At 72.9% G+C, this 56,883-nt stretch carries 47 protein-coding genes, 1 tRNA gene and 1 riboswitch (2 of these 49 only partly in view); of the genes, 29 read left to right on the plus strand and 19 right to left on the minus strand.

The window, feature by feature from the left end:
* From ACIA8O_RS10305 to ACIA8O_RS10325, 5 genes are all read right to left on the minus strand, one after another.
* On the minus strand, positions 1-995 hold the 5' portion of the coding sequence (locus ACIA8O_RS10305) for a peptidoglycan D,D-transpeptidase FtsI family protein (RefSeq protein ID WP_396293213.1). 469 nt of this gene lie to the left of the window's left edge; the window shows 995 of its 1,464 coding nt (coding positions 1-995); it begins with the start codon at positions 993-995; the stop codon falls past the left edge of the window.
* Positions 992-2,638 (minus strand): FtsW/RodA/SpoVE family cell cycle protein, encoded by a 1,647-nt coding sequence (locus tag ACIA8O_RS10310; protein ID WP_396293214.1) that lies wholly within the window; start codon positions 2,636-2,638, stop codon positions 992-994. The genes ACIA8O_RS10305 and ACIA8O_RS10310 overlap by 4 nt, the downstream gene beginning before the upstream one ends.
* An 85-nt stretch (positions 2,639-2,723) precedes the next feature.
* Entirely contained in the window at positions 2,724-4,133 is a 1,410-nt protein-coding gene (locus tag ACIA8O_RS10315) for a PP2C family protein-serine/threonine phosphatase (RefSeq protein ID WP_396293215.1), read from the minus strand.
* A gap of 50 nt (positions 4,134-4,183) precedes the next feature.
* On the minus strand, positions 4,184-4,699 hold the full coding sequence (locus tag ACIA8O_RS10320) for an FHA domain-containing protein (RefSeq protein WP_396293216.1): 516 nt from the start codon (positions 4,697-4,699) through the stop codon (positions 4,184-4,186).
* A 10-nt stretch (positions 4,700-4,709) separates the two neighbouring features.
* Complete coding sequence (locus ACIA8O_RS10325) at positions 4,710-5,576, minus strand: FhaA domain-containing protein (RefSeq protein ID WP_396293217.1); 867 nt, start codon at positions 5,574-5,576, stop codon at positions 4,710-4,712.
* A 377-nt stretch (positions 5,577-5,953) separates the two neighbouring features.
* Here ACIA8O_RS10325 and ACIA8O_RS10330 point away from each other — a divergent pair.
* A tRNA-Leu gene (locus tag ACIA8O_RS10330) sits at positions 5,954-6,037 on the plus strand.
* A 92-nt stretch (positions 6,038-6,129) separates the two neighbouring features.
* On the opposite strand, the gene ACIA8O_RS10335 is transcribed toward ACIA8O_RS10330, so the two are convergent.
* Together ACIA8O_RS10335 and ACIA8O_RS10340 are read right to left on the minus strand one after the other, a co-directional pair.
* Positions 6,130-7,299, minus strand: coding sequence for a sensor histidine kinase (locus ACIA8O_RS10335; protein WP_396293218.1), 1,170 nt, complete (start codon positions 7,297-7,299; stop codon positions 6,130-6,132).
* Entirely contained in the window at positions 7,296-7,967 is a 672-nt protein-coding gene (locus tag ACIA8O_RS10340; protein ID WP_396293219.1) for a response regulator, read from the minus strand. The genes ACIA8O_RS10335 and ACIA8O_RS10340 overlap by 4 nt, the downstream gene beginning before the upstream one ends.
* 319 nt (positions 7,968-8,286) lie before the next feature.
* Here ACIA8O_RS10340 and ACIA8O_RS10345 point away from each other — a divergent pair, with 319 nt between their 5' ends.
* Positions 8,287-10,074, plus strand: coding sequence for a phosphatidylglycerol lysyltransferase domain-containing protein (locus ACIA8O_RS10345; RefSeq protein ID WP_396293593.1), 1,788 nt, complete (start codon positions 8,287-8,289; stop codon positions 10,072-10,074).
* A 235-nt stretch (positions 10,075-10,309) separates the two neighbouring features.
* On the plus strand, positions 10,310-11,065 hold the full coding sequence (locus tag ACIA8O_RS10350) for a hypothetical protein (protein ID WP_396293220.1): 756 nt from the start codon (positions 10,310-10,312) through the stop codon (positions 11,063-11,065).
* Positions 11,066-11,220: 155 nt separating this feature from the next.
* Here the strand turns inward: ACIA8O_RS10350 and ACIA8O_RS10355 are convergent, their stop codons facing one another.
* Complete coding sequence (locus ACIA8O_RS10355) at positions 11,221-13,992, minus strand: SpoIIE family protein phosphatase (RefSeq protein WP_396293221.1); 2,772 nt, start codon at positions 13,990-13,992, stop codon at positions 11,221-11,223.
* 214 nt (positions 13,993-14,206) lie between these two features.
* Between ACIA8O_RS10355 and ACIA8O_RS10360 the strand changes: the two genes are divergently transcribed.
* The 5 genes from ACIA8O_RS10360 (at position 14,207) to ACIA8O_RS10380 (ending at position 19,989) form a co-directional block, all read left to right on the plus strand.
* Positions 14,207-15,334, plus strand: a complete 1,128-nt coding sequence (locus tag ACIA8O_RS10360) for a rhodanese-like domain-containing protein (RefSeq protein WP_396293222.1) — start codon at positions 14,207-14,209, stop codon at positions 15,332-15,334.
* Positions 15,335-15,415: 81 nt separating this feature from the next.
* Positions 15,416-16,042 carry a DUF5819 family protein gene (locus tag ACIA8O_RS10365; RefSeq protein ID WP_396293223.1) on the plus strand — a complete coding sequence of 209 codons (627 nt, stop codon included), beginning with the start codon at positions 15,416-15,418 and terminating at the stop codon, positions 16,040-16,042.
* Positions 16,039-17,184: an HTTM domain-containing protein gene (locus ACIA8O_RS10370; protein WP_396293224.1), complete on the plus strand. Its 1,146-nt coding sequence runs from the start codon at positions 16,039-16,041 to the stop codon at positions 17,182-17,184. Before ACIA8O_RS10365 ends, ACIA8O_RS10370 begins: the two co-directional genes overlap by 4 nt.
* Positions 17,185-17,194: 10 nt before the next feature.
* Positions 17,195-19,321, plus strand: coding sequence for an FUSC family protein (locus ACIA8O_RS10375; protein WP_396293225.1), 2,127 nt, complete (start codon positions 17,195-17,197; stop codon positions 19,319-19,321).
* Entirely contained in the window at positions 19,318-19,989 is a 672-nt protein-coding gene (locus tag ACIA8O_RS10380; protein ID WP_396293226.1) for a TrmH family RNA methyltransferase, read from the plus strand. Before ACIA8O_RS10375 ends, ACIA8O_RS10380 begins: the two co-directional genes overlap by 4 nt.
* Before the next feature lie 7 nt (positions 19,990-19,996).
* On the opposite strand, the gene ACIA8O_RS10385 is transcribed toward ACIA8O_RS10380, so the two are convergent.
* Positions 19,997-21,280, minus strand: a complete 1,284-nt coding sequence (locus ACIA8O_RS10385; RefSeq protein WP_396293227.1) for a peptidoglycan-binding protein — start codon at positions 21,278-21,280, stop codon at positions 19,997-19,999.
* 172 nt (positions 21,281-21,452) lie between these two features.
* On the minus strand, positions 21,453-22,949 hold the full coding sequence (locus tag ACIA8O_RS10390; protein ID WP_396293228.1) for an MFS transporter: 1,497 nt from the start codon (positions 22,947-22,949) through the stop codon (positions 21,453-21,455).
* A 129-nt stretch (positions 22,950-23,078) separates the two neighbouring features.
* On the opposite strand from ACIA8O_RS10390, the gene ACIA8O_RS10395 reads away from it, so the two are divergent.
* A complete protein-coding gene (locus ACIA8O_RS10395; protein WP_396293229.1) occupies positions 23,079-23,831 on the plus strand; it encodes a TetR/AcrR family transcriptional regulator in 753 nt (250 codons plus the stop codon).
* Between the two features lie 134 nt (positions 23,832-23,965).
* Here ACIA8O_RS10395 and ACIA8O_RS10400 read toward each other — a convergent pair whose 3' ends face one another.
* On the minus strand, positions 23,966-25,438 hold the full coding sequence (locus tag ACIA8O_RS10400) for an FAD-dependent monooxygenase (protein WP_396293230.1): 1,473 nt from the start codon (positions 25,436-25,438) through the stop codon (positions 23,966-23,968).
* 119 nt (positions 25,439-25,557) lie between these two features.
* Here ACIA8O_RS10400 and ACIA8O_RS10405 point away from each other — a divergent pair, with 119 nt between their 5' ends.
* Positions 25,558-26,772, plus strand: a complete 1,215-nt coding sequence (locus tag ACIA8O_RS10405; protein WP_396293231.1) for a glycosyltransferase — start codon at positions 25,558-25,560, stop codon at positions 26,770-26,772.
* Positions 26,773-26,822: 50 nt separating this feature from the next.
* Here the strand turns inward: ACIA8O_RS10405 and paaN are convergent, their stop codons facing one another.
* On the minus strand, positions 26,823-28,523 hold the full coding sequence (gene paaN, locus ACIA8O_RS10410) for a phenylacetic acid degradation protein PaaN (protein WP_396293232.1): 1,701 nt from the start codon (positions 28,521-28,523) through the stop codon (positions 26,823-26,825).
* 109 nt (positions 28,524-28,632) lie between these two features.
* On the opposite strand from paaN, the gene ACIA8O_RS10415 reads away from it, so the two are divergent.
* Positions 28,633-29,214: a TetR/AcrR family transcriptional regulator gene (locus ACIA8O_RS10415; protein ID WP_396293233.1), complete on the plus strand. Its 582-nt coding sequence runs from the start codon at positions 28,633-28,635 to the stop codon at positions 29,212-29,214.
* A gap of 34 nt (positions 29,215-29,248) precedes the next feature.
* Complete coding sequence (locus ACIA8O_RS10420) at positions 29,249-29,782, plus strand: DinB family protein (protein ID WP_396293594.1); 534 nt, start codon at positions 29,249-29,251, stop codon at positions 29,780-29,782.
* Positions 29,783-29,978: 196 nt separating this feature from the next.
* On the opposite strand, the gene ACIA8O_RS10425 is transcribed toward ACIA8O_RS10420, so the two are convergent.
* Positions 29,979-30,827, minus strand: coding sequence for an IS5 family transposase (locus ACIA8O_RS10425; protein ID WP_396293234.1), 849 nt, complete (start codon positions 30,825-30,827; stop codon positions 29,979-29,981).
* 112 nt (positions 30,828-30,939) lie between these two features.
* Positions 30,940-31,428: an Lrp/AsnC family transcriptional regulator gene (locus tag ACIA8O_RS10430; RefSeq protein WP_396293235.1), complete on the minus strand. Its 489-nt coding sequence runs from the start codon at positions 31,426-31,428 to the stop codon at positions 30,940-30,942.
* Positions 31,429-31,618: 190 nt separating this feature from the next.
* Here ACIA8O_RS10430 and pdhA point away from each other — a divergent pair, with 190 nt between their 5' ends.
* The 4 genes from pdhA to ACIA8O_RS10450 all read left to right on the plus strand — a co-directional run bounded on the left by pdhA (position 31,619) and on the right by ACIA8O_RS10450 (position 36,726).
* Entirely contained in the window at positions 31,619-32,758 is a 1,140-nt protein-coding gene (gene pdhA, locus ACIA8O_RS10435; RefSeq protein WP_396293236.1) for a pyruvate dehydrogenase (acetyl-transferring) E1 component subunit alpha, read from the plus strand.
* Positions 32,755-33,750 carry an alpha-ketoacid dehydrogenase subunit beta gene (locus ACIA8O_RS10440; protein ID WP_396293237.1) on the plus strand — a complete coding sequence of 332 codons (996 nt, stop codon included), beginning with the start codon at positions 32,755-32,757 and terminating at the stop codon, positions 33,748-33,750. The genes pdhA and ACIA8O_RS10440 overlap by 4 nt, the downstream gene beginning before the upstream one ends.
* Positions 33,751-33,757: 7 nt before the next feature.
* Positions 33,758-35,068 (plus strand): dihydrolipoamide acetyltransferase family protein, encoded by a 1,311-nt coding sequence (locus ACIA8O_RS10445; protein ID WP_396293595.1) that lies wholly within the window; start codon positions 33,758-33,760, stop codon positions 35,066-35,068.
* 137 nt (positions 35,069-35,205) lie between these two features.
* The gene (locus tag ACIA8O_RS10450) at positions 35,206-36,726 is read left to right on the plus strand and encodes a globin domain-containing protein (protein WP_396293238.1); all 1,521 of its coding nucleotides are present in this window, start codon (positions 35,206-35,208) and stop codon (positions 36,724-36,726) included.
* A gap of 16 nt (positions 36,727-36,742) precedes the next feature.
* On the opposite strand, the gene ACIA8O_RS10455 is transcribed toward ACIA8O_RS10450, so the two are convergent.
* The gene (locus ACIA8O_RS10455; protein ID WP_396293239.1) at positions 36,743-37,282 is read right to left on the minus strand and encodes an NUDIX domain-containing protein; all 540 of its coding nucleotides are present in this window, start codon (positions 37,280-37,282) and stop codon (positions 36,743-36,745) included.
* Positions 37,283-37,625: 343 nt separating this feature from the next.
* Here ACIA8O_RS10455 and ACIA8O_RS10460 point away from each other — a divergent pair, with 343 nt between their 5' ends.
* Positions 37,626-38,432 carry an IclR family transcriptional regulator gene (locus tag ACIA8O_RS10460; protein ID WP_396293240.1) on the plus strand — a complete coding sequence of 269 codons (807 nt, stop codon included), beginning with the start codon at positions 37,626-37,628 and terminating at the stop codon, positions 38,430-38,432.
* Between the two features lie 174 nt (positions 38,433-38,606).
* Positions 38,607-39,032, plus strand: a complete 426-nt coding sequence (locus tag ACIA8O_RS10465) for an SsgA family sporulation/cell division regulator (protein ID WP_396293241.1) — start codon at positions 38,607-38,609, stop codon at positions 39,030-39,032.
* Positions 39,033-39,116: 84 nt separating this feature from the next.
* Here ACIA8O_RS10465 and ACIA8O_RS10470 read toward each other — a convergent pair whose 3' ends face one another.
* On the minus strand, positions 39,117-39,494 hold the full coding sequence (locus ACIA8O_RS10470; RefSeq protein ID WP_396293242.1) for a phage holin family protein: 378 nt from the start codon (positions 39,492-39,494) through the stop codon (positions 39,117-39,119).
* Positions 39,495-39,584: 90 nt separating this feature from the next.
* On the opposite strand from ACIA8O_RS10470, the gene ACIA8O_RS10475 reads away from it, so the two are divergent.
* From ACIA8O_RS10475 to ACIA8O_RS10495, 5 genes are all read left to right on the plus strand, one after another.
* Positions 39,585-39,902, plus strand: coding sequence for a cupin domain-containing protein (locus ACIA8O_RS10475; RefSeq protein ID WP_396293243.1), 318 nt, complete (start codon positions 39,585-39,587; stop codon positions 39,900-39,902).
* 65 nt (positions 39,903-39,967) lie between these two features.
* Positions 39,968-40,630, plus strand: coding sequence for a thiaminase II (tenA, locus tag ACIA8O_RS10480; RefSeq protein ID WP_396293244.1), 663 nt, complete (start codon positions 39,968-39,970; stop codon positions 40,628-40,630).
* Between the two features lie 170 nt (positions 40,631-40,800).
* Positions 40,801-41,001 (plus strand): DUF5326 family protein, encoded by a 201-nt coding sequence (locus ACIA8O_RS10485; protein ID WP_396293245.1) that lies wholly within the window; start codon positions 40,801-40,803, stop codon positions 40,999-41,001.
* Between the two features lie 137 nt (positions 41,002-41,138).
* Positions 41,139-41,274, plus strand: a riboswitch (TPP riboswitch).
* Positions 41,270-43,093 carry a phosphomethylpyrimidine synthase ThiC gene (gene thiC / locus ACIA8O_RS10490; RefSeq protein WP_396293246.1) on the plus strand — a complete coding sequence of 608 codons (1,824 nt, stop codon included), beginning with the start codon at positions 41,270-41,272 and terminating at the stop codon, positions 43,091-43,093. Its footprint overlaps the riboswitch before it by 5 nt.
* Positions 43,094-43,242: 149 nt before the next feature.
* Positions 43,243-43,734, plus strand: a complete 492-nt coding sequence (locus tag ACIA8O_RS10495; RefSeq protein ID WP_396293247.1) for a hypothetical protein — start codon at positions 43,243-43,245, stop codon at positions 43,732-43,734.
* A gap of 51 nt (positions 43,735-43,785) precedes the next feature.
* Here the strand turns inward: ACIA8O_RS10495 and ACIA8O_RS10500 are convergent, their stop codons facing one another.
* The 3 genes from ACIA8O_RS10500 to ACIA8O_RS10510 form a co-directional block, all read right to left on the minus strand.
* A complete protein-coding gene (locus tag ACIA8O_RS10500; RefSeq protein ID WP_396293248.1) occupies positions 43,786-44,592 on the minus strand; it encodes a hypothetical protein in 807 nt (268 codons plus the stop codon).
* Positions 44,593-44,797: 205 nt separating this feature from the next.
* Positions 44,798-45,958 carry a metallophosphoesterase gene (locus tag ACIA8O_RS10505; RefSeq protein ID WP_396293249.1) on the minus strand — a complete coding sequence of 387 codons (1,161 nt, stop codon included), beginning with the start codon at positions 45,956-45,958 and terminating at the stop codon, positions 44,798-44,800.
* Positions 45,959-46,028: 70 nt separating this feature from the next.
* Positions 46,029-47,201 carry a LacI family DNA-binding transcriptional regulator gene (locus ACIA8O_RS10510; protein WP_396293250.1) on the minus strand — a complete coding sequence of 391 codons (1,173 nt, stop codon included), beginning with the start codon at positions 47,199-47,201 and terminating at the stop codon, positions 46,029-46,031.
* A 328-nt stretch (positions 47,202-47,529) separates the two neighbouring features.
* On the opposite strand from ACIA8O_RS10510, the gene hisC reads away from it, so the two are divergent.
* From hisC to ACIA8O_RS10540, 6 genes are all read left to right on the plus strand, one after another.
* Positions 47,530-48,609 carry a histidinol-phosphate transaminase gene (gene hisC / locus ACIA8O_RS10515; protein ID WP_396293251.1) on the plus strand — a complete coding sequence of 360 codons (1,080 nt, stop codon included), beginning with the start codon at positions 47,530-47,532 and terminating at the stop codon, positions 48,607-48,609.
* 230 nt (positions 48,610-48,839) lie between these two features.
* Positions 48,840-50,153 carry an efflux RND transporter periplasmic adaptor subunit gene (locus ACIA8O_RS10520; protein WP_396293252.1) on the plus strand — a complete coding sequence of 438 codons (1,314 nt, stop codon included), beginning with the start codon at positions 48,840-48,842 and terminating at the stop codon, positions 50,151-50,153.
* A gap of 2 nt (positions 50,154-50,155) precedes the next feature.
* On the plus strand, positions 50,156-50,908 hold the full coding sequence (locus ACIA8O_RS10525; RefSeq protein WP_396293253.1) for an ABC transporter ATP-binding protein: 753 nt from the start codon (positions 50,156-50,158) through the stop codon (positions 50,906-50,908).
* Positions 50,905-52,104 carry an ABC transporter permease gene (locus ACIA8O_RS10530; protein ID WP_396293255.1) on the plus strand — a complete coding sequence of 400 codons (1,200 nt, stop codon included), beginning with the start codon at positions 50,905-50,907 and terminating at the stop codon, positions 52,102-52,104. The genes ACIA8O_RS10525 and ACIA8O_RS10530 overlap by 4 nt, the downstream gene beginning before the upstream one ends.
* 7 nt (positions 52,105-52,111) lie before the next feature.
* Positions 52,112-52,711: a hypothetical protein gene (locus ACIA8O_RS10535; protein WP_396293256.1), complete on the plus strand. Its 600-nt coding sequence runs from the start codon at positions 52,112-52,114 to the stop codon at positions 52,709-52,711.
* Positions 52,712-52,918: 207 nt separating this feature from the next.
* Positions 52,919-56,883, plus strand: partial view of an RHS repeat-associated core domain-containing protein gene (locus ACIA8O_RS10540; protein ID WP_396293596.1) — the 5' portion only. The gene runs 2,389 nt beyond the window's last position; 3,965 of the gene's 6,354 nt are visible here — the first part of the coding sequence; the start codon lies at positions 52,919-52,921; its stop codon lies off the right edge, out of view.

Below are 56,883 nucleotides of genomic sequence, written 5' to 3' on the forward strand. Positions count from 1 at the left end.
GCGTCCATCGCGGTGCCGTCCGGCTTGGAGCCGGTGGGGAAGGTCGACTCGGCGGCCCGGATCGGGATGTCCACCTGGTCGTTGTTGAAGCCGAACTTCTCCGCCTGGGCGCGCAGCTTCTCGCCGCCGACCTCGGCGCCGATCTTGCCGAAGACCGTGTTGCAGGACAGGTCCATGGCGTCCTGCAGGGTGGCGTTGGCGCAGGGCTCGTTGGCGCTGGCGTTCTTGAGCTCGGTGGTGGTGCCGGGCAGCAGGTACTTGGCCGGGGTGTCGGTGACGTCGGTGACGTTCTGGAACTTGCCGCTCTCGAACGCGGCCGCGGCGGTGACCAGCTTGAAGGTCGAGCCGGGCGGGTACGTCTCGCGCAGCGCGCGGTTGAGCATCGGCTTGTTGGGGTCGGCCTGGAGGGCCTTCCACGCGTCGGCGTCCGTGCCGCCGGTGCCGGCGAAGCTGCCCGGGTCGTAGGAGGGCGTGGAGACCAGCGCCAGGATCGCGCCGGTGCGCGGGTCGAGCGCGACCACGGCGCCCTTCTTGTTGCCGAGCCCCTCGAAGCCGGCCTTCTGGGCCTTGGCGTTGAGGGTGGTGACCACGTCGCCGCCCTGCTTCTCCTTGCCGGTCAGCATGTCCAGGGTGTTGCGGAAGAACAGCCGGGAGTCGGAGCCGGAGAGGATGCCGTCCTCCAGCTTCTCCAGCTGGCTGGTGTCGTAGGCCTGCGAGGACCACCCGGTGACGGGGGCCCACATCGGGCCGTCCACCCAGGCGCGCTTGTACTTGTAGCGGTAGCCGTTGACGAACTCCGACTTGGTGACCGGCTGGCCCCCGGCCACGATGATGTTGCCGCGCGGGTAGGCGTAGCGGTCGAACTTGGTGCGGAGGTTCTTGGGGTGGTTCGCCAGGCTGTCGGCCTGGACGCCCTGGACCCAGTTGACCCGGATCATCAGCGCCAGCACCAGCACCAGGCAGAAGATCGAGACCCGGCGGATCGGCTTGTTCACGAGTGGGCTCCCCGGATGGGTTCGGTCACGCCTTCGGGGCCGGGCCCGGGTTGGCCGCCGAACGGCGGCGCGGCGGCGGGTGCCCCGGTGTGCGGCGTGCCGCCGGGCGGGGTGGAGTACGGAGTGCCGGCGGGCGGCGTGGCCGCGGCGGGCACGCCGAGCGGCGGGGTGCCCGACTGCGGGGCGCCGGCCGGCCGGCCCAGCGGCTCGCCGCCGGCGGGCTGGGGCTGGGGTTCGGCGGCCGGGCGGCGGGCGGAGTCGCTGATCTTGAGCAGGACGGCGATCAGCGCCCAGTTGGCCACCACGGAGGAGCCGCCCTGGGCGAGGAAGGGCATCGTCATGCCGGTCAGCGGGATCAGGCCGGTGACCCCGCCGGCCACCACGAAGACCTGGAGCGCGAAGGCGGAGGAGAGGCCGACCGCGAGCAGCTTGCCGAACGGGTCGCGGGCGGCGATCGCGGTGCGCAGGCCGCGCTGGACCACCAGGCCGTAGAGCAGGAAGAGCGCCATCAGGCCGGTGAGCCCGAGCTCCTCGCCGAAGGAGCCGAGGATGAAGTCGCTCTTGGCGGCGAACTGGATCAGCCAGGACCGGCCCTCGCCGAGCCCGCTGCCGGTGACCCCGCCGGAGCCGAAGGCCATCAGGGTCTGGCCGATCTGCTCGGTGGCGCCCTTCGGCGGGGTGGGGCTGAAGGCGGCCATCGGGTCGAGCCAGGCGTCGATGCGGGTCTTCACGTGCGGCTCGGAGGTGGCCACCAGGGCCGCGCCGCTGACCGACATCAGCAGGCCGAAGACGATCCAGCTGGTCCGCTCGGTGGCGACGTAGAGCATCACCACGAAGAGGCCGAAGAAGAGGAAGGAGGAGCCGAGGTCGGTCTCGAAGATCAGGATCAGGATCGACAGCAGCCAGACCACGATGATCGGCCCTAGGTCGCGCCCGCGCGGCAGGTAGAGGCCCATGAAGCGGCGGCTGGCCAGCGCCAGCGCGTCCCGCTTGACCATCAGGTAGCCGGCGAAGAACACGGTCAGGATGATCTTGGCGAACTCGCCCGGCTGGATCGAGAAGCCGCCGAAGCGGATCCAGATCTTGGCGCCGAAGTCCTCGGCCCGGCTCGGGAAGAAGGCCGGGGCGGCCAGCAGCACCAGGGCCACCACCATCGAGATGTAGGTGTACCGCTGGAGGATCCGGTGGTCCTTGAGCAGCAGGATCACGCCGATGAACATCGCGACCCCGAGCCCGGACCACATCAGCTGGTTCGGCGCGGCGGCGAAGTTCTTGCTGAGCAGCGGACCGGCCTTGTCGAGCCGCCAGATCATCACCACGCCGAGGCCGTTGAGCAGGGTGGCCAGCGGCAGCAGCAGCGGGTCGGCGTACGGCGCGAACCTGCGCATCACCAGGTGGGCGACAAGCGCGAGCGCGCCCATGCCCAGGCCGTAGGTGAGCATGCCGGCGGGCAGTTTGCCGTCCATCGACAGGCCGACGTTGGCGTACGCCAGCATCGGGATCACCACCGCGAAGGCCAGCATGGCCAGCTCGGTGTTGCGCCGGTTGGGGGCTCCCTGGGGCGTGATGGTGGTGTTCTCCCGGCGTCGGGAGCGCTGCTCACCACCGCCGGTCTGACTGCTGCTCAGATCGAAACTGCTCACGTGGACGGCCGCTCCCCGACGGCTGGGTGACCCGCTGGAGGGGCCGGTGTCGCTGCGGTCATCAGGGTCGCGGTGGCGGGTGCCACTACGGGGTCGGGCAGGAGGCGGCCAGCTTCTGCTCCTGCTCGGTCAGGGCCGGGGCGGTGCCGGCCGGGGTGGCGGCGACCTTCTTGCAGACCTCCGCCTGGGCACCCAGCTTCTTCACCTGCTCCTCGGCGTCCGCCAGGCTGCTGGCCTGGATGGTCTTGGAGACCTGGGTCTGCTGGTACGGCGGCAGGAACTTCAGCTCCACCTCGGTGTGCGCCTGGTAGACCTTCGACAGGTCCAGCCCGGCCAGGTTCTGGTTGATGCCCCGGTAGACCGCCACGGAGTCGCCGGAGGCGCCCACGTAGTACTGGCCCTGGGTCCAGCGCCAGCCCGCGTAGCCGCCGGCCCCGAGCAGGCCGAGGACCACCAGCAGGGTGAGGGTCAGCTTGAACCAGCCGAACTTCTTCTTCCGGCGGCGCGAGGGCGGGGGCGCCTGCTCCTCGTCCTCCTCGTAGCCGCCGTGCGCGGTCGCGCCGTCGCCCGCCCCGTAGCCCTCGGCCGGGCCGAAGCCGGGCTGCTGGCCGTAGCCGCTGGCCGGACCGAACGCGCCCTGCGGGCGGCCCAGCCCGGCGGCCCGGCCGGCCGCGGTGTTCGGGAGGGCGTGGTCGGTGGCGGGCGGGGCGTCGGCCACCGCGCCGACCACCACGGGGACGTCGGCGTAGCCGGCGCTGTGCGGGTCGGTGGCGCCGACGTCGATGACGTCCGCGACCACGCAGGTGATGTTGTCCGGGCCGCCGCCGCGCAGCGCCAGCTGGATCAGCTCCTGGACGGTCTGCTCGGGGGAGTAGAAGCTCCCGAGCGTCTCCTCCAGGGTCTGGTGGCTGACCGGGCCGGACAGGCCGTCGGAACAGATCAGGTAGCGGTCGCCGGCCCGGACCTCGCGGATCGACAGGTCGGGCTCGACCTGGCCGCGGCCGTCCAGCGCCCGCATCAGCAGCGAGCGCTGCGGGTGGGTCTCGGCCTCCTCGGGCGTGATCCGGCCCTCGTCCACCAGCCGCTGCACCCAGGTGTGGTCCTGGGTGATCTGGGCCAGCGAACCGTCCCGGAGCAGGTAGGCCCGGGAGTCGCCGATGTGCACCAGGCCCATCCGCTGCCCGGTCCAGAGCATCGCGGTGAGCGTGCAGCCCATGCCCTCGAGGTGCGGGTCGTCCTCGACCATCTGCCGCAGGCGCTCGTTGGCGCCCTGCACGGCGTCGTTCAGCAGGGTGAGCAGGTCGGCGCCGGGCACGTCCTCGTCCAGGCGGACGATGGAGCCCAGCACCTCGGAGGAGGCAACCTCACCGGCGGCGGCGCCGCCCATGCCGTCGGCGACCGCGAGCAGCCGCGGACCGGCGTAGCCGGAGTCCTCGTTCCCCTCCCGGATCAGTCCCTTGTGCGATCCGGCGGCGAAGCGCAGCACGAGAGTCATGCGGTCCGAGCCCTCCTTCGGGTGGACGGTGTGCTGTCCCTCATGCGCCGCTACTTCCGCAGTTCGATGACGGTCCTGCCGATACGGATCGGCATTCCCGGCTGGAGCGGAGTGGGCGCGGTGAGCCGCTGCCGGTCCAGATAGGTGCCGTTGGTGGAGCCTAGATCCTCCACCGTCCACTGCCCAGTCTGATCGGGGTAGATCCTGGCATGCCGGGACGAGGCGTAGTCGTCGTCCAGCACGATCGTGGAGTCGTGGGCCCGGCCGAGCGTGATGGTCTGCCCCTGCAGCGCCACCGTGGTGCCGGCCAGCGAGCCCTGCACGACGACGAGCTGGCTCGGAGCGCCACGGCGGCGGCCGGGGCCGGGGGCGGCCTGCGGAGGCGGGGCCTGGTGCCCGCCGCCCGCCGGGGCGGCGGCCGGCGTGGCCGGGCGCCGCGCGGCGGTGCGCTGGTTCACCTTGGTGCCGAACAGGTCACTGCGGATCACCTGGACGGCGACGATGACGAACAGCCACAGCACGGCGAGGAAACCCAGCCGCATGACCGTCAGGGTCAGTTCTGACATGACCGGGCGATCACCCTTCGACCTGTCGGTAGACGATGGTGGTGCTGCCCAGGACGATCCTGGAGCCGTCGCGGAGCGTAGCGCGCTGGGTGTGCTGTCCGTCCACCACGATGCCGTTGGTGGATCCCAGGTCGAGCACCATGGCCGGGGTCCCGGGCCTGATCTCGGCGTGCTTGCGGGAGACCCCGGGGTCGTCGATCCGGATGTCGGCCTCGGTCGAGCGGCCGAGCACGCAGGCGTTCCCGGTGATCTGGTGCCGCTGCCCGTTCACCTCGATCCAGCGCCGGGTGGCCGGGCCGCCGTGGCCCGCGCCCGGGAACGGACGGACGTTGCCGCCGCCCGCCTGCGGGGGTGTCGGGGGCATCGAGGGGGGTGCGGCCGGAGGGGGCGGCGCCCCGTACGGGGCCGCGCTCTGCTGCTGCCACGGTGCGCCGGGGGCCGGCGTGGTGGGCTGGCGGCCGTAGCCCTGCTGGGGCTGCGGCGGCGCGGCCGGCGGGGGCTGCTCGGAGGCCAGCGTGCGGCTGCGCACCCGGTAGAGCCCGGTGTCCAGGTCGTCGGCCTTCTCCAGGCTCACCTGGAGCGGGCCCATGAAGCTGTACCGCTGCGCCTCGGCGTACTCCTGCACCATCCCGGCCAGCTCGTTGCCCAGCTGCCCGGCGTACGGGCTGAGCCGCTCGTGGTCGTGCGGGGAGAGCTCGACGATGAAGTCGTTCGGCACCACGGTGCGGTCGCGGTTCCAGATGGTCGCGTTGTTGTCGCACTCCCGCTGGAGCGCTCCGGCGATCTCCACCGGCTGCACCTCGGACTTGAACACCTTGGCGAAGGTGCCGTTCACGAGACCCTCGAGCCGCTGCTCGAACTTCTTCAGTACTCCCACCGTGGGGCACCCCCTTCCAAGGGCGTTCGGTCCGGCCGCCCGTGGGCGCGATAGCGGTACTTCCGTACTGATCGTATCCACGCCGCGGCCGTCCCCACGGTTCCCCCGGCGCGGCGGGGCGCAAGCCAGGGCTACCCGCCGGGGGCCCGGCTCATCCCTCGATCACCCGTTCGCCTGCACCCGACCGCCCCCGACCGGCGGCTCTCCGCAGGGCCGCACCCTCCCGGTTGCGAGGTGCCCGGGGAAGGGATTCGTAGGTTCCGGCCGAGGCGTGCTAATGTTTCTCATGTCGGAAGGGGCGCCCGAGAGGGAGCCGGACGGAAGACCAACGAGGCCAAGGCCGAGGGGGTCGGAAGGACCAGAAGACAAACACCCTTGCGCGGGTGGCGGAATAGGCAGACGCGCTGGATTCAGGTTCCAGTGCCCGAAAGGGCGTGGGGGTTCAACTCCCCCCTCGCGCACAGCGAAGCCCCGCAGATCCTCAGGATCTGCGGGGCTTTCTCGTTCTCCGGTGTACCCGGGCGGGCCCGGAGGCCGGCCCGTGTGACGGGGCTCACTCCCCCGCGACCGGTAGCTCCGCCCGGACCACGAAGCCGCCCTCGGGCGTGGGCCCGGCGGTCAGCGTGCCGCCCAGGCGCTCGGCCCGCTCGCGCAGGCCGACCAGGCCGTGGCCGCCGCCGGGCAGGGTCTCGGAGGGTTCCGGGTGCCGGCCGGGCGGGCCGTTGCGGACCTCGACCAGCAGCCGGCTGCCGCAGGTGAGCAGCCGCACCTCGACCGCGGCCTCCGGTGCGTGCTTGGTGATGTTGGTGAGCGCCTCCTGCACGGTGCGGAAGGCGGCCCGCTCCACCGACTCCGGCCACGGCCGGTCCCCCGCCGCCAGCTCGCTGCTGACGGGCAGTCCGCTGTCCTCGATCAGCCGGGGCAGGTCGGCCAGCCGGGGCTGGGGGGAGAGCGGTTCGGCCGGGCGGTCCCCGCTCGGGGACTGGGCGGCGGCCCGCAGCACGCCGACCATCTGGCGCAGCTCGTCCAGGGTGCGCACCGAGAGCTCCCGGATGGTCCGGGCGGTGGCCCGGGCGGCCGGGTCGGTGGCGGAGACCTGGAGAGCGCCGGCCTGGATCGAGATCAGGCTGACCTGGTGCGAGACCACGTCGTGCATCTCCCGGGCCAGCCGGGCCCGCTCGGTGGAGAGCACCCGCTCGGCCAGCAGCCGGTGCTCGCGCTGCCGGCCCTCCGTCAGCTCGGCCAGCCGGACGGCCAGTTCCTTCCGGGTGCGGGCCAGCATGCCGAGCGCGGCGGGGCCGGCCCCGAGCATCACGCACTGGATGGCGTAGAGCGCGTTGTCCCGGTCCAGGGCCAGCGGGTGGTCGGACAGCGGCCAGTGGAAGAACTCCACCAGGGAGAAGACGGCGGCGCTGACCACGGGGGCGCGCAGGCCGGGCCGGTACGCGGCGACCGAGTAGACCGCGATCACCGGGGCGATCCAGATGTAGTTGACGAAGGTGCCGGGCAGCACCAGCAGCAGGGTGAGCACCGGGTACCGGCGGCGCAGCAGGAGGGCCGCGGTGGAGAGGCCGGACAGCACCAGCTCCCACCAGGAGGAGTCCCTGGCCACCAGGGCGGCGTCCACCGCGGCCGCCAGCACCGGGAGCAGCAGCATCAGCCAGGGCGCGGTGGTCCAGGGGGCGCAGAGCCAGGCCGGGCGGGCCCGGCCGGGGGTGGTCACGCCTCCGGCCGGGGCGGGGTGCGGACCAGGCCGGCCCGGTTGGCCACCACGGCGGCCTGCACCCGGTTGGCGGCGCCGAGCTTCCCGAGGATGGCGCTGATGTGGTCCTTGACGGTGCCGGTGCCGAGGAAGAGCCGGTCGGCGATCTCGGCGTTGGACAGGCCCTCGCCGAGCAGTGCCAGCACGTCCAGCTCACGGCCGGTCAGGCCGCGGGTGAGCGCGGACGCCTCGGCGTCCGGGCCGCCGCCCTCGACGTAGCCGCTGATCACCGTGCGGGTGACGGTCGGGGAGAGCACGCTGCCGCCGGCCGCCAACACCCGGACGGCGTGCACCAGTTGCTCGGGGGCGGTGTCCTTGAGCAGGAAGCCGGCCGCCCCGGCCCGCAGCGCGGTGCCGATGTACTCGTCGGTGTCGAAGGTGGTCAGCATCGCCACCGCCGGGGGGTAGGGCAGGGCGCGCAGCCTGCGGAGCACCGAGATGCCGTCCAGGTCGGGCATCCGGATGTCCAGCAGCACCACGTGCGGCCGCAGCGCCGTCACCCGGTCCTCGGCCTGGGCGCCGGAGCAGTCGCCGACCACCTCCAGGTCGGGGGCGGAACCGACGATCAGGCCGAGGCCGGAGCGGACCAGGATCTCGTCGTCCACGATCAGTACGCGGATGGCCGTCATGGCCGTGCCTCCTCGCGCGCGCGGGTAAGAGGGTGTGGGAGCGCGTGCGTTTCGAGCCTAGGGGCAGGCCGGGGCGGCCGTGCCGTCGGTCGGGGGGAGAGCACCCCCGCCGTTCGGGGGGGTTGCGAATCCGCTACCGGGTTCACGTTTTTCTCATCCACGGTGAGCAACCATGGTCTGCGGGGACAGGCCCTGGCCGTCGGCCCGTGTGCGTGCGGATGCGCCCCGTCACCTGATCGTTTGGAATTGAGCTGTGTCCTCCACCGTGAAGCCGGAGCCCGCGACCACCCCAGCCGAGCACACCGGCGTCGCCGGGAGGGTGCTGGCCCGCTGGCGTCCCCGGGCCGCCGCGTTCACCGTCTGGTACCTGCGCCTGCTGGCGCTGCTGAACCTGGTCGCGGTGCTCGCGGTCCCGTTCAAGGACCAGGTGCGGACCCACAACGAGGGCGAGTTCTTCACCCCGTACCTGATGACGGCCGGCCTCACCTCGGTGGTGCTCTCGCTGCTGCTGGCGGTGGCGATGCGGCGGCGCAAGCGGGCCGCGTGGATCTTCAACACGGTGCTGTCGGGGGTCTTCTTCGCGGCCTACGTGCTGCTGCTGGTGGTCTCGCCGGACGGCCTGCAGTTCAACCGCCACCCCTTCAACTACTTCTCCACCGTGCTGACCGGGCTGTTCTTCCTCGCCCTGCTGCTCGGCCGGCGGGAGTTCACCTCCAAGGGCGACCGCTCCAACCCGAAGTCGGCGGTGGCGGCCTTCGTCGGCGGCCTGCTGGTCGGCGGCGGGATCGGCGCGCTGCTGGTCGGCTGGACCAACGAGATCTCCGGGTCCGACTTCGGCGACCGCTTCCGGTACTCGATCGCGCGGATGATCACGGTCGAGCCCTCCGCCCACATGGAGCGGGTGATCTCGGCCCCCACCTGGGTGAACGGCACCATCAACGCGATGGGCGCGGTGCTCTTCCTGCTGGTGGTCTACGTCGCCTTCCGCTCGCCGCGCGGCCAGGAACTGCAGACCCCGGAGGACGAGGCGAAGCTGCGCGCGCTGCTGGAGAAGCAGGGCGAGCGCGACTCGCTGGGCTACTTCGCGCTCCGCCGGGACAAGGCGGTGATCTTCTCGCCGAGCGGCAAGGCGGCCGTCACCTACCGCGTGGTGGGCGGCGTCTCGCTGGCCTCCGGCGACCCGATCGGCGACCCGGAGGCCTGGCCGGGCGCGATCGAGTGCTGGCTGGCCGAGGCCCGCGAGCACGCCTGGGCCCCCGCGGTGATGGGCGCCTCCGAGGAGGCCGGGGTGATCTACGCCCGGCACGGGCTGGACGCGCTGGAGCTGGGTGACGAGGCGATCGTCGAGCTGGACGAGTTCTCGCTGGACGGCCGGGCGATGCGGGTGGTCCGCCAGGCGTACAACCGGGTCAAGCGGGCCGGGTACACCGTGCGGATCCGCCGGCACGAGGAGATCCCCGAGGCCGAGATGGCCGAGCTGGTGGAGAAGGCGGACCACTGGCGGGACGGCGCCACCGAGCGCGGCTTCTCGATGGCGCTGGGCCGCCTGGGCGATCCGGGCGACGGCCGCTGCGTGATGCTGGAGTGCCACGACGCCGAGGGCGAGCTGCAGGCACTGCTGAGCTTCGTGCCCTGGGGGGCGAACGGGCTCTCGCTGGACCTGATGCGCCGGGCCCGGGACACCGAGAACGGCCTGATGGAGTTCATGGTGATCGAACTGCTCCAGCAGGCGAAGACCGTCGACCTCCAGCGGGTGTCGCTGAACTTCGCAATGTTCCGTTCCGTTTTCGAGCGCGGTTCCAAGCTCGGCGCCGGGCCGGTGCTCCGGCTCTGGCGTTCGGTGCTCGGCTTCTTCTCCCGTTGGTGGCAGATCGAGTCGCTCTACCGGGCGAATGCGAAGTACCGCCCGATCTGGGAACCGCGTTATCTGCTCTTCGAGAAGAGCGGCGAGATTCCCCGTATCGGCATCGCGAGTGCCCGGGCCGAGGGTTTCATCACCGCACCGAGCCTTCCCGCCCTGTTCCGCCGCCGGCACGCCCGGCCGGCCGTCGCCGCAGCCGGAGGCCCTGCCGCGCTGCCGACGCCGGAACGCGACGGGGAGCGGTAGCCCTCCGCCGGGGGGCGGAGGGAAGCCGTGTCGGGCCGCCGACCGGGGGATGGACGGGGGTCGATATCCGCCTGGAGGATGACCCCGATTCGGCTCGTGAGCTGATGCGATCCGTTTAGCGGATACCTACTGTGGATGTAGTTGGCCGCGAAAGTCTGGTGGTCGTCGGCAATGCGTTGCCGGCAATACGGAGTCGGCATTCCGTGTCGGCGTTGCGCAGTGAACGGGGACGTCAGTGAACGATCAGCGAACGGGGCCGCTGGGCCACGTGCGGCGGGCCGCCGCCGCGGAGTGGGGCCAGTTGTACTCCACCGTCCGCACCGAACTGGTCCGCAAGAAGTTCGCCGCCGTCCCGCTGGCCACCACCGCGACCCTGCTGGTCCTGATGTTCAGCATCGTCCAGCACCTGCCCGGTGGGGGGCGCTTCGTCACCCACGTCGGGGTGGTCAAGGCCGCGCTGCCGCTGGACGTCTCGCTGCTGCGCACCCCCCTCTCGCTGTACGTCCCCGCGCTGGACCTGCCGGTCTGGGGCGCGCTGGCGCAGGTCTTCCTGGTCTTCGGGATCGCCGAGCTGGTGCTCGGGCGGCGGCTGACCCTGGTGGTGGCCTACGCCTGCACGCTGGCCGGGACGCTGTTCGCCCGGATCGGGGTGGCGATCGGCCCGGACCACCTGTTCGGCTTCCCGCCCGAGGTGGCGCACGTCCGGGACACCGGGCCGTCGGCCGCCGTGGTGGGGCTGGCGATCGTGATCGCGTTCCGCTGCCGGGCCTGGTTCACCGGCGGGGTGGTGGCTGCGGTGATGGTCGGTGAGGCGATCGTGCTGCCGAACCTGGCGGGGCTGGAGCACGTGGCCGCGCTGGTCGCCGCGGTGCTGATCGCGGCCGCGATGGAGGTCTTCGGGGACTTCTGGCCGAGGGTGCTGGCCGGCGTCACGGCCGCCACCGCGGTGGCCACCGAGGCCCGCCGCCGCCGGGCGCCGGTCGCCCCGTAGGCGCGACGTTTAGTTGCAGCGGCCCAGGGGCGCGAGGAACTGCGCGCGGGGGAACGGCAGTACGGGCAACTGGCTGACGTGCCCCGATCTCACGCTGGGCCGCCTTCCGTACTCGCGCAGTTCCTCGCGCCCCCAGAAAGCATCACGTTGTCCCCCTAACCGCGGGGGAGGGCCATCTCGAACCAGACCACCTTGCCGACGGCCTTGCGGGCGGTGCCCCACTTCTCGGCCAGCTTGCTGACCAGGTTGAGCCCGCGCCCGTTCTCGTCCATCTCCTCGGAGGGCTCCAGCGAGGGCAGGTTGTGGTTGTCGTCGCTGACCTCGACCAGCAGCTTGTCCACTCGGATCAGCTGGAGCTGGACGTGGTCCCTGGCCACCCGGACCGCGTTCGTCACCAGCTCGCTGACCAGCAGCTCGACGGTGTCGGTGAGTCCTTCCAGCTGCCAGGCGGCCAGCTGCTCGCGGACCAGCCGACGGGCCCGGCGGACCTCGGCCTCGCCGACGGTGAGCTCCCAGGTGGCCACCTCGGTGGGGGCGACCCCGTCGAAGCGGGCCACCAGCAGGGCGATGTCGTCCTGGCGGTCCTCCGAGTGGAGCCGCTCCAGCACGACGTCGCAGGCCTCCTCGGGGGTCTGCTTGGGGTCGATCAGGTTCCCGCACAGGGCGGCCAGGCCAGCCCCTATGTCGCCGCCCCGGACCTCGACCAGGCCGTCGGTGCAGAGCACCAGCATCGAGCCGTCCGAGACGTCGATCCGCTTGGCCACGAAGGGCACCCCGCCGACCCCGATCGGGGCGCCGGCCGGGATCTCCAGCAGTTCGCCGGTGCCGTCCGGGTGCACCAGCACGGGCGGGACGTGGCCGGCGCTGGCCAGTTCGCAGGTGCGGTTGATCGGGTCGTAGACCGCGTAGAGGCAGGTGGCCAGGTGGTCGTCGCCGAGCTTGTGGGCCAGGTTGTCCAGGTGCCGCAGCAGCTGGCCGGGCGGCAGGTCGAGGGCGGCCAGGGTCTGCATCGCGGTGCGGAAGCGGCCCATCGCGGCGGCCGAGAGCAGGCCGTGGCCCATCACGTCGCCGACCACCAGGGCGACCCGGCTGCCGGGCAGCTGGATCGCGTCGAACCAGTCGCCGCCGACCTCGGCCTTCGGGTCGCCCGGCAGGTAGCGGTGGGCGATCTGGACGCCGGGGATCCGCGGCGGCCTGGTCGGGATCATCGAGCGCTGGAGCGTGGTGGCGGTCTTCTGCTCGGCCCGGTGGGCGCGGGCGTTGTCCAGTGAGAGGGCGGCCCGGGCGGCCAGTTCGCGCAGGGTGTCCGCGTCGCTGTGGTCGAAGGGTGCCCGGTCGGGCAGCCGGAGCAGCTTGAGGATGCCGAGCACGGTGCCGCGGGCGGAGAGCGGCAGCACCAGCATCGAACGGTCCATCACCACGGGCACCAGCTCGGGCCCGCCGAGCGAGGCCGCGTAGTCCACCGCCACGTCCGGGTTGATCACCGGGACCAGCACCGGGTGGTTCTCCTGGAGCGCCAGGCCGGGCGGGGTGGAGCGGGGCATCTGGAGCAGCGCGCCCTCCTCCAGTACGTGCTCCCACTCCCCCGCGGTGGCGTTGTACGCGCGGGCCACCCGGCGCAGCGTGGTGGTGTCGGAGGGCGGGGTGGACGGCAGCACCGAGTCGGAGATCAGGCCGTCCCGCAGGTCCACGCAGGCGAAGTCGGCGATCCTCGGGACCAGGACGTCGCACAGCTCGCGGGCGGTGGCGTCCAGGTCCAGGGTGGTGCCGACCCGGCTGCCGAACTCGCTCAACAGGGCCAGCTGCTCGCCGGCCTGACTGGTGGTCAGCACCTCCACGGCGGGGGAGGGCGCGGCGGGCTGGGCGGGCACCGGGCGGTGCCCGTTCTGCCGCGCGTCGGCGGCCTGGGGGTCGGTGCGGTCGGCGGCGGACTCGATGGCGGGGCCTCCCGGGGTCGGGCCGGTGGAGGGGGTGTCGGCCGCGGCGGTGGCGGCCCGGTTGCCGTTCGGTGCGGTGCCCTGGATCGGTACGGAAGGTGCGGAGGCTACGGGAGGTGCGGCGGGTGCGGCCGGGTCGCGGGGCTGCGGGAAGGTGCCGCCGGTCAGCACCTGGAGGCTGCCGACCGTGGGCCGCTGCGGTTCGGGCGGGCGGCGCAGCGCCCGGGGCCGCTCGGCCCGCTGCTGGGTGCTGCGCTGCTGCGGGGTGGGGTAGCGGCGGCCGAGGCCGGAGGCGGCCCGGGCGCCGGAGGGCTCGTACGGGAGGACCGGGAGCCGGGTGGTCGGGTCGACCCAGAGGGCGGGCAGCCCGGCGGTGGTGAGGGCGGTGAGCAGGCGGGCCCGGCGGGTCTCGGAGGAGTGCGGGGGCAGCAGGCCGGCCAGCGCGGCGGCGCCGGCGGGGCCGGCCGGGGTGAAGTCGGGGGTGGCGCGGTGCAGCCCGCCGACCGGCCCGGGGGCGGGGGCGAACGGCAGCTGCCGGGCGCCGAGCGCGATCCGGGGGCCGCCGGTGCGCAGCGGCCGGGCGTCGGCGGCCAGCACCAGCAGGCTGCGGCCGACCGGCTCGGTCAGCGGCCAGGCCCACCAGAGCACGTCCCGCAGCCGCTCCTCGCGGTCCAGTACGGGCATCGCCCCGGCCCACGGGGCGGGGCCGGTCTGGGTGAGGTCGTCGAGGGTGTCGAGTGCGTCGCAGCGGCGCGGCGGGGTGCCGGCGGGGCGGGGGAGGGCGGTCTCGGGGCGCGGCTCGACGGCGGGCAGCAGCCCGGAGGCGGTGCGGCCGTGGGCGACTTCGGCGCGGTGGCCGAACAGCTCCTCGGCGGCGCGGTTCCAGTGCGCGATCCGACCGTCGGGATCGACCAGGACGGCGGCCAGTCTCACCAGGGCGGCGACTGACGGCTGATCGGCCGACGGTGTGGAGTTGGGCTCGTGCACCATGGATGACGTCTGCTCCCGCCTGGCTGCCGCTCCTGTGTGGTCGTTCCCGCTGCACCTTCCAGCGAAGCACGGTGGGGGGCGGGACTGAAAGCGAATCGGGGAGATTCGTAAGTATCAGTTGCGTGTCACCTCACGCACGCCCCCTGTGCACCACCAGCCCCTCCCTTACCCGGTCGGTAGGCTGGCCAGTCGTCCGACCGGGTTGGAGGCTGCGGTGGAGTTGGAGGAGCGGGTCGCCGCTGCGGAGTTGGCGTGGCTGACGCTGGAGGTGGACGTCGAGACGCTGCGGGTGGAGATCGACAACTTCGCGCTGATCCACCATCAGCTGCTCGGCCCCCTGTACGCCCGGCTCGACGAGCTGGACGCCCTGGTCGCGGAGACCGTCGCGGCCCGCACCGGGCACCACGAGGACATCCGCCGGGCCGCCGAGGCCCGTCACCGGGTCTCCGAACTCCCGGACCTGGACGCCCTCTTCGACCAGCTGCCGCCGGAGGCCCCGGCCGCCGCGCCGGAGCAGCCGCGCAAGGTCCGCCCCGGCAAGGAGGCGCAGCGGCTCTACCGCGAGCTGGCCCGCCGGGCCCACCCCGACCTGACCACCGACCCGGCCGAGCAGCAGCGCCGGGCCGCCTTCATCGCCCGGGTCAACGAGGCCTACGCGCAGGGCGACGCCAGGGGCCTGGAGGACCTGGCCGAGGAGTGGTCCACCGCCCCCGAGTCGGCCCCCGCCCCGGGCACCCCGGAGCGCGAGGGCTGGCTGCTCCAGCGGCTGGACTGGCTGACCGTCAGGATCCGCAACCTCGCGGTCGAGCAGGTCCGGCTGGAGAACAGCTCGATGGGGGAGCTGCTCCGGCTGGCCCCGCAGGAGCCGGAGCGGCTGCTGGAGGAGCTGGCCGAGCAACTGCTCGGCCGGGCCGCCGACAAGCAGGCCGAACTGGACCGGCTGCTGTCCGAAGCCACCGCGGGCGCCGCGGCGGGGCAGAATGGCGGGGACCACCGACGCACCCAGGAGACCGAGATGTTCGCCCAGCTCCCCACCACCGATGCCGCCTCGGTGCCCGCCGACGCCCCGCTGCTCGACGTCCGCGAGCAGGACGAGTGGGACGCCGGGCACGTGGACGGCGCGCTGCACATCCCGATCGGCCAGGTGGTGGCCCGCCTGGACGAGCTGCCGGGGGAGAAGCTCTACGTGCTCTGCCGGGTCGGCGGCCGCTCCGCGCAGGTCGTCCAGTACCTGGTCCAGCAGGGCCGCGAGGCGGTCAACGTGGACGGCGGCATGTTCGCCTGGGAGGCGGCCGGCCGCCCGATGGTCAGCAGCGACGGCCGGGACGCCTTCGTCCTCTAGGACCCGGCAGGGCCTGTCCACGCAGGTGGGCGCTGCGGCAGGATGACCTCCGGCACACCGGTGCCGGAGGGAGCTGCTGCCGTGCGTACCTGGTCCACCCCGGCGGCCGCCGTGCTCGTGCTCGCGGGTGCGGCGCTGCTCGGCGGCACCGGCCTGTTCCTGGCCGTGCTGTTCCTGAACGCGGCGCCGCCGAACGCCCTCTCCGACCGGTACCGGTCGGAGCTGGACGCGGTGGTCTACCCGGAGTTCGAGCAGAACTGGAAGCTCTTCGCGCCCGACCCGCTCCAGCAGAACGTCGCGGTGGAGGCCCGGCTGCGCACCGTCGCGCCGGACGGCACCGAGTCCACCGGCGAGTGGCTCGGCCTGACGGCCCGTGACATCGAGGCGGTGCGGGGCAACCCGGCGCCCAGCCACGTCGACCAGAACCAGCTCCGCCGGGCCTGGGACTTCTACGACTCCGCCCACCCCGAGGACGGCACCGCCCCGGGCACCCGGGCCAAGCCCTCCGAGCTCTACCTGAAGCGCACCGTCCTGCAGCGGATCGGCCCGGCCCCGGAGGGCGAGCGGCCGTACGAGGTGCAGGTGCGGGTGGTGACCACCGTGCTGGCCCCGCCGCCGTGGAGCCGGGAGCAGGTGGACACCGCCCCGAAGTACCGCGAGCTGCCCTGGTGGCCGGTGGACGAGGACGACCTGCGGGGGCTCCGGTGACCTCGACCGACCTCACGCCCGCGGAGCTGACCGGGGGTCAGCAGCCCGCGCGGCCGCCCCGGGAGCGGCCCTGGCACCGTGCGGCGGAAGCTTTCTCCTCCCGCACCCTGGGCCGTCACCAGGCGGCCGTGGTGCGGATCGGCTTCGGCCTGGTCTGGGCCGCCTTCCTGCTCCGCGAGTGGCCCAACCGCCGGGTGCTGTACGGCGACCTCTCCCCCTGGTCGGACCGGCTGGCGGCCGGTCTGCTGGCGGAGAACGACGCCTTCTCGGTGCTGCCCTGGTTCCCGGGGCGGCTCTGGTTCGAGCTGGTCTACCACCTGGCGGTGGTGGCGGCGGTGCTCTTCGCGCTCGGCTGGCGGACCAGGGCGAGCGGTGCGGTGTACCTGGCCACCGTGGTCTCGCTGCAGAACCGGAACGTCTTCGTCGGCGACGGCGGGGACAACGTGATCCACCTGATCGCCGTCTACCTGGTGTTCACCCGCTGCGCCGAGGTCTGGTCGCTGGACGCCCGCCGCACCGCCCGGTCCGGCGGGCGACGGGGCGCGCCCTGGCTCTGGGTGCTGCTCGGGGTGCCGCTGCTGCTCGGGCCCGGTCCGTGGCCCTGGCCGCGGTGGCTGCTGCTCCTGCTCTGGCTGGTGGCCGCCTGCTGGTGGGCCCTCGGGCGGTACGCCCCGGAGGGGGAGCCGCGCGCCGTGCTGGACGCGCTGGCGAACATGGTCCACCACTGCGCCCTGCTGGTGATCGGCGCCCAGGTGGTCCTGGTGTACGCCACGGCCGGCTGGTACAAGGTGCAGGGCCCGCGCTGGCAGGACGGCACCGCCCTGCACTACCCGCTCCACCTGGACTACTTCACCCCCTGGCCGGCCCTCTCGGCGCTGGCCGGCGGCTCCCTGGTGCTGGTCTTCCTGCTCACCTACGGCACGGTGATCCTCCAGGTGGCCTTCCCCTTCACCCTGCTGAACCGCCGTCTGAAGAACGTCCTGCTGGTCCTGTTGGCGGCCGAGCACCTGGGGATCGCGGTCCTGCTCGGCCTGCCGTTCTTCTCCCTCACGATGATCGCGGCGGACGCGGTCTTCCTGCCCACCGCCGCGCTCCTGTGGTGCGAGCGGAGAATCCGCGGCCGGGGGACCACCCCGGTCTAAGCTGTGCCGTATGTCCTGGTTTGCGGCCCTGCGCGACAGCGTGCGCGCCGGGCTGACGGTGGACCGGAGCCTCAGCAGTCCCCGCCGGGCACTGCGCGGAGCGGTGGCGGCGGCCCTGGTGGTCCTCCCGACCCTGGCCCTGCTCGGGCCGGGCTCCGCCACCTCGGCCGCGATGGGCGCCTTCATCGCCGGGACGGCCACCTTCCAGCGCAGCTTCCGCCCCCGGGTCTCGCTGGCCGTGGCGGCCGGGATCGGACTGGGCGTCAGCACCTTCCTCGGCTACCTGGCGGTCGGCATCCCCGGGGCCTTCCCGGTGCTGCTGGCGCTCTGGGCCTTCGGCGCCGGGCTGGCCTGGTCGATCGGGCCGAGCGCCGGCGTGGTGGCCGCGACCACCGTCTCGGTGATGCTGGTGGTGGTCCAACTGCCCGTCAGCGTCCCCACCGCGCTGGGCCACGGGCTGCTCTGCGCGCTCGGCGGGGCGAGCCAGGCGCTGGTGGTGACGCTCTGGCCGATCGACTCCTGGCGGGCCCAGCGGGACGCACTGGCCGACGCGTACGCCGAACTCGCCCACTACGCCCGGCGGCTGCGCCAGGACCCGGTGGCCCACGTGGACCCGGCCCCGTTCATCACCGCCCGGCACGCCGCCACCCTGACGCCCTGGCAGGCCCGGCACCGCCCGCCCGAGCTGCGCGGACTGCGCGGCATCGCCGAGCGGATCCGCCCCACCCTGGCCGCGCTGGCCGACCCCAAGGTGGGGGCCGCCGCCGAGGGCCCGGAGCGGGACCGCGCGCTGGAGCTGCTGGCCGCCGCCGCCGAGACCATGGACGCGCTGGCCCGCGCGGTGCGCACCGGCGAGCCGTACCGCTCCCCCAAGTCCTCCCCCGCGCTCACCCTCACCGCCCGGGACCGCAGGACCGCCGACCCGGACCACCCGGTGCTCACCGGCGCGGCCGCCCGCTCCGCCCGGCGGCTCGGCTCGCTGCTGCGCAAGGCCGTGGACACCCTGGACCGCGAGGACAAGGAGACCGTCTCCAGCGCGGCGGCCGGGACCGGGCTGCGCCGCCCCTCGCTGTTCCGGCTGGCCCCCTCGGTGCTGCTCGCCGTCCGGCGCCAACTCCGCCCGCACTCCGCGGTGTTCCAGCACGCCGTGCGGCTCTCCGCCGTGGTCACCCTCTCCTACCTGGCCGCCGGGCTGCTCGACCTGCACCACGGCTACTGGGCCCCGCTGACCGCCGCCATGGTGATGCGGCCGGACTTCGCCCAGACCTACAGCCGGGGCGTGGCCCGGCTGGCCGGGACGGTGGTCGGGGTGGCGGTCTCCACCGCCGTGGTGCAGCTCTTCCACCCCGGGCAGTGGCTCTCCGCGCTGCTCGCGGTCGGCTTCATGGGCGGCGCCTACCTGACGCTCCGTACGGGCTACGCGGTGATGACCGCCTGCGTCTCCTCCTACGTGGTCTTCCTGCTCGGCCTCCAGCCGGGCGACCCGGTGCGCACCGCCACCGACCGGATCCTGCTCACCCTGATCGGCGGCACCATCGCGCTGCTCGCCTACGCGCTCTTCCCCACCTGGCAGACCGCCCGGCTGGCGGAGCGGCTGGCCGAGTGGCTGGCGGCGGCCGGACGCTACGGGGCCTCGGTGTTCACCGTCTTCGGCGAGCCGGCCCGGGGCGGCGAGGCGGTGCGCAGCGCGCTGCTGGACTCCCGGGAGGCCCGTTCCGAACTGCTCCAGGCGATCGACCGGGCCGACGCCGAGCCCGTCCGCCACGAGGGCCAGCTCCCCGAGTTGACCCGCAAGCAGATCGACCGCGCCTGGGCCGCGGTCGGCATGCTGGGCCGCGCCACCGTCCTGATGGAGGCTCACCTGCCGCCCGCCGACGCCGATCCGGTGCCCGGCGCGGCCGGGTTCGCCGAGGAGCTGCGGGACGCCACCGCCATCGCGGCCGGTGCCCTGCTGGTCGGCGACCCGGTGGAGTTCGCCGCCCTGCGGGCCCTGCACCGCCGCTGGGACGCCGAGCTCGCGGCGCTGCCGCCCGCCGACCGGATCGAGGTGGCCCGGGCCGGCAGCCGGATGGTGCTCGCCGCCCTGACCGACCTGGAGAAGGCCACCAGGGCCCGGCGCGTACCCTCGGGGGCGTGAGCAGCACGGGTAGCCCGCACACGGGCGAGCAGTACGACGACGCCTTCACCGCCTCCGACGACCGGGAGATCGGCGTCGGCCCGCACCCCGGGCCGTGGCCCGTCGGCCCCGAGTACGACCCCGAGCTGCTCGCCCACGGCGACCGGCGCAACGTCACCGACCGGTACCGGTACTGGACCCGGGAGGCGATCGTCGCCGACCTGGACACCCGGCGGCACGGCTTCCACGTCGCGGTGGAGAACTGGCAGCACGACTTCAACATCGGCTCGGTGGTCCGCACCGCCAACGCCTTCCTGGCCGGTGAGGTCCACATCGTCGGCCGCCGCCGCTGGAACCGCCGCGGTGCCATGGTCACCGACCGGTACCAGCACGTCCGCCACCACGACTCGGTGGCCACCCTGGCCGCCTACGCCGCCGAGCAGGGCCTGGCCGTGATCGGCATCGACAACCTGCCGGGCGCCGTCCCGATCGAGACCTTCGAGATGCCCGAGCGGTGCGTCCTGCTGTTCGGCCAGGAGGGACCGGGCCTGACCCCCGAGGCGTGGGAGCACGCGGCGGCGGTCTGCTCGATCGCCCAGTACGGCTCCACCCGCTCGATCAACGCGGGCGCCGCCGCCGCGATCGCCATGCACACCTGGATCCGCCGGCACGCGGCCCCGGGGGTCTGACCGCCCGTCAGGCGAACAGCAGCTCCCAGGTGTGCGGCCCCGGGTAGCCGTCGGCCTCGCTGCCGGCCCAGCCCTGGGCGCGTTGGAAGTCGGCCACGTTGAGCCGGTCGGCCTCGCCCCACTCCGGGCCCGGGCCCTCGGTGTAGTGGCGGCCGTAGCCCTTCCGGACGAGCTGTTCGCCGAGCAGCTGCACGTACGCGTTGGACTGCCCGGGGCCGAACCGGTCCGCGCCCGGGTACGGCGGTGCCGACGGGGCGGGGGTGGCCGGGGGCGGGACCGGCTGGTTGGCCGCGGGCGGGATGTCCCTGCCCTGGTGACGGACCAACAGGTCCCAGGTGTCCTTGCCGGGGTAGCCGTCGGCCTCGGAGCCGCGCCAGCCCTGGGCGAGCTGGAAGGCCTCGGTGGCCCGCCGGTCGGCCTCGCCCCAGCTCGGGTCCGGTCCCTCGCCGTAGAACCGGGCGCCGCCGCGCTGCACCAGCATCTCGCCGAGCCGTTTCACGTACTCGTTGCGCTGCCCCGGGCCGAAGGCGTCCGCCCCCGGGAAGGCGTCCGGCGCGGGGGCCGGGGACGGTCCGTCCAGGCCGCGGTAGCGGTAGGCCACGTAGGAGGCGGAGTTGTTCCAGTACGCGTACGGGGTGGTCCGCTTCCGGGTGGCGGGCCTGGTCTGCTCGTAGGCCAGGTACTTGGAGCGGGCGGAGTCCGCCCAGCCGCCGAAGATGACGGTGTGCGAGCCGCCCGCCGGGTCGGCCGCGTTGTTGTAGACCAGGATGTCACCGGGCTGGAGGTCGGTCCGGGCTATTCGGGTCGCGTGGTCCGGCAGGGTCCAGGTGGTCTGGCTGCTGCCGAGGCCCCAGGCCATCGAGACGAAGCCGGAGCAGTCCTGCCGGTACCCGTCGGACCAGTAGCTGCCCATGCTGTACGGCACCTGCTGGTCGATCCAGCGCTGCGCCCGGGCCATGATCTCGGCCCGGGTGGTGGTGCGCACCGAGCGCAGCCCGCGGGTCTCGGCGCCCGCCGCGTCGCGCAGCGGGGCGACGGAGCCCTGCGGGGTGGAGCCGCTCTCCGTCCCGGCGGGGGCGGGGGAGGGGGACGGCGCCGCGGCGGCGACGGAGCCGCCGCCGAGCACGGAGCCGACGGCCGCGACCAGCAGCGCGGCCCGCCGCGCCCCGTGGGCGGAGCGGTGACCGCCCTCGGCGACCGGGGCGGCGTGCAGCCGGGCCAGCCGGCGGGCCGCGCAGCCGCCGCAGCCGCAGTCCCGGTCCGGTTCTATCTCGGTGAACTCGATCAGCACGGTGGGAGCCTTCCTCTCCTGGGGTGTACCGGAGGGGATGTGTTCCACCGTCAGATTCCGACATATCACCTGAAAAGCTGTGAATTTTCTCGGAGTGGCGGCGGTGCCGCACCGGGGGACGACCGGAGGCCGGCCCCGGGGTGGGGCCGGCCTCCGCGGTGGGGTGCTCGGGTCAGGCGACCAGCTCGGCCTCGGCGGCCGGGGCGGGGGCGTCCTTCTTCTTGTCCCGCATCACCAGCCCGGCCAGCAGGGCCGCGGCCAGGACGCCGACCGCGCTGATGGTGAGGGTGGTGGACATCGAGGCGGTGAAGGCCTCCCGGGCGGTCCGGACCAGGCCCGCGTCGCCCCCGGCGACGGCCAGCGCCCCGGAGATCGAGCCCTTGGCGAGCTCCGAGGACCCGGCGGGCATCTCGGCGGCGAAGCGGCTGGTCAGCAGCGAGCCGAGGATCGCGATGCCGAGCGCGGTGCCGGACTGCTGGATGGTGTCGTTCAGCGCGGAGCCGACCCCGGCCTGGTCCTCGGGGATGGTGCCCATCAGGGCGGAGACGGCGGCGGGCATCGCCATGCCGGCGCCGAGGCCCAGCAGGCCGAGGGCCACGGCCGGGACGGTGAAGCCGCTGTCCGCGTCGACGGTGGTGAAGAGGAAGAAGGAGGAGGCCATCACCAGCAGGCCGGCCACCACCAGCGGGCGGTTGCCGAGCTTGGGGGCCAGCCCGGCGCCGGCCCCGTTGCCGATCAGCGCGGCGACGGCCAGCGGGACGAAGGCCAGTCCGGCCTTGACCGGCGAGTAGTCCAGCACGAACTGCAGGTACTGGGTGAGCACCAGCAGCAGGCCGCCGTTGCCGATCTGGACCAGCGTCAGGGAGAGCGAGCCGCCGCTGAAGTTGCGCTGCTTGAACAGCACCAGCGGGACCATCGGCTCCGGGTGGACGTTCTCCCAGACCACGAACCCGACCAGGGCGGTGACCGCGACCAGCAGGGTGACCAGACCGCGGCCCTCGAACGCGCCGTGCTGCGGGATCTCGATGATCCACCAGACCAGCGCCGTCATGCCGACCACCGAGAGCACCGCGCCGATCGGGTCGGGCTTGCGCCAGGCGCCCTTGGACTCGGGCATCAGCAGCAGGGCGGCGGTGATCGCGACGGCCACCACGGGGACGTTCACGAAGAAGATCGAGTGCCAGGAGAAGTGGTCGATCAGGAAGCCGCCCAGCACCGGACTGCCGACCAGGCCGAGCATCGAGACCGAGCCCCAGGCCGCCATGGCCTTGCCGCGCTCGTCCTCCTCGAAGACGGTGATCAGGATGGAGAGGGTGGAGGGCATGATCAGCGCGCCGCCGACGCCCATCGCGACCCGGGCCGCGATCACCTCGCCGGGGTTGGTGCAGACCGTCGCGGCCAGCGAGGCCAGGCCGAACAGCAGCAGGCCGACGATCATGACCTTGCGGCGTCCGAAGCGGTCGCCCAGGCTGCCCGAGGTGAGCAGCAGGCCGGCGAAGACCAGGACGTAGGAGTCCAGGATCCACTGGATGTCCTGGGCGCTCGCCCCGATGTCGGCGGTCATCGCCGGGACGGCCACGGTCAGCGCCATGCTGTCGACCACCAGCACCAGGGTGGCCAGGCAGAGCACCACCAGGATCCACCAGCGGTGGGGATTGCGGGTTTCCATCACTCTGCCCTCTCGGCTGCGCACACTGTTCCTTCGGTGAGAACACTGTACGCAGATGCGTACGGTGTTCGCAAGGGGCGAGCTGTGTACGCTGGAGCGAACGCCGTACGCACGGAGGAGGACGCAGACATGGCAGCCAAGGCCGCACCCGTCGCATCTGTCTGGGCCCGGGAGAAGCGCGAACCCGACCAGCCGGGCCTGAGCCGGGCCGGCATCGTCCGCGAGGCGATCGCCATGCTGGACGCGGAGGGCGCGGAGGCGCTCAGCATGCGCAAGCTCGGCGCCCGCCTGAACGCCGGCGCCACCTCGCTCTACCGGCACGTGGCCACCAAGGACGAGCTGATGGAGCTCGCGGTGGACGAGGTGGCGGCCGAGATGTCGGTGCCGCCGCCCGGCGGCGCCGACTGGCGGGCCGACGTGACGGCCGCGGCCCGGTCCTTCCGGGACGCCTCGCTCCGGCACCCGTGGCTGTCCTCGCAGCTCGGACAGGCGGGGCTCGCCTACCTGGGGCCGAACCTGATGGACTATTCGGAGAAGCTGGCCGCGCTGGTCAGCGGGGTCGGCTTCGAGGAGCCCTCGCGGGCCATCGACGTGGTCTTCGCGTACGTCATCGGCATGACCACCACCGAGGCCGCCTGGCTGGCGACGATCGCCCGCTCGGGCGAGACGGAGGCGGAGTTCGTCGCCAAGCGGATGCCCGCGGCCGCGCAGGCGGCCGCCGACCACCACCACCTGACCGCCGCCTACGGCACCGTCGACCCGGACCCGGTGGCCGTCCGCGAGACCAAGTTCACCTACGGCCTGAACGTCGTCCTCGACGGCCTGGAAACGAGACTGGTCACTCCGGGGGCGCGGGGAACTGCGCGCGGCGGAAGGCGCTGACCGTCTGCCGGGTACGGACACTCACGTGCACGTGGCTGTCCGTACCCGGCACCGGGGTCATCGTCTTCCGCAGCGCGCGGTTCCTCGCACCCCCGGGTCGCTGCATGGTTCGGCCTCGCGAAGCGCCACCACGGTCAGTCCTCCGGCCCCAGCAACGCGGCGAGCGCGCGGCGGATCTCGGCCCGGCTGGGGTCGACGCCGGCCCAGGCGGCGTGGCCGTCGGGGCGGACCAGCAGGACGGTGTCGCGGAGCTTGCCGTGGGGGGAGGCGGGGGCGGCGGCCACCGCGCGGTCGGACCAGGGTTCGAGGACGGTGCTGAGGTCGTCGTTGGAGACCAGGACGGCCTTGCCGGCGCGCAGTGCCTCGTAGAGGCGGGAGGGGGTGCCGGGGGTGTCGACGGCGAGGCGCAGGTCGGGGATGCGACGGCCCGTCAGGTGGTGGGTGCCGCCGGGGGCGGGGTAGTCGATGCCGATGCCGGAGATCCGCTTGATCCCGGCCTCGCCGACCGGCCCGAGCCGGTCCCCGAGGACGCCGACAGCGCCGCGCAGCAGCCGGGCCGGGGCCGACCCGCCGAGGGCGACCCGGACCAGGGCGCCGGAGCTGAGCACCGCCGCCCTCCCGACCGGCCAGCGCTCGGTCTGGTAGCTGTCCAACAGGGCGTCAGGGGCCCAGCCCCGGACGGCTCCGACCAGTTTCCAGCCGAGGTTGGCGGCGTCCTGGAGGCCGGTGTTCATGCCCATCCCGCCGGCCGGGGAGTGGCAGTGGGCGGCGTCGCCGGCCAGCAGGACGCGTCCGGAGCGGTAGTTGGGGACCTGGCGTTCGTCGCTGTGGAAGCGGGAGAGCCAACGGGCGTCGTGCAGGCCGTGGTCCTCGCCGAAGGCATCGCGGGCGATGGCGGCGATCTCGTTGAGCTCCACCGGTGCGTCGTCGGGGAGTTGGCGGTCGCGGTTCCAGGCGATCACCCGGTGCCAGCCGTCGCCGAAGGGGACCAGGAAGGCGAAGCCGTGGTCCCCGGTGCCGACGGTCAGGGTGTCGGCCGGGGGGCGCTCCAGCCGGACGTCGGCGAGCAGGACGGAGTTGACCACGGACTGGCCGGGGAAGGGGATGCCCAGCAGGTCGCGGACGGTGGAGCGGACCCCGTCGGTGCCGACCGCGTAGGCGGCGGTGTACGTCAGGCCGTCCCGGGTGTCGAGCTCGACCTGGCGGCCGTCCTGCCGCAGGGCGGAGACCTCGGCACCGCGGACGATCACCGCCCCGGCCTTCACCGCCCGCTCCTGGAGCAGCCGTTCGACGTTGTACTGCGGGGTGATCAGGACGAACGGGAAGCGGCTGGGCAGCCGGTCGAGCCGGGCCTCCAGGCCGCCGAACAGCCGCAGGTGGTCGAGGGCGGTGCCGGTGGTGATCAGCTCGTCGGCCAGGCCGCGGGCGTCCAGCTGCTCCAGGGTGCGGGCGTGCACGGCGAAGGCCCTGGTGAGGTTGGACTCGGCGGCCCGCTTCTCCAGCACCGTCACCCGCAGCCCGGCGGCGGCCAGGTCCCCCGCGAGCAGGAGCCCGGTCGGGCCCGCGCCGACCACCACCACATCGGATGCCAGCTGCTTCTCGGACATGCCCATCTCCCGTTGATCGGACCAGCGTTCGAGCAAGGCCCGCACACGTCCGGGCCTTCTAAGCTTCCTCTCAGCCTTCCATCATCGCGGGCCCATCAGTCCCTGTGAATGTCACTGACATGACTGAGCCCGCAGCTCGGGGCACGACCGTGGTCGGCCCCGCTCCCGCCAGCGCCACCCCGATCCGGACCAAGCTGGTCGAGGTGGTCGTCCCGGTCTACAACGAGCAGCACACGGTGGAGAAGTGCGTCCGTACGCTGCACGCCTACCTGGCCGAGACCTTCCCCTACCCGTTCCTGATCACCGTGGCGGACAACGCCAGCACGGACGACACCTGGCGGGTGGCCACCGGCCTGGCCGCCGAGCTGCCCGGGGTGCGCGCGGTGCACCTGGACCTCAAGGGGCGGGGCCGGGCGCTCCGTCAGGTCTGGGGCGCCAGCGAGGCGGACGTGGTGGCCTACATGGACGTGGACCTCTCCACGGGCCTGGAGGCCTTCCTCCCGCTGGTCGCGCCGCTGCTCTCCGGCCACAGCGACCTGGCCATCGGCAGCCGGCTGCACCGGGGTTCGGCGGTGGTGCGGGGTGCCAAGCGGGAGTTCATCTCGCGCACCTACAACGTGCTGCTGCGGGCCACCATGGCGGCCAAGTTCTCCGACGCCCAGTGCGGGTTCAAGGCTGCGCGGACGGAGGTGGTGCGGCGGCTGCTGGGCTCGGTCGAGGACAACGCCTGGTTCTTCGACACCGAACTGCTGCTGCTGGCCGAGCGGTCCGGGCTGCGCATCCACGAGGTGCCGGTGGACTGGGTGGACGACCCGGACAGCCGGGTGGACATCGTCCGCACCGCGCTGGACGACCTGCGGGGCATGGTCCGGGTGGCCCGCCGTTCGCTGAGCGGCGCGGAGCGGGCCGAGCAGCTGCCGACCAGGGTGCGGCAGGCCCGGATGCCGGCCGGGCTCGGCTGGCAGCTGGCCAGCTTCGCGGTGGTCGGCACCCTCTCCACGCTGGCCTACCTGCTGCTCTACCTGCTGAGCCGCCAACTCGCCCCCGCACTCTGGGCGAACGCCTTCGCGCTGGCCGTCACGGCGGTCGGCAACACCGCCCTCAACCGCCGGTTCACCTTCGGGGTGACGGGGCGTCAGGACGCCCTGAAACACCAGGTCGAGGGCGGCTTCGCCTTCCTGATCGGGCTGGCGCTGAGCAGCGGGGCCGTCGCCCTGCTGCCGGACGACGCCTCCCACCAGGCCGAACTGGCCGCCCTGGTGGGAGCGAACGCCTTGGCCACCCTGGTCCGCTTCGTGCTGCTGCGGGTCTGGGTCTTCAACCCCCGCAGGTGACGGAGCGCCGGGTGGGGGTCCGTGCAGGGACCCCCACCCGGCGGGCCCGGTCAGTTGTGGCGACGGACCTCGACCGTGCGGAAGCGCGAGGCCACGAAGGCGCCGTCGCAGTAGGCCGCGTTGGCCGCCGGGTTGGCGCCGGTGCCGTGCAGGTCGGAGAAGGCGGCGGTCTGGTTCGGGTAGACGCCGCCGGTCAGGTTGAGCGAGAGCGAGACGCCGGAGTCCAGGGCGGCGGCGACCAGGGCGGCCTCCACCTCGGCGTCCACGGTGTACGCGGAGGCGGTCATCGCACCCTGCTCGCGCACGGTGCGGGCCAGCAGCTCCACCGCGGCCTCGGCGGACTCCACCGCGACCAGGAAGGAGACCGGGCCGAAGCACTCGCCGGCGAAGGCGGTCCGGTCGTCCGGCTTGTCCGCGTCGACCTTGACCAGGGCGGGGGTGCGGATGGTCGCGCCGGGGAACTCCTCGGAGCTCACCGCCCGCGGGGCCAGGGCGAGTTCGCCGTACTCGCCCTCGGCCGCCCGGACGCTGCGGCCGAGCACGCCGGGGTTGACCACGGCGCCGAGGAGGGCGGCGGCCCGGGCGTCGTCGCCGAGCAGCTTCTCGATCGCGTGGGCCAGGTCGGCGGACACCTCGTCGTAGGACTTGCCGCCCTCGTCGGTGCGCACGCCGGTGCGCGGGATCAGCACGTTCTGCGGGGTGGTGCACATCTGGCCGCTGTAGAGCGAGAGCGCGAAGGCCAGGTTGGCCAGCATGCCGCGGTAGTTGTCGGTGGACTCGATGACCACCGAGTTGACGCCGGCCTTCTCGGTGTAGACCAGGGCCTGCTTGGCGTTCTCCTCCAGCCAGTCGCCGAACTGGGTGGAGCCGGTGTAGTCGATCAGCTTGATCTCGGGCCGCACGGCCAGGGTGGCGGCCAGCGTGCCGCCCTCGTCCTCGGCGGCCAGGGTGACCAGGTTGGGGTCGAAGCCGGCCTCGGCCAGCACCTCGCGGGCGATCTGCACGGTGAGCGCCAGCGGCAGGGTGGCCCGCGGGTGCGGCTTGACCAGCACCGGGTTCCCGGTGGCCAGCGAGGCGAACAGGCCCGGGTAGCCGTTCCAGGTCGGGAAGGTGTTGCAGCCGACCAGCAGCGCGAGGCCGCGCGGCACCGGCACGAACTCCTTGACCATCGAGAGCGGGTCCCGCTTGCCCTGCGGCTTGGTCCACTGGGCCTGGGCGGGCAGCCGGGTCTGCTCGGCGTACGCGTAGGCCACCGCCTCCAGACCGCGGTCCTGCGCGTGCGGGCCGCCGGCCTGGAAGGCCATCCCGTAGGCCTGGCCGGTGGTGTGCATCACGGCGTGGGCGAACTCGTGCGAGCGCGCGTTGATCCGGGCCAGGATCTCCAGGCTGACCGCCGCGCGGGCCTGCGGCCCGGCCGCCGCCCAGGCCGGACGGGCCTGCTCCATCGCGCCGATCAGCGCCTCGGCCTCGGCCTTCGGGTAGCGCACGCCCAGCTCGGGGCCGTACGGGGAGGTCTCGCCGCCCACCGTGGAGCCGTCGCCGGGCTGGCCCTCCAGGGCCACCGTGCTGCCGAGCAGCGCCTCGAAGGCGGCCTGCCCGTCGGCCTGCCCGGTCTCGCCGTACGCCTTGGGGAACTCCGGGTACGGCGACCAGTAGTCGCGGGACCCGGTGGCCTCCACCGCACGGGTGAGGGTGGCCTGGTGACGTTCGATCAGCTCGGCGACGACGGGGTGGCTGGCCGCTGCGGTCATGACGCGCTCCTTTTGGGGCGGACTGGTCACCCCTCAGGGTAACCGAACGATCGGTCGGGTCAATGGGGCGGTGGAGTGACGCGGGGGCGCGCGGGTGATACTCGTTCACATGGCCGAGAACACCACCCGCACCGCCTACACCGTCGACTCCCTGCTCGCCGTCACGGTCGGGGTCTTCAACGAGCGCGGGTACGACGGCACCTCGATGGAGGACCTGTCCCGGGCCGCCGGGATCTCCAAGTCCTCGATCTACCACCACGTGCGCGGCAAGGAGGAGCTGCTGAAGCTCGCCGTCGGCCGCGCGCTGGACGCGCTGTTCGGCATCCTGGCCGAGCCCGAGGCGCTGACCGGCCGCGCGGTGGACCGGCTGGAGCACGTGGTGCGCCGCACCGCCGAGGTGCTGATCACCGAACTCCCGTACGTCACCCTGCTGCTGAGGGTCCGGGGGAACACCGCGACCGAACAGTGGGCGCTGGAGCGCCGGCGCGACTTCGACCACCAGGTGGCCGAGCTGGTCCGCGAGGCGGTGGCCGCCGGCGAGCTGCGCTCGGACGTGGAGCCCCGGCTGGCCACCCGGCTGCTGTTCGGGATGATCAACTCGATCGTGGAGTGGTACCGCCCCGGCGGCAAGCACACCGACGGGGTGGCCGAGGCACTGGTCCACCTGGCCTTCGACGGGCTGCGGGCCTGACGGTGGCGGGTGGCAGGCTGCCGGCATGACCGAGATGCCCGCACACCTGGCCCCGCCCCTGCTCGACGACCCGCGCGAGCCGCTGCCGCTCACCGGCTCCGAGCGGGAGCTGCTCACCGCCTTCCTGGACTGGCACCGGGAGACCTTCCTGCTCAAGTGCGCCGGCCTGGCCGACGCCGAGCTCTCCACCCGGGCCGTCGAACCCTCCGGCCTGAGCCTGCACGGGCTGCTGCGCCACCTCGCCGGCGTGGAGCGCTGGTGGTTCCGGATCCAGTTCGCGGGCGAGGAACTCCCGCTCCTGTACTACTCCGACGAGGACCCGGACCAGGACTTCGAGCGCCTGGACGGCAGCGTTGCCGAGGCGGTCGAGGCCTGGCGCGCCGAGGTCGCCGAGTCCCGCCGGATCGTCGCCGAGGCCGCGTCACTGGAGGTCACCGGCACCCACCGGGCCTCCGGGCAGCCGATCTCGCTGCGCCGCATCCTGATCCACACCCTCGCCGAGTACGCCCGCCACAACGGCCACGCCGACCTGCTCCGCGAGCGCCTGGACGGCACCACCGGCTACTGACGGACGACGGCCCGGTAGGGCAGCGGCCTCAGGGGCGCGGGGAACTGCGCGAATCGGAAGGCGGACCAGCGCTGGGTCGGGGCAGGCGAGCCAGTTGCAGGTGCTGCCGTTCCCCCGCGCGCAGTTCCTCGCGCCCCCGGTGTAACCACCGCCCCGAGGGTGGCCGGCGCGTCCTCAGAGGGTGTTCGATACCGGTTTAGGCTGCCGCGAGCGGTTTCGGGCGGAGGTATTGCCCGGTTCTGTCCGGGCTCGCGGTCAGGCGGTCGGTCATGGAGTTCACCATGGCCCACTGGATCATCGAGCGTGACCGGTCCGGGAGTTCCTCGTAGTCACGGTGGAGCCGCCGGTACCGGGACATGATCCCGAAGGTCTGCTCCACGCGCCAGCGGATCGGCTGGACGACGAAGCCCCTCTGCTCCTTGTCCCGGGCCACGACCTCGACGTCGATGGCGAGTTCGGCGCCGTGCTTGACGACGGCGTTGTTGTAGCCTGCGTCCACCCACGCCTTGGTCACCGTGGGCCACTGGACGGCGAGAGCGTCCAGGACCTGCTTGCCGCCGGCGGAGTCCTGGACGCCGGCGGCGGTGACGATCAGAACTAGGAGCAGGCCGAGGGTGTCGGTGGCGATGTGGCGCTTGCGGCCCTTGACCTTCTTGCCGCCGTCCCAGCCCTGGCTGCCGGCCGGGGCGTTGGGTGAAGCCTTGACCGACTGGGCGTCGATGACCGCGGCGGTCGGCGGGATCCGGCGGCCCTTCTTCGCCCGCAGCTCGTCACGGAGCGTGTCGTGGATCCGCTCGGTGGTGCCGTCGCGTTCCCACTCCTTGAAGTAGCCGTAGACGGTGGTGTGGGGCGGGAAGTCGTGCGGCAGGTAGCGCCAGGCGATCCCGGTCCGGGCGACGTAGAGGATCGCGTTGACCACCTCGCGCAGCTCGGTCGTGGGCTCACGCCCCTCGGCGCGGGTGCGTCGCCACTCCAGCAGCATGGGCGCGATGAGCTCCCACTGATCGTCCTTCAGGTCCGAGGGGTACCGGCGTCGTTCCGTCACAGTTGATCAATATCGCGGACACGGACCCGGCCGCCACGAGATCCTGGAACCGAGTCCGTGCCACGTTGATCAAAGCCGGACAGTTAGGGGGAATCCCCTATCGAACACCCTCTCAGACGGGCGGTACCTGGTCGGTCTCCTCGAAGACCAGCAGGGTCTGGGTGGCGAGGACCTGCGGGATGTTCTGGATCTGGCCGAGGACCAGCTCCCGCAGGGCCTGGTTGTCGGCGGTGTGCACCAGCAGCAGCACGTCGAACTCGCCGCCGACCAGGGCGATGTGGGCCACTCCGGGGAGGCCGAGCAGCTGTTCCCTGACGGTCCGCCAGGAGTTCTGCACGATCTTCAGGGTGATGTAGGCGGAGGCGCCCTGCCCGGCCCGTTCGTGGTCGATCCTGGCGGTGAACCCGCGGATCACGCCGTCCTCGACCATTCTGGAGATCCGGGCGTAGGCGTTGGCCCGGGAGACGTGCACCCGCTCGGCCACGGAGCGTATCGAGGCCCGTCCGTCCTGCTGGAGCAGCCTGAGGATGGACCGGTCGATCCGGTCCAGTCTGGACGTCTGTTCAGTGGACACGGCCCCCGACCCTCCCGCTGTGGACATGCTGTCACCAGCAGACTGCTGTTCGGGCCGATTGTCCACCACTACGGCGCAGCTGTGGCCAGATTGAACAGACAACCGAACAATCGGTAGGGAGGAGGCGCTCCGGCGACCAGCCCTGCCACCCCTCGTGCACCACCGGCATGACCCCGCCCCTGCCGCACCCTCCCCCCACCCTCTGGAGGTGCCCGAGATGACCGTTCTCGACCACCGACACCTCGCCGGCGACGTCCCCGGCTGGCGCCCCGGCGCCTCCGGCCCGCGGACCGACCCGGCTCCCCTGCTGCCGGACCACGAGCCCTACCGGATGCTCGGGACCCCGGCCGCCGAGAAGGCCGAGCCGCTGCTGCTCACCGAGCTGTACCGCCGCCTGGTGGCGGGCCGCCGGTACAACCAGCAGGCCACCACCCTGACCAAGCAGGGCCGCCTCGCGGTCTACCCGGCCTCCACCGGCCAGGAGGCCTGCCAGGTGGCCGCCGCGCTGGCGCTCCGTCAGGACGACTGGCTCTTCCCCAGCTACCGGGACACCCTGGCCGTGGTCAGCCGGGGCGTCGACCTGCTGGAGGCGCTCACCCTGCTCCGCGGCAACGCGCACACCGGCTACGACCCCCGGGCCACCCGCACCGCCCCGCTCTCCACCCCGCTCGCCACCCAGGCCCCGCACGCGGTCGGCCTGGCGTACGCGGCCCGGCTGCGCGGGGAGGACACCGTCGCGCTGGCCATGCTCGGCGACGGCGGCACCAGCGAGGGCGACTTCCACGAGGCGCTGAACTTCGCCGCCGTGCTGAACGCCCCGGTGGTCTTCCTGGTGCAGAACAACGGCTACGCCATCTCCGTCCCGTTGACCCGGCAGTCCGCCGCGCCGACCCTGGCCCACAAGGCCGTCGGCTACGGCCTGCCCGGCCGGCTGGTGGACGGCAACGACGCGCTGGCCATGCACACCGTGCTCACCGAGGCGGTCGAGCGGGCCCGCTCCGGCGGCGGCCCGACCCTGGTCGAGGCGGTCACCTACCGGATCGAGGCGCACACCAACGCCGACGACGCCACCCGGTACCGCGAGGAGGAGGAGATCGCCGCCTGGCGCGACCACGACCCGATCCTCCTGATGGAGCGCCAGCTCCGGGACGCCGGGCTGATGGACGCCGCGCTGGCGCAGGACGCCACCGAGGCCGCCGAGGCGCTGGCCGCCCGGATGCGCAGCGAGTTCCACGCCGACGCGAAGCTCGACCCGATGTCGCTGTTCGCCCACGTCTACGCCGAGCCCACCCAGCAACTGCGGGAGCAGGCCGAGCAGTTGGCCGCCGAGCTGGCCGCCGAGGAGCACTCTCGATGACCACCGCCACCACCAGCCGGACCAGCACGATGGCCCAGGCCCTCAACTCCGCGCTCAAGGACGCCATGCGCGAGGACCCGACGGTCCACGTGCTGGGCGAGGACGTCGGCCAGCTGGGCGGCGTCTTCCGGATCACCGACGGCCTGACCGCCGAGTTCGGCCCGGACCGCTGCCTGGACACCCCGCTCGCCGAGGCCGGCATCCTGGGCACCGCCGTCGGCATGGCGATGTACGGGCTGCGCCCGGTGGTCGAGATGCAGTTCGACGCCTTCGCCTACCCGGCGATGGAGCAGCTCTTCTCGCACGTCGCCAAGATGCGCAACCGCACCTCCGGGAAGCTCCCGCTGCCGATCACCATCCGCATCCCCTACGGCGGCGGCATCGGCGGGGTCGAGCACCACAGCGACTCCTCCGAGGCGTACTACGCCCACACCCCCGGCCTGCACGTGGTCACCCCGGCCACCGTGGCGGACGCCTACGGGCTGCTCCGCGAGTCCATCGCCTCCGACGACCCGGTGGTCTTCCTGGAGCCCAAGCGGCTCTACTGGGGCAAGGACCAGCTGGACACCGCCGCCGCGGTGGAGCCGATCGGCCGCGCCGTGCTGCGCCGCCCCGGCACCTCGGCGGTCCTGGTGACGTACGGGCCCTCGCTGCCGGTCTGCCTGGAGGCGGCCGAGGCGGCGAAGGCCGAGGGCTGGGACCTGGCGGTGCTGGACCTGCGCTCGCTGGTGCCCTTCGACGAGCAGACGGCCTGTCAGGTGGTCCGCTCGATCGGCCGGGCGGTCGTGGTGCACGAGGCCTCCGGCTTCGGCGGGGCGGGCGCGGAGATCGCCGCCCGGCTGACCGAGAAGTGCTTCCACCACCTGGCGGCCCCGGTGCTGCGGGTCACCGGCTTCGACATCCCGTTCCCGCCGCCGATGCTGGAGCACCACCACCTGCCCGGTGTGGACCGCATCCTCGACGCGGTGGCCCGGCTGCAGTGGGAGGACTGACCAGATGATGCCGGTGGTGCGCGAGTTCACCCTCCCCGACCTGGGCGAGGGGCTGACCGGGGCCGAGGTGGTCCGCTGGCTGGTGGAGGTCGGCGAGGTGATCGCCGTCGACCAGCCGGTGGTGGAGGTGGAGACCGCCAAGGCGGTGGTCGAGGTGCCCTGCCCGTACGGCGGGGTGGTGACGGCCCGGTACGGCGCCGAGGGCGAGGAGATCCCGGTCGGGGCCCCGCTGGTGACGGTCGCGGTGGCGCCGGGCGAGGGCCCGCAGCCGCTGGCGGACCAGGACCCGCCGGTGGAGCGGCCGTTGGTCGGGTACGGGGTGGCCGAGCGGCCGGCCGGTGCGCGGCGGGCCCGGGTCGGGGCGCGGGGTGCTTCGGCGCCGGCCGTCCCGGTCGCCCAGGCCGTCCAGGTCGCGCCGGTGGCCGTGGCGGCTCCGGTCGCTCCGGCTCCGGTGGCTTCCGCGGCCCCGGGCGTGGTGGCGGTGATCTCGCCGCTGGTGCGGCGGATCGCCCGCGAGCACGACCTGGACCTGCGGACGGTGGCCGGCTCCGGTCCGGAGGGGCTGATCCTGCGGCGGGACGTGGAGCGGGCGTTGAGCGCTCCCGCCCCGGTGGCGGCGGCCCCGGTGGCCGAGGGCGTGGTCCCGCTGCGCGGGCTGCGCAAGGCGGTGGCCGAGAAGCTGACCCGCAGTCACCAGGAGATCCCCGCCGCGACCTGCTGGGTGGACGCCGACGCCACCGCGTTGATGGAGCTGCGGGCCGAGCTCAACCGGGCGGCCGGGCCGAAGATCAGCGTGCTGGCCCTGCTGGCCCGGATCTCCACCGCCGCGCTGGCCCGCTTCCCGGAGCTCAACTCCAGCGTGACGCCCGACGGGTCCGGCATCGTCCGGCACACCGCCGTGCACCTGGGCTTCGCCGCGCAGAGCGAGCGCGGTCTGGTGGTGCCGGTGGTGAAGGACGCGCACGCGCTCGGGACGGAGCAACTCGGTTCGGAGCTCGCACGGTTGACCGAGGCGGCCCGGGAGGGCCGGATCACCCCGGCCGAGCTGACCGGGGGCACCTTCACCCTCAACAACTACGGGGTCTTCGGGGTGGACGGCTCCACGCCGATCCTCAACCACCCCGAGGCGGCGATGCTCGGCGTCGGCCGGATCACGCCCAAACCCTGGGTCCACAACGGGGAGTTGGCGGTCCGTCAGGTCACCCAGCTCTCCTTCACCTTCGACCACCGGGTCTGCGACGGCGGTACGGCGGGTGGCTTCCTGCGGTTCGTCGCGGACTGCGTGGAGCAGCCGGGGACGCTGCTGCGGCAGCTGTGACGACGGTTGTGCGTGCGGGAGGGTAGCGCTTCGGGAGCCTCGTGTCCGGGCTTCCGAGGATTTGTCGGATGAGCTTCACGGTCGTGCCACTCTGCTGAGCCTCAGCAACTGGCACGACCGGAAGCGAAACGATTCTCTTGGGCACTCGTCAAATCGCGGTGAAGACAGCCCCGTTGAGGGTCCGGGCGGGGCGCGGCTCGGTCGCGGTGGCCGCCGTACCGGGCATGCCGGAGTCGGAGGCCGAGCCACCCGCAGGGGTGGTGGAGCCGGTGGTTCCGGTGGAGCCGGAACCCGTGGCCGTGGTGGAGCCGGAACCGGAGCCGGAGTCGGCGCCGACGGCCCTGGTGATCCCGCCGAAGCCGGCCCATCCGCCGGTCGTCCCTCCCGCGCTGCCGGCGGCGCCGCTGTTCCCGGAGGCCCCCGGCCTCAACTGGGCCGGGCCGGGCGACCACTGGAGCCGGGCCTGGGCAATGGACACCCTCGGGGGTGCGCCCCAGGCCCCCGCCGCCGCGCCCCCGGCCGGTGCGGAGGAGCCGCCGACCGCCCGGGACGTCGAGTTGATCCGGGCCAGTCTGGCGGTGGTGGAGCCGCTCGCCGACCGGGCCACCGCGCACTTCTACGCGCTGATCTTCCTGCACCACCCCGAGGTGCGGGCGCTCTTCCCGGCCGCCATGGACGTCCAGCGGGACCGGCTGTTCCGTTCGCTGCTGATGGCCGCCCGGAGCGCCGACGACCTGCCGGGTCTGACCGCCTACCTGACCCGGCTCGGCCAGGGGCACCGCAAGTACGGGACCCTGACGGGCCACTACGCCCCGGTCGGGGAGTGCCTGGTGGCCGCGCTGGCCAAGTACTGCGGTCCGAAGTGGGACGCCGAGACCGAGCTGGCCTGGCGCCGGGTCTACGGGCTGGTCGCCACCGTGATGTCGGAGGCGGCCGAGGAGGCGGCCCGGACCTCCCCGCCGTGGTGGCAGGCCGAGGTGGTGGGACACCAGCTGCGCACGCCGGACGTGGCGGTGCTGACGCTCCGTCCGGACCAGGCGTACCCGTACCGGGCCGGGCAGTACACCACCCTGGAGACGCCCTGGTGGCCCCGGGTCTGGCGGCCGTTCTCCTTCGCCACCGCGCCCCGGCCGGACGGGTTGCTGACCCTGCACGTCAAGGCGGTGCAGGCGGGCTGGGTGAGCAACGCGCTGGTGCACCGGGCCGGGCCGGGCGACGTGCTGCGGCTCGGCCCGGCGGCCGGCTCGATGGTGCTGGACCACGAGCACGGGGCCGACCTGGTCTGCCTGGGCGGCGGTACCGGGATCGCCCCGGTCACCGCGCTGGTGGAGGAGCTGGCCGAGCACGGCCGGGGCGGGCGCGCGGTGGACGTCTTCTACGGCGCCCGGCGGCAGGACGGGCTGTACGAGCTGGACCGGCTGCGCGAACTGGCCTCCGGCAACCCGTGGCTGACGGTCCATCCGGTGGTCTCCGAGGAGCAGGCGGTCGGGCTGCTCGCGGGGGAGCTGCCGGACGCGGTCTCCCGCTACGGCAGCTGGGCCGGCCGGGACGCGTACCTGAGCGGCCCGGCGGCCATGGTCCGCCGGGGCGCACGGGCACTGACCCGGGCCGGGGTGACGCCGGGCCGGGTCTTCCACGACCTGGGCGAGGGGGTCTGAGGTGGCCGGGGCCCGCTCAGTGCCGCTCGGCGGCGCCGAGGTCGGGGGCGAGCATGGCCCGGACGCCCTCGATGTTGGCGGCCAGGTAGGCGCGCAGACTGGGCGGGACGACGTTCACCGAGGTGACGCCCTCGCGGGTGAAGGGCAGCCGGACGATCTCGTACTCGCCCTGCGGCTCGTCCACCTCGGGGCCGTGCCGGCGGGACGGGTCCATCGCGGTGAGCCGGCAGACGAAGAAGTGCTGGACCTTGACCCCGTGGGGGTGGGCGAGTGAGCCGTCCTCGTGGTGGGAGTGGGCGACCGTGTCCACGAAGGCGGGCACCACGCCCTCGACCTTGCCCCCGAGTTCCTCGTCCACCTCCCGGTGCAGGGCGGCCACCACGCTGCGGTCGGTGGGCTCCACCCCGCCGCCCGGGGTGATCCAGTACGGCCGGGCGCCGGGCCTGGTCCGCTTGATCAGCACGATCGAGGCGGGGCGGTGCGGATCGTCCGGGTCCAGCTCCAGCAGGATCGCCCGCGCGGTGCGCTTCACCACGGGGCGGACGGGGCCGGTCATGACCACCTCCGGGACGGGAGCGTTGTGCCTGAGTCTCCCGCCGCGGCCCGTCGGTGAAACTCGTACAGACGGGCGAACCGGGCGGACCGGTTCCGCCGAACGGTTGATTCGGCGTGCCCGGGCGCTTCGGGGCCGCAGTGGGCAGTGAGGGCCTTTGGATCTTCGATAGCAAGGCGGGCGCCGGAGATGCTTCTACCGGAGAGTCACATTCCGCCACAGGTGCCTTCGAATCGAAGGTCAAAAGCCGACATTGCTCACCGGAATGATTGCAGGCATGGGCGCCCTGTGCTGCAATGAGCGCCATTCGGGCACAACTGCACTGAAACCGGGCAGGGGGCAGGGCATGACAGTCGATCAGATCGCGGACGCCGCACGGAGCATACGGGGCGCCGGGTCGCCGACCGGGGGTACGCGGGAGCCGACCCTGATCGCCTCCGTCCAGCGGGCGCTGCGGCTGCTGGAGGCCGTCGGCGAGTACCGCGAGGGCGCCACCGCCAAGCAGCTGGCCCGGGCCGCCGGGCTGCCGCTGGGCACCACGTACCACCTGCTCCGCACCCTGACCCACGAGGCCTACCTGTGCCGCGTCGACGGCCGGTTCTTCTACGGCGCCTCGGTGGACGGCATCGGCCGGGACGGCGGCCGGCAGGCCGAACGGGCCGGCCTGCGCGACCGGATGGAGCAGATCGGCCTGGAGCTGGGCACCGCCGTCTACTACGCCGTCTACGAGGACGGCGAGGTCCGGGTGGTCGACGTGGTCGACGCCCCGGCCCGGCCCGCGGTCACGGAGTGGGCCGACTTCAAGGTCACCGCCAACGCCCACGCGGTCGGCCAGTGCCTGCTCTCCCAACTCGGCGAGGAGGACCGCCAGGACCACTTCAGCCGCCACCCCCCGGTCGGGCTCACCCCGTCCACGGTCACCGACCGCACCCTGCTGCTCCGCCGCCTGGCCGCGGCCGAGCCGAGCAGGCCGGTGCTGGAGCGTCAGCAGTACGCGCTCGGCACGGTCTGCGCCGCCGTCCCGATCACCGTCGGCTCGGCCGTCGCCACCATGGCGATCTCCCTCCCGGCGGCCCGCGACGGGGAACTGCCCGCGAAGGCCGAGCGGCTCCGTTCGCTGGTCGGGGCGATGTCCCCCTCGTTCGTCCACTGACCCCGTCGGGTGTGTCCGCTCACCATTTGAAAAAGCGCGTCTTGTCCCCTTCGTCCCCGAAGCACCACGATGGAGCCGGAAGGGGACCTTGAGGACCACTGCAGGAATCGCATGCCCGGCCACCGGCGGTCCCCTCAACCACCGGACACCGGGCAGAACGAGAGGTACTGGCGCATGCACAGCACGGTCCAGGGCCACGTGGTGATGAACCTCGTGGTCTCGCACGAGCTCTCCTTCCGCATCGTGGTCGACCTCGACTACGACCCCGTGGACCCGTTCGCGGTCCGGTTCACCTTCCACCTCCCCGGCGACGCCCCGGTCACCTGGTACTTCGCCCGCGAGCTGCTGCTGGACGGCATCAGCCGCCCGACCGGCGAGGGGGACGTGCACATCCACCCCGTGGGCGACGAGCTCTCCGAGGTCTGCATCGTGCTGCACTCCCCGGACGGCGACGCCCGGCTGGTCGCCTCGGCCCCGCCGCTGATCGCCTTCCTGGCCCGGACCGACCGGCTGGTGCCGATGGGCCAGGAGCCGACCGGCAGCGAGCTGGACGAGGCACTGGCCGCCATCCTGGCCAAGGGCTGCGAGAACCTCGGCTGAGGCGGCGCCACCGCGCCCGGCAGCACGAAGGGCCCACCGTCCGGAGGCGGTGGGCCCTTCCGTGTGCGGGGGAGTGACCCCGCGTCAGTCGTCGTCGCCGAAGGCCAGGTTGAGGCCCCAGGACACCAGGCTGATGATCAGCGAACCCAGCAGGGCGGCCCAGAAGCCGTCCACGTGGAAGTCCAGGTCCAGCTTGTCGGAGGCCCAGGAGGTCAGCCAGAGCATCAGGGCGTTGATCACGAAGGTGATCAGCCCCAGGGTGAGGATGAACAGCGGCAGCGAGAACAGCTTGACCACCGGCTTGATCAGGAAGTTCACCACCCCGAAGATCAGGGCGACGGCGATCACCGTCACGGTCTTGCTCTGCCAGTCGTCCCCGGACAGCGTGATGCCGGACACGATCCAGGCGGCCACCCAGATGGCGGCCGCGTTGATCAGCGTCTTGATGACGAAGTTCTTCATGGCCACGAGGGTGGCAGGCCGCCGGGCCCGGCGGAAGCTCCCCGGGCGCATGTTGTTCAATGTGGCCATCACAACAGGAGGGTGGCCCCCGTGAAGGTCTTCCGGCTGGACCGGCTCGACGCCGAACGCTCCGAGGGCGGCGGCGCCTACCTGCGGTTCCTGAAGGAGCGTCACATGTCCGCCGGGCTCTACGCGCTCTCCCCCGGCGAGACCGACACCCAGACCGCGCACGCCCAGGACGAGCTCTACCAGGTGATCAGCGGCCGGGCCGAACTGACCGTCGGCGGCGAGACCACCACCGTCGGCCGGGGCAGCGTGGTCTACGTGCCGGCCGGCACGCCGCACCGCTTCCACCACGTCACCGAGGAGCTCCGGGTACTGGTGGTCTTCTCCCCGCCGGAGGACTGACGGGCCGTCCGGAGCGCTCCGGGTAGGGTCGGCCGAGGCCCGACCCGTCCATCCCTGGAGCAACGATGACCTTCACCGAGGAACTCTGGTCGGCGATCGAGCCGATCCACGCGGAGATCCTGGCCCACCCCTTCATCTCCGGCCTGACCGACGGCACCCTGCCGCGCGAGGCCTTCCGGCACTTCGTGGTCCAGGACTCGCACTACCTGCGGGACTACGCCCGGGCGCTGGCCGTCTGCGCCGCCAAGGCCCCCGACGAGGAGGGCGTGCGGGCCTTCGCCGCCGACGCGGTCGGCGCCATCGCGGCCGAGCAGGAGATGCACGCCGACTTCCTGTCCGCCTTCGGCGAGCGCGCCGAGGAGGCCGCCGCCGAGCCGGTGCTGCCGACCACCCGGGCCTACACCAGCTACCTGCTGGCCACCGTCTACGGCGGCTCCTTCGCCGAGGCGGTCGGCGCGGTGCTGCCCTGCTACTGGATCTACGCCCGGGTCGGCGAGCAGCTGCTCGCCTCCTCCTCCCCCGACCCGCTCTACGCCAAGTGGATCGCCACCTACGGCGACGAGGCCTTCCAGTCCGTGGTCCGCCGGGTGCTGGAGCTGACGGACCGTCTGGGCGAGCAGCTCGCCCCGGCCGAGCGGGCCCGGGTGGTCGAGCACTTCGTGACCACCTCGCGGTACGAGTGGATGTTCTGGGACGCCGCCTGGCGCCGCGAGACCTGGCCGGTCTGACTCCTCCCGGAGTCGGGGTCGGACCGGCCCGGACCTAGGGGGCATCTCCGGGTTCTCTCCGGGCCGCCACCCCTCGGAAGCCGTGCCCCGGCCGGGTACGGTCGAAGTATCGAAGCAACGGGACGCGACGGACCAGCCGTCACCGGCCCGAGGGGAGAGAAGGAACGGACATGGCCGAGCTCTGGAAGTCGCTGCCCTCCTGGGTGCGCAACATCGTCGTCCCGGTCATCGCGGTGATCCTGGCCTGGAACCTGATCTGGTTCGTGGTCGGCGCGGTGACCTCATTGCTCGCCTTCCTGTTCAAGGCCCTGATCGTGGTCGGCGTCGCGGCCGGTGTGGTGATCCTGGTGAAGAAGGCCGCCAAGAGCTGACGCCCCGCACGACGACGGACGGCCCGGCCCCCCTCGGGGGGCCGGGCCGTCTCACGTGGTGAACAGACCGTCAGGTCTGCTCTGGACCATCCGCAACCTGACCGCTACGGTGTTGGACGTCTTGTCGCAGGCAAACCGCCTGTGGACACGGGAGCTCGGAGCACCGGGCTGAGAGGGCGCTGAAAGGTACGTGCGAGCCGCGTACCGACCGCTGCGTCGACCGCAGGAACCTGACCGGGTAATGCCGGCGTAGGGAGTTTGAGGTCTCATGACCACGTTCGATGCACAGCAGAAGTCTGCCCCGGCCCAGGTGGAGAGCGCCGTCACCAGCGCCACCACCGGCTACCCGACCCCGGCATGGCGCAAGGCCTACCGCGACGGTTCCCGGCCCGACCTGCGGGTGCCGTTCAAGGAGGTCGTCCTCACCAACGGCAAGTCCGTTCCGCTGTACGACACTTCGGGCCCGTACACCGACCCCGCCTACCAGCCCGACGTGCGCCGCGGCCTGCCCGTGCTGCGCGACGCCTGGATCCGCCAGCGCGGCGACGTCGAGGAGTACGAGGGCCGCGAGGCGCGCCCCGAGGACGACGGCATCAAGCACACCTCGCCGCGCGGCGGCAACCTGCGCAACCTGGACGCGGTCTTCCCCGGCCGCCCGCGCCGCCCGCTGCGCGGGCGCGAGGGCGCGGTGACCCAGCTCGCCTACGCGAAGCGCGGGATCGTCACGCCGGAGATGGAGTTCGTGGCGCTCCGGGAGGGCATGGACCCGGAGTACGTGCGCTCCGAGGTGGCCCGCGGCCGCGCGGTCATCCCGGTGAACGTGAACCACCCCGAGGTGGAGCCGTCGATCATCGGCACCAACTTCCTGGTGAAGATCAACGCCAACATCGGCAACTCCGCCGTCACCTCCTCGATCGAGGAGGAGGTGGAGAAGATGACCTGGGCGACCCGCTGGGGCGCCGACACCGTGATGGACCTCTCCACCGGGCGGAACATCCACACCACCCGCGAGTGGATCCTGCGCAACTCGCCGGTGCCGATCGGCACCGTGCCGCTGTACCAGGCGCTGGAGAAGGTGGACGGCAAGGCCGAGGAGCTGAACTGGGAGGTCTACCGGGACACCATCATCGAGCAGTGCGAGCAGGGCGTGGACTACATGACGGTGCACGCCGGCGTGCTGCTCCGCTACGTCCCGCTGACGGCCCGTCGCAAGACCGGCATCGTCTCGCGCGGCGGCTCGATCATGGCGGCCTGGTGCCTGGCGCACCACCAGGAGAACTTCCTCTACACCAACTTCGAGGAGCTCTGCGACATCCTGGCCCGCTACGACGTCACCTTCTCGCTGGGTGACGGCCTGCGGCCGGGCTCCACCGCGGACGCCAACGACGAGGCGCAGTTCGCCGAGCTGCAGACCCTCGGCGAGCTGGGCCGGATCGCCCGCGAGCGGGACGTCCAGGTCATGATCGAGGGCCCCGGCCACGTCGCGATGAACAAGATCAAGGAGAACATGGATCTCCAGAAGGAGATCTGCGACGAGGCGCCGTTCTACACCCTCGGCCCGCTCACCACGGACGTGGCCCCCGGCTACGACCACATCACCTCGGGCATCGGCGCGGCGATGATCGCCTGGTGGGGCACCGCGATGCTCTGCTACGTCACGCCCAAGGAGCACCTGGGCCTGCCCAACCGGGACGACGTCAAGACCGGCGTGATCACCTACAAGATCGCCGCCCACGCCGCCGACCTGGCCAAGGGCCACCCCGGCGCCTCCGCCTGGGACGACGCCCTCTCCGACGCCCGCTTCGAGTTCCGCTGGGAGGACCAGTTCAACCTGGCCCTCGACCCGGAGACGGCCCGCGCCTTCCACGACGAGACCCTCCCCGCCGAGCCGGCCAAGACCGCGCACTTCTGCTCCATGTGCGGTCCGAAGTTCTGCTCGATGAAGATCTCCCAGAAGATCCGCGACGAGCACGGCGACGGCTCCAGCGCCGTGGCCACCGACTTCGACGCCGAGGCCCTGGCTGGCATGCAGGCCAAGTCCGAGGAGTTCGCCGCCGCCGGCAACCGGGTCTACCTCCCGCTGGCCGACTGACCCGGCGTCACCAGACCGCGCCGTTCTGGGAGGAAGAGGGGGCTTCCCAGGACGGCGCTTTCGGCGTGCCCCGGGCCCTGCCGCTCACCGGCCCGCCGGCGTCCGCCCCGGCGGCAGGTGCCGGGGAGGTGATCGCTAGGCTCCGCGCCGTGAAGGTGTGGAAGGCGATCGGTTTGGGGCTGTTGGGTCTCACCGTCATGGCGAGCTGCAGTGTGATGGGTGCCTGGGCCGTCTTCGGAGGGTTCTACGGCTGCACCTCCAGGGACGAGGAACTGGCTGACGAGCTGAGGACGTTCGCGATCCTCGATGTCCGCCGGCCGGATGCCCGGCAGTCGGGCAGGCGCTACTCGGACTGTGACGAGGACGACGGCTTCGCCGTCGCCGGCCAGTACTACGAGCACACGGGTACGCGTGAGGAGTTGCTCGCCTTCTACCGTGCGGCCGCGGCGAAGGACGGCTGGCAGCCGGACGGGGACGGGCGTGGTGACGGCCTCTGCTTCTCCAAGCCGTACGGCACCGTCACCGCCCATCTGGGGGTGTGGTTCCCGAGCTCCTACGACATCGCGGGGGAGCCTCCGGCGAACGTCATGGAGTACGGCCTGGAGGTGACCGCGAGCCACGACGGCGCGGCATGGTGCTGACGGTCCGGCCCGGCGCTCCGGCCTCCGGGGTGCCGGGCCGCTGACGTGGGGTCAGACCTCGTCCGGGCCGGTGAAGTCCGGCGAGGCGAAGTCGGGGGAGCTGTAGCCGGGGCCGGTGAAGTCGGCCGGGCGCTGGGTGCGGCCGTCGGGGGTGGTGACGCCCTCCACGCCCGGGCTGGTGAAGCCGGGGCTGGAGTAGCCGGGGGAGCCGGGGCGCGGGCCCGGGCGCGGGACGGCGGGCGGGGCCGGGGCGGGGTCGGTGTAGAGGTTGGCCACCAGCCAGGGCAGCAGGGCGCGTTGGTGCAGGGCGGTCAGCCAGGCCTGCCGGGCCTCGGCGAGGGCGGTGTCCTGGGCGGGGGCGGCGCCGTCCCGCAGGGCGGTGAGCAGCAGGCCGACGATGCCGACCACCATCGCGGTGACGGCCACCGCCAGGGAGATCCAGCCGGCCGTCACCACCGCCTGGGCGAGGGCCAGTTCGGGCGAGGCGCCGCGCACCGCGTAGCCGATCGCCAGGAGCAGCAGCCCGCCGGTGCCGGCCAGGATCGGGGTGAGCACGGTGAGCACCGGGAACAGCCCGGCGCCCTCCTCGTTCCGCAGCCGGTCGGTGAGGCCGCGCGGGGCGGGCGGCCCGGCCGCTCTGAGTGCGGTGTAGTGCTGGTACTCGGGGTCGGCCGGGGCGGCCACCCGGTCGGCCAGCAGGGCTGCCTTGGTGCGGAGTTGGGCCGGGTTGAGGTGCGGCCCGGGCGCGGCGAACGCGCCGGTGAGGGCGGAGTCGCGCAGGGCCTCGTCCAGGGCCCGGTCGAAGTCGGGCCGGTCCTCGGGCAGTAACCGCGAGGTGTGCTGCGGAGCTCGGTCCATCGGGGCTTGGTCCATCGGGGAACCCCCGTTCCGTCGTCGCGGTGCGAAGTGGTGCGGTGCGAAGCGGTGCGGTGCGGGTGTGCGAGATCGCCTCGATGGTAGGGGCCGGAAGCGACCGGCACACAGTCGCTTTCCGGTTTTCCACACGTTCCGGTGCGTGGTCGGTACGTGAACGCGACCGTTCGGGAGGCGTTCTGACGGTGGTTCAGTCCAGCGGCAGCCGGGCGACCAGCAGCCGGCCCTCCATGGTGACCCCGCCGTCCATCGCCACGGCCAGCTCGTCCGCGTAGATGTACGGCCCCGGCACGTGCGGCGGCACGCCGTCCTCGGCGTGGGTGGAGCCGGTCAGGTACGGGATCGGGCTGTGCCCGTGCACCACCCGGTGGCCGCCGTAGGCGCCGAGCAGCTCGTGCACCGCCTGCGCCCCGGCCGGGCCGCGGAAGGCGAAGCGCTTGGTGAAGCGCCGGAAGGCGTCCCACCACTCGTCGGCGCCCTCGTCGGCGAGCAGCCGGTGCACCGCCTCGTTGACGTCGTCCAGGGTGGAGCCGTACTCCAGGTAGGCGGTGGTGTCGGAGTGCAGCAGCAGGTGGCCGTCCTCCAGGGCGATGGCGGGCAGCCGGGAGAGCCAGCTGACGTGGTGCGACTCCAGCCGCTCCAGGTCGCTCTGCTGACCGCCGTTCAGCCGCCAGGCAGCCAGGAAGGAGGCCGTTCCGGCGGTGGACTGCACCGGCTCGTCGCCGTACCGCGCGGCGCCCAGGAAGAGCAGTTCGTGATTGCCCATCAGGGCCCGGCAGTAGCCGCCGGCCGCGGCCGCCTCGGCGGCCAGCTGCATCACCAGGTCGATCACGCCGATGCCGTCCGGGCCCCGGTCGGTGAAGTCCCCGAGGAACCAGAGCCGGGAGCGGCCGGCCGACCAGTGGCCCTCGGCGTCGATCAGGCCCTGCTGGTGCAGTGCGGCCAGCAGCTCGTCGAGGTAGCCGTGCACGTCGCCGACCACGTACAGCGGGCCGGGCGCCTCGCCGGGCTCCGGCTGCGGGTACGGGTAGTGGACCTCCTCCGGCGGGACCGGCTGGGCCAGCTCCATGGTCGGGGGGTCGTCGGAGGCCGCCGCCCCGTGCCCGTACTCGTGGACGGCCTCCTGGACGGCCTCCGGGCCGTAGCCGGGGGCGGCCTGACTGACCGTCGGCCAGTGCTGCTCCAGGAACCGGGCACCGCCGTAGCCGCTGTACGTGGCGTCGTAGCCGTAGCCGCCGGGCGGCTCGGGAGGCTCGTAGTAGGAGCCGTACGGGAGCACGTCGAGGTCCTGCGGCTGGCGGGGGCCTGACTCGGGGAGCTCAGGCCCGGGGAGGCGGTCCTCGGGTGTCATTCGCCCATCATAGGAAGACCGCTCTCCCCTGGTCCCCACCTGGTGCCCACCAATCGTCCGTCGGCCGGTCCTACGTCTCCCCCGGTGGCCGGGGCGGGCTCACCGTGGTGCGTGGGCTCCGGCGTTGGGAGGAGGCCCGGACGATGAGTTCGGTCGGCATCAGGGTGCCGGGCGGCGGCCCGGCCGAGGCGGTCCGGTAGCGGGGCGGGAAGAGCCGGGTGCCCTTGACCGGATCGGAGGAGGCGACCCCGGACGAGTCGACTCCCTCGATGGCGTCGATCAGCAGGTTGACCACGGTGGTGCCGATCCGACGGGGTTTCAGGGAGAGCGTGGTGATCGGCGGCTCGGTGCCGGCGTAGACGTCGCTCTCGCTGCAGCAGACCAGCAGCAGGTCCTCCGGCACCCGGAGCCCGTACCGCCGCGCGGCGGCCAGCAGGTCGGTGCCGTTGGGGTCGAAGAGGCCGTAGACCGCGTCCGGCCGGTCCGGCCGGGCCAGCAGCCGGTCGGCGGCCAGCGCCCCGGCGGCCGGGTCGTGGGCCGGGTAGGTCTCGTAGACCGGCTCCTGGCCGACCCGCTCGCACCAGCCGAGGTAGGCGTCGGTGGAGAGCCGGGTGTAGGTGTCGGTGGAGGTCCCGGTGAGCAGCCCGATCCGGCGGGCGCCGGCCTCGCTCAGGTGGTCCAGGATGCCGAGCACGGCGGCCTCGTGGTCGTTGTCGACCCAGGCGGTGACCGGGCAGTTGCCCGGTTTGCCGTCGCTCACCACCGGGACGCCCGAGCGGTAGAGCTCGCTCACCAACGGGTCCTGGTCGGGCGGGTCGATCACCACGGTGCCGTCCAGCGCGATGTTCCCCCAGACGTCGTGCCGGGAGGAGGCGGGCAGCACGACCAGCGCGTAGCCGCGGCTGAGCGCGGCACTGGTGGCGGCCCGCGCCATCTCGGCGAAGTAGGCGAACTCGGTGAAGGTGAACGGCTCTTCGCCGTAGGTGGTGACGGTCAGTCCGATCAGGCCGGAGCGTCCGGTGCGCAGGGTGCGGGCGGCGGCCGATGGGCGGTAGCCGAGGCGCTCGGCCACCTCGCGCACTCGGCTTCTGGTCTCGTCGGGAAGGCGGCCCTTACCGTTGAGGGCGTCCGAGACCGTGGTGATCGACACTCCGGCGGCTGCTGCCACATCCCGGATGCCGGCCCGTTCCAGTCGCCGCGAGGTGGTGGGTCGCCGACCGCTCTGGTTGGCTGCTGCTGTCATGGCGGACCGATCGTATGGCGCATGACCGCGCTGTGTGACCGGTACCGACAGAGAGTCAGAAGAACCGTTTCTCCATGAACCTTCGGCCGCGCATCCCTTCGATACCGGTCGCAATCCAGCCGTCTTACCTCTGACATGTGCCATGGGAACCCGGCAGAATGGCTGATCGGTACCCGTACCCCGAACGAGCAACTCACCCGCACGGGTGAGCGTGCCCGCCATCGTTCGGGGCACCCGACCGGGTGGGACGGGTACGCACCACGGGGCCGGGCGCGCGTACGGCGATCCCGGCCGCGCACGGCACCACGATTTCGACAAGGAGCGCACCGTGACCGGTACGGCAGCACAGGGCCCCCGCCTGAGGCCGACGCTGGACGGCATCCCCACCTACAAGCCCGGCAAGCCGGCCGGCGCCGACTCGTACAAGCTGTCCTCCAACGAGAACCCGTTCGAGCCGCTCCCCGGCGTGCTGGACGCGGCGGTCTCCGCCGCCGCCTCCTTCCACCGCTACCCGGACATGGCCGCCACCGAGCTGGTCGAGGAGCTCGCCGCCCGCTTCGGCGTCCCGGCCGAGCACGTCGCGGTCGGCACCGGCTCGGTCTCGGTGGCCCAGTCCCTGGTGCTCTCCACCGCGGGCCCGGGCGACGAGGTGGTCTTCGCCTGGCGCTCCTTCGAGGCCTACCCGATCATCACCCAGGTCGCCGGGGCCACCCCCGTGCCCGTCCCGCTCACCGCGGGCGAGGAGCACGACCTGGACGCGATGCTGGCCGCGATCAACGAGCGGACCCGCCTGGTCTTCGTCTGCAACCCCAACAACCCCACCGGCACCGTGATCCACCGGGCCGAGCTGGAGCGCTTCCTGGACGCCGTCCCGAGCGACGTCCTGGTCGTGGTCGACGAGGCCTACATCGAGTTCATCCGCGACGCGGAGGTGCCCAACGGCATCGACCTCTACCGCGACCGCCCCAACGTCTGCGTGCTGCGCACCTTCTCCAAGGCCTACGGCCTGGCCGGCCTGCGGGTCGGCTTCGCCGTCGCCCACGAGCCGGTGGCCACCGCGCTGCGCAAGACCGCCGTCCCCTTCGGCGTCTCCCAGCTGGCCCAGGACGCGGCCGTCGCCTCGCTCCGGGCCGAGGACGCCCTGCTGGTCCGGGTCGAGCACCTGGTCGGCGAGCGCGACCGGGTCACCGCCGCCCTGGCCGCCCAGGGCTGGCAGCTGGCCGAGACCCAGGCCAACTTCGTCTGGATCCGCCTCGGCGAGCGCACCCTCGACTTCGCCGCCGCCTGCGCCGCCGCCGGCATCGTCGTCCGCCCCTTCCCGGGCGAGGGCGTCCGCGTCACCATCGGCGAGCCCGAGGGCAACGACATCTTCCTGGCCACCGCCGAGGCCTTCCGCAAGTCGCTCTGACGCTCCGTCCGACGGGCCCGTCACCGGCCGGTGGCGGGCCCGTCGGACGTCCGGCGCACCATGAAGGGTTCCGGGCGGAGGCTGGTAGGCGGCTGGGAGCCCCGGTGGATCCCGCCCGGCGGGCGGGAGGCGGGTGCGGCCGTGCGCGGGGCTCCCCCCGGTGAATCTCCCAGCCAGTTCCCAGGCGGGCCACAGGGGTTGGCAAGCGCCGGGGGGCAGGGTGGTGTGCCATGAAGGTGCTTCCTCGGCGGCGGGCCGCCGTCCTTGTGAACTCCGCGCTCGTGGTGGCCCTGGTGGGTGGTGTCGCGGTGGCGTACTCCACCGTGGGCAGCGAGAGCGGAGTGGCGGCGAGCAAGCCGCAGACCCGGACCGCGACGGTCACCAAGGGGACGGTGCTGGCCACCGTGTCCGGATCCGGCACCCTGTCCTCGCCCAGCGACGCGGGCCAGGACTTCGTCACCGGCGGGAAGGTGACGGCGGTGAAGGTGGCCGTCGGCGACGTGGTGAAGAAGGGCGACGTCCTGGCCACGGTGGCCACCACCGACGCCCAGCAGCAGGTGGACGCGGCGCAGCGGGCGCTGACCACCGCCAACGCCAACCTCACCAAGGCGGAGGCCGGCCAGAAGGTCACCACCACCACGCCGGGCAGGACCGACGAGCGCGGTCAGCAGTCCCAGCCCACCACCACGACCACCGTGACGGTGGACGACGCCCAGGTGGCCCAGGCCGAGCAGCAGGTCCAGACGGCGCAGACCCAACTGACCAACGCCAAGGCGGCGTTGGCGGGTACCACGCTGACCGCCTCGGCCGACGGCACGGTGGCCTCGGTGTCCGGCAAGGTCGGCGACACCGTCTCCGGCACCGGTGGCAGCACCGGCAGCAGCAGCGGGGCCAAGAGCACCGGGACGAGCACCGGCACCACCGGCAGCTCGCTCAGCGGGTTCGTCGTGCTGACCAACCCGACCGGGATGCGGGTCACCGCGAACTTCTCCGAGCTGGACTCGCTCAAGGTGAAGAAGGACGCGGCCGCCACCGTCACGCTCAACGCGCAGTCCGACACCAAGCTCAACGCCAAGGTGCTGAGCGTGAGTTCGCTGCCGAACAGCAGCAGCGGAAGCGGCCAGGGCGGCAGCGCGGTGCAGTACGCGGCGGTCCTGGAGATCACCGGTGACACCAGCAGGCTGCGCACCGGCCTGAGCGCCACCATCTCGGTGGTCACCGGCGAGGCGCAGAACGCCCTCGCGGTGCCGACCGCCGCGCTCTCCGGCACCGGCTCGACCCGGACCGCGACGGTGGTGAAGGACGACGGCTCGACCGAGCGGGTCCAGGTCACCGTGGGCGTGGAGGGCGACTCCACGGTGCAGGTGACGGAGGGTCTGGCCGAGGGCGAGAGGGTGCAGCTGGTGAGCACCACGGTGAGCGGTGGCAACGGCTTCCCGAGCGGGCAGTTCCCGGGCCTGGGCGGTGGCACCGGCGGGGCCGGTGGCTTCGGCGGCGCGGGCGGTGGCGGCACCCGCAACGGCGGTACGGGCGGCGGGCGTTGATCGTGGCAGGCCGGAGTGTGCCGGCCCGTCCGGTGATCCGGCTCAGGAACGTGGTGAAGCGGTACGGCAGCGGCGATGCCACGGTGTACGCGCTGCGCGGCCCGGACGGCCCCGACGGGCAGCCGCTCGGGGTGAGCCTGGACATCGCGGAGGGCGACTTCGTCGCGGTGATGGGCAGTTCGGGTTCGGGGAAGTCGACCCTGATGAACATCCTGGGCTGCCTGGACGTGCCGACCTCCGGCCGGTACCTGCTGGACGGCACCGACGTCGGCCACCTGGACGAGGGTCAGCTGTCGCTGGTGCGCAACCGCCGGATCGGCTTCGTCTTCCAGTCCTTCAACCTGGTGCCGCGCACCACCGCGCTGGCCCAGGTCGAACTGCCGCTGGCCTACGCGGGGGTGCGCAAGGCGGAGCGCCGCAGCCGCGCACTGGCCGCGCTGGAGCGGGTCGGCCTGGCCGACCGGGCCGGGCACAAGCCCAACGAGCTCTCCGGGGGCCAGCAGCAACGCGTCGCGGTGGCACGGGCGTTGGTGACGGCGCCGGCCATGCTGCTGGCCGACGAGCCGACCGGGAACCTGGACAGCCGCTCCACCGAGGAGGTGCTCGGCATCATCGAGGGCCTGAACAGGTCGGGCCGCACGGTGGTGCTGATCACCCACGAGGACGAGGTGGCGGCCCGGGCCGGCCGGGTGATCCGGCTGGTGGACGGGGCGGTCGTCTCGGACGTCCGGCAGCACGAGGAGGTGACGGTGTGATCGTCTGGCAGATGGTGCGGTTCGCGTTCGGCGGGCTGGCGGCCAACAAGGTGCGCTCGGCGCTCACCATGCTCGGCGTGCTGATCGGCGTCGCGGCGGTGATCCTGCTGCTCGCGGTGGGCAACGGCTCCTCGGTCGCGGTGAAGAACTCGATCACCGCGCTCGGCACCAACTCACTGACCGTCAGCGCCTCCAACCTGCGCGGCTCCACCACGGCGGCCAAGCCGCTCACGGTGAACGACGCCAAGGCGATCGCGCAGGCCGGGGCGGTCTCGGTGAAGTCGGTCGCCCCGGTGGTGACCACCTCGGCCGCCGCCACCTACGGGGACGTCTCGCACACCCCCGGTTCGGTGGTGGGGACCTACCCGGCGTACTTCGAGACCGCCAACCAGAAGGTGGAGAAGGGCGACTACTTCTCCAACGACGACGTGCTCAACTCCCGCAAGGTGGCCGTGATCGGCTCCACCACGGCCGGTCAGCTGTTCGCGCAGGAGGACCCGGTCGGCAAGCGGATCGTGATCGGCGGCACCCCGTTCACGGTGACCGGCGTGCTGAAGACCAAGGGCGCCAGCGGATTCAACGACCCGGACGACGTGGTGATCGCCCCGCTGCCCACCGTGCAGAACGCCTTCACCGGCTTCGGGTCCGTCAACCAGATCCTGGTGCAGGCGAGTTCGGCCGAGAGCACCACCGAGGCGCAGGCCGAGGTGAGCCGGGTGCTGCTGGCCTCGCACGCCATCGCCGACCCCTCGAAGGCCGACTTCCGGATCTCCAACCAGGCCTCGCTGCTGACCGCCCGGGAGTCCACCACCAAGACCTTCACCGTGCTGCTCGGCGCGGTGGCCGCGATCTCCCTGCTGGTCGGGGGCATCGGGATCACCAACATCATGCTGGTGACCGTCACCGAGCGGACCAGGGAGATCGGCATCCGCAAGGCGCTGGGCGCGCCCCGGGCGGCCATCCTCGGGCAGTTCCTCACCGAGTCCACCCTGCTCTCGGTGCTGGGCGCCGGTCTCGGCGTGGCCGCCGGGCTGGTCGGGGCCCGCTTCACCATCGTCGGGATCACGCCCGTGGTGATCCCCGAGTCGGTGCTGGGCGCCTTCGGCATCGCCGTCGCGATCGGGCTGTTCTTCGGCAGCTACCCCGCCAACCGGGCCGCCGGGCTGCGCCCGATCGAAGCCCTCCGACACGAATAGGAATCCGATGAGCACTCCACAGAACGGCCCGGCGCACGAGACCGACCCGCTGGCCTCCCCGCCCGACGCCCGGGACATCGCGGCCGAGCTGGCCGCCCCGCCCCGGCGCAAGCTGCCCTGGCCGACCCTGGTGCTGGCCGGCGCGGTGGTGGCCACCCTGGGCTTCGTCGGCGGGGTCCAGTACCAGAAGGGCGAGGGCGGCGGCGCCACCAACGCCCAGGGCCCGCGGGCCGGTGCGAACCAGGGCCAGTTCCCGGGCGGGTACGGCGGCACCAACCGCCGGGCCGGCGGCCAGAACGGCCAGAACGGTCAGGGCCTCCCCAACGGCCAGGGCGGCCAGGGCGGCTTCACCCGGGGCACGGTCAAGCAGGTGGACGGCAGCACTGTCTACCTCACCGACGCCAACGGGAACACCGTCAAGGTCACCACCACCGACGCCACCAAGGTGCAGCTCTCCAAGCAGGGCAAGGCGGCCGACCTGACCCCCGGCCAGTCGGTGACCGTGGTCGGCACCCCGGACGGCTCGGGCGGCTACGCGGCCACCCAGCTCACGGAGGGTGCGGGCGGCTTCCCGGGGGGCGGCGCGCCCCGGCAGAGTGCCGGATGATCACTAACGATCGCATAAAAACTGTCTGATGAACTGTCAGGTCTGCCCCGATTGACTGATTTGTCATCAGTTCCCCATATGTCCATCACATAGTGTCCCCGATCCAGTCACCTCGCGTCAGAGGTGCGAGTCGAGGAGAGCACGATGGAGAACGGGACGACCGAGCCCGGGAGGCGCCTGACCGGCGCACTCCCGGGGCTGCGGCCGATGAGCGCCGCCCTGGCGCTCGCGGTCGCGGTGTCGGTTCTGGCGGGGTCGGAGACGGTGTTCGCCGCTCCGGCCGGGGCGGCGGCCGCCGCCGCCAAGGGGCAGCAGCAGTACGCGACCTCGGCCCAGGACCTGGCGTCCGCGCGGGTGCTGGCGCGGCTCTCGGGGCAGCGGGTCGAGGTGCTGGGGGAGCGCACCGAGACCTCCACCACCTGGGTGAACAAGGACGGGTCGCTCACCACCGAGCTGGCGGCGGCGCCGATCCGGTTCCAGCGCGACGGCCAGTGGGCCGACGTCGACCTGACCCTCCAGCAGGCCCAGGACGGTTCGGTGGCGCCCAAGGCGCACCCGCACGGCCTGAAGCTGGGCGGCGCGGGCGGCACGCCGGTCGGCTCGCTGCGCGAGGCGAAGGCCGGCCAGGGCCAGGGCCGTCCGCTGGTGACGCTCGGCTCCGGTGACCAGCAGGTGGAGCTCCAGTGGCGCGGCGGTCTGCCGAAGCCCGAGCTCAACGGCACGGTCGCCACCTACCGCAACGCGGTCGCCGACGGCGCCGCGGACCTGGTGGTGGAGGCCACCCGGACCGGCTTCGAGCAGTTCGTCACGCTCAAGCAGCGGCCCGCCGCCGACGGCTTCTCCTACACCATGCCGCTCAAGGCCAAGGGTCTGCGGGCCCAGGCGCAGCCGGACGGCAGCGTGGTGTTCAGCGACGCGAACAGCGGCGAGCAGCGGGCGGTGATGCCGGCCCCGGTGATGTGGGACTCCACCGTGGATCCGTCGGCCGGGGACAAGGTCCGCAAGGCCAAGGTCCAGGTCAGGGTCGAACAGCGCGGCGGTGACCTGGAGTTGGTGTACACCCCGGACGCCGCGTTCCTGGCGGATCCGGCGACCCGGTTCCCGGTGACGGTCGACCCGGCCACCGCGGCGCTGGGCAACGTCTTCGACACCTACGTGCAGCAGGGCGAGACGGTGGACTGGTCCACCGACGTGGAGCTGGACCTGGGCAACCCCGGTACCAAGAACGCGGACGGCAGCTTCCGCACGGCCCGTTCGTTCATGACCTGGAACACCGCGCCGATCGCCGACGCGCTGGTGTCCTCCGCGACGCTGAGCCTGTGGAACTTCCACTCCGGCAACAACGTGGACTGCAAGCCGTACGACTGGGAGGTGTGGGCCACCGGCCGGGCGAGCACCGCCAGCCGCTGGACCGCCCAGCCCACCTGGAACACCAAGTACGCCACCTCGAACGAGACCAAGGGCAACCCGTCCTGCACCTCGGCCCCGGACGGCTGGGTCAACGCGGACGTCACCAACCTGGTGCAGATCTGGGCCTCGGCGAAGAACGGCCTCTCCGACCTGGGCCTGCGGGCCGCCTCCGAGGCGGGCGTGAGCGGCTGGAAGCGCTTCAACTCGGCCAACGCCGGCTCCAACGTGCCGAAGCTGACGGTCAATTACAACTACCGGCCGCGCACCGGCACCGACCAGCAGGCCGGTTCGCCGTTCTTCAAGGACGCCGCGGGCACCTGGTGGGTCAACTCGGCCACGCCGACCCTGCGGGACACCTTCGCGGACCCGAACAACGACAAGGTCAACGGCAGCTTCCAGATCTTCGACGCCGCCACCGACACCCAGGTCGGCAACGTGCTGGTCTCGCCGTGGGTCCCGAGCGGGCAGCCCGCGTCGGTGACCGTGCCGGCCGGGGTGCTGACCAACGGCAAGACGTACAAGTTCCGCACCTCGCCCTACGACGGCACCCACTACAACCTGGGCTGGTCGCCGTGGGCGACCTTCACCGTCGACGCCTCGGCGCCCTCGGCCCCGGCCGCGGTCACCTCCGCCGACTACCCGTCGGGCCAGTGGGTCAAGGGCGCCGGGCAGTCCGGCGTCTTCACCGTCACCCCGCCCGCCGGTGACCAGAACGGGCTGGAGTGGTCGCTGGACGGCGCCACCTGGACCAAGGTCGCCACCAACGGCACCACCACGCCGGTCAACCTGACGGTCACCCCGGACAAGGCCGGTGGCAACACCCTGCGGGTGCGGACCACCGACCGGGCCGAGAACCGCTCCGAGGCGCTCTCCTACGCCTTCCAGGTCGGCGCGGGCGGCGTGACCTCCCCGAACGACGGTTCGCGGACCGCCGCCCGCGTCCCGCTGGCCGCCGAGGCGGACGGCTCCAAGTACGACAGGGCGAGCTTCTCCTGGCGGCGCTCCGACGCCGACGCCTGGGCTCCGGTCCCGCCCGCGGACGTCACCAACTCCGGTGCCGCGCTGGCCTCCTGGCCGGTCGCGCTGACCGCGGGCAAGACCCCGGCGCTGAGCTGGAACGCGGCCGGCACGGTCAACCCGGACGGCACCGTGCAGCTCCGCGCCGACTTCACCGGCCCGGGCGGCACCGTCTCCACCGAGCCGGTCAAGCTGATCGTGGACCGCAAGGCCGACGGCGCCGCCAGTGAGGACATCGGCCCCGGCAGCGTCAACCTGCTCACCGGTGACCTCACCGTCTCCACCACCGACGTCTCGGTGTTCGGCATGAGCGTCGGCCGCACCCACTCCTCCCGCGAGCCGAACGCGGCGGCGGCCCGCGAGGGCCAGGCGCCGATCTTCGGCCCGCACTGGATCTCCGGCATATCCTCGGACATCTCCTCCTCGGACTACACCGAGATCCGGAAGACCTCCAGCACCTCGCTGGACGTGGTGAACGCCGACGGCGGCACCACCTCCTTCACCGCCAACGCGGCCGACAACGGCTGGGTGCCGCAGCCCGGCGAGGAGGACCTGACGCTGCGCGGCTCGTTCGCCGCCGGTGACTTCACGCTCTCCGACACCGACGGCACCGTCACCACCTTCACCAAGGTGGACCCGGCCGCCGCCACCTGGACGGTCAGCTCCAGCCTGCTCGACGGACTCGGCAACACCACCACCACGGTGGTCTCCGAGAAGGTCGTCGCGAACGGCAAGACCCTGGCCCGCCCGAAGCTGGTCATCGCCCCCAGCTCCGCGGTCTCCGCCGCGGCCTGCGCGGCGGACGTCACCACCAAGGGCTGCCGCGTCCTCCAGTTCGGCTACGCCACCGCGACCACCGCGACCGGCACCGCCTACGGCCAGACCGGCGACTTCGCCGGCCAGGTGAGCGGCATCAAGCTCTGGGCCACCGCCCCGGGCGCGGCCGCCGCCACCGCCACCGACGTGGCGGGCTACCAGTACGACATCGACGGCCGGCTCCGCCAGGTCTGGGACCCGCGGCTCGGCCGCACCGCCGAGACCAGCTACGCCTACTACGTGGGCGGCAGCACCGACGGCCGGCTCTACGCGGTCAACCCCCCTGGCGTCAGCGGGGGTTACCACATGGCCTACGGCAACGTGCCGAGCAGCCCGGCGGCCGGCGACGGCATGCTCACCAAGGTGTGGACCAACACCCTGACCCCGGGCACCGCGAGCACCGTCAACGGCACCGCCAACGTCAACGTGGTCTACGGCGTCCCGCTGTCGGGCGCCAAGGCGCCGGAGGACCTCTCCGCCGCCACCGCCGGCCGCTGGGGCCAGACCGACCTGCCCACCGACGCCACCGCCGTCTTCCCGGCCGACCGGGCACCCGCCTCCAACAACGGCGCGGACCTGACCGCGGGCGACTACGGCCGGGCCACCGTGCACTACCTCAACGCCCCCGGGCAGCGGGTGAACCAGGCCCTGCCGGGCCACCGGATCACCACCACCGAGTACGACCGCTGGGGCAACCAGCTGCGCACCCTGGCCGCCGGCAACCGCGAGCTCGCGCTCGGCGGCACCCCCGCGCTCCAGGCCCAGCTGGCCGACCTGGGCATCGACACCCTGGCCTCGGCCGACCGGGCCCGGCTGCTCTCCAGCAGCAGCACCTACAGCGCGGACGGCCAGCGGGAGACCGAGGCGCTCGGCCCGCTGCACCGGGTGACGCTGGAGGGCGACGTGCTCTCCGGCCAGACCGTGCTCGC

This window comes from Kitasatospora sp. NPDC051853 (assembly GCF_044452665.1).
Classification (GTDB): Bacteria; Actinomycetota; Actinomycetes; order Streptomycetales; family Streptomycetaceae; genus Kitasatospora.

Excerpts from the sequence above, each read along its gene's own strand:
- paaN (WP_396293232.1), bottom strand. The coding sequence starts at position 28,523 with ATGACCGCAGCGGCCAGCCACCCCGTCGTCGCCGAGCTGATCGAACGT.
- ACIA8O_RS10455 (WP_396293239.1), bottom strand. The coding sequence starts at position 37,282 with ATGACCGGCCCCGTCCGCCCCGTGGTGAAGCGCACCGCGCGGGCGATC.
- ACIA8O_RS10390 (WP_396293228.1), bottom strand. The coding sequence starts at position 22,949 with ATGGAAACCCGCAATCCCCACCGCTGGTGGATCCTGGTGGTGCTCTGC.
- tenA (WP_396293244.1), top strand. The coding sequence starts at position 39,968 with ATGACCTTCACCGAGGAACTCTGGTCGGCGATCGAGCCGATCCACGCG.
- ACIA8O_RS10355 (WP_396293221.1), bottom strand. The coding sequence starts at position 13,992 with ATGGTGCACGAGCCCAACTCCACACCGTCGGCCGATCAGCCGTCAGTC.
- ACIA8O_RS10485 (WP_396293245.1), top strand. The coding sequence starts at position 40,801 with ATGGCCGAGCTCTGGAAGTCGCTGCCCTCCTGGGTGCGCAACATCGTC.
- thiC (WP_396293246.1), top strand. The coding sequence starts at position 41,270 with ATGACCACGTTCGATGCACAGCAGAAGTCTGCCCCGGCCCAGGTGGAG.
- ACIA8O_RS10420 (WP_396293594.1), top strand. The coding sequence starts at position 29,249 with ATGCCCGCACACCTGGCCCCGCCCCTGCTCGACGACCCGCGCGAGCCG.
- pdhA (WP_396293236.1), top strand. The coding sequence starts at position 31,619 with ATGACCGTTCTCGACCACCGACACCTCGCCGGCGACGTCCCCGGCTGG.
- ACIA8O_RS10505 (WP_396293249.1), bottom strand. The coding sequence starts at position 45,958 with ATGACACCCGAGGACCGCCTCCCCGGGCCTGAGCTCCCCGAGTCAGGC.
- ACIA8O_RS10430 (WP_396293235.1), bottom strand. The coding sequence starts at position 31,428 with ATGTCCACAGCGGGAGGGTCGGGGGCCGTGTCCACTGAACAGACGTCC.
- ACIA8O_RS10465 (WP_396293241.1), top strand. The coding sequence starts at position 38,607 with ATGCACAGCACGGTCCAGGGCCACGTGGTGATGAACCTCGTGGTCTCG.
- ACIA8O_RS10315 (WP_396293215.1), bottom strand. The coding sequence starts at position 4,133 with ATGACTCTCGTGCTGCGCTTCGCCGCCGGATCGCACAAGGGACTGATC.
- ACIA8O_RS10320 (WP_396293216.1), bottom strand. The coding sequence starts at position 4,699 with ATGTCAGAACTGACCCTGACGGTCATGCGGCTGGGTTTCCTCGCCGTG.
- ACIA8O_RS10500 (WP_396293248.1), bottom strand. The coding sequence starts at position 44,592 with ATGGACCGAGCTCCGCAGCACACCTCGCGGTTACTGCCCGAGGACCGG.
- ACIA8O_RS10415 (WP_396293233.1), top strand. The coding sequence starts at position 28,633 with ATGGCCGAGAACACCACCCGCACCGCCTACACCGTCGACTCCCTGCTC.
- ACIA8O_RS10520 (WP_396293252.1), top strand. The coding sequence starts at position 48,840 with ATGAAGGTGCTTCCTCGGCGGCGGGCCGCCGTCCTTGTGAACTCCGCG.
- ACIA8O_RS10445 (WP_396293595.1), top strand. The coding sequence starts at position 33,758 with ATGCCGGTGGTGCGCGAGTTCACCCTCCCCGACCTGGGCGAGGGGCTG.
- ACIA8O_RS10375 (WP_396293225.1), top strand. The coding sequence starts at position 17,195 with ATGTCCTGGTTTGCGGCCCTGCGCGACAGCGTGCGCGCCGGGCTGACG.
- ACIA8O_RS10400 (WP_396293230.1), bottom strand. The coding sequence starts at position 25,438 with ATGTCCGAGAAGCAGCTGGCATCCGATGTGGTGGTGGTCGGCGCGGGC.
- ACIA8O_RS10405 (WP_396293231.1), top strand. The coding sequence starts at position 25,558 with ATGACTGAGCCCGCAGCTCGGGGCACGACCGTGGTCGGCCCCGCTCCC.
- ACIA8O_RS10395 (WP_396293229.1), top strand. The coding sequence starts at position 23,079 with ATGGCAGCCAAGGCCGCACCCGTCGCATCTGTCTGGGCCCGGGAGAAG.
- ACIA8O_RS10340 (WP_396293219.1), bottom strand. The coding sequence starts at position 7,967 with ATGACGGCCATCCGCGTACTGATCGTGGACGACGAGATCCTGGTCCGC.
- ACIA8O_RS10470 (WP_396293242.1), bottom strand. The coding sequence starts at position 39,494 with ATGAAGAACTTCGTCATCAAGACGCTGATCAACGCGGCCGCCATCTGG.
- ACIA8O_RS10460 (WP_396293240.1), top strand. The coding sequence starts at position 37,626 with ATGACAGTCGATCAGATCGCGGACGCCGCACGGAGCATACGGGGCGCC.
- ACIA8O_RS10510 (WP_396293250.1), bottom strand. The coding sequence starts at position 47,201 with ATGACAGCAGCAGCCAACCAGAGCGGTCGGCGACCCACCACCTCGCGG.
- ACIA8O_RS10535 (WP_396293256.1), top strand. The coding sequence starts at position 52,112 with ATGAGCACTCCACAGAACGGCCCGGCGCACGAGACCGACCCGCTGGCC.
- ACIA8O_RS10440 (WP_396293237.1), top strand. The coding sequence starts at position 32,755 with ATGACCACCGCCACCACCAGCCGGACCAGCACGATGGCCCAGGCCCTC.